Genomic DNA, 44547 nt, shown 5'->3' with positions numbered 1-44547 from the left:
TGATCCCTGGCTCAATGCTTTCCTTTGCGGCTGGGCAACCGTTCATTGCTCCAGGTCAGCCGGATCAGACTAACTTTGAGGGGTTCTATCGTATTCCGGTCAATGACAACATCACGATTACGCCTGCCGTCATGGTGATTACTGACCCCAACAACATTGACCAGAATGCACTGATTCAAGGGGTTCTACGCACGACGTTCTCCTTCTAACAGATTCCCATTGAAATCCCCCATCATTGCTAATGCCCTCTCCCTGAGGGCATTTTTTGATCGCCGTTTATGGTTGCGACCCTTTAGCGAGAACGCTATGCTACGTGAGTCTTAGATAAACGAGCCTAAAGACCCGTCAGTGCAACTGCAAAATCAAGAGTGATGGAACAGAGAAGCTGTCTGCTCAGTCAACTGTACAAATGGTTCTGGATCAAACAACTTGATTGCAGGCATTGATACTGTCAGCCTCAGTTTATCTATTAAGCAATGTAGGAGAGTCTTTCTATGTGTGTTGGATGTTATGCCCTGTCGGTGATGACTCTGGTTTCACCCGTCAATGAAGCCCCACAACCGGCAAATCTACCTGCCCTCAGTCAACCCGCTGCAACCCCCACTCAGATCCAGAAAGAATTGACCCCGGCCGAGGTACGGGACTCCCTCGCCTCTTTTTTGAAGCGGCTCCCGGCCACACCCAACGCTCAGATTCTACGTACAGGCTTTGGCGCGATGCAAACCCAACTGGTGGGCGTCAACGATATGCAGCTGGTTTACGATATTGTGGGCCAGCATATGACATCCCTCACCGATCAGGTCTTAGCTGCACCTAACTCTGCAGAGCTACTGCAGATTCTTCAAGAGACTGAAGAAGAGCCGTCTAACCAGCAAGCCTCGCGTACCTTACTCAATTCCCAGAGCAGCCATCACTGGGGTTGGCTCTCCTAGATCCTAGCGGCAGTATATTCAACTCAATTGCCTTTTTGCGTAGAGGCAATCTCAACGCAGACATCCAACACTTTGCCAAATGCCCTACAAGAGTAAGACCGATGACGGCTCTGAAAGTTGAGTTATAGAGGCTCCTTGGCAACTGGTCGTCTCTTGTCATTGAAGTGACGAAATAATGGATTGGGCCAAGCTGCGGCAAACAATCCCGCGATAAAAAGAGGGTCTGCTGTGCAGCGTGCAATACCCCTATTCTGGTAAATGCTCTGGGTCAATGCCCTGCGATCTAAGATATGCCTCTAGGCGTTGTCGAGCTTGGCGTTCCTGCTGTTCTCTCTGTTCGGCCTGCGCCTTAGCTTGACGTTCTTGCTGCTCTCGTTGTTCGGCCTGCTCTTTCTGCTGTCGCTCTTGCTCTTTCTGCTGTCGTTCAATCTCTTCAGGTAACGGAATCAGTTCACCTATTGCGGTAAACCAGCGCAGTTGTCGTTCGTGAATTCCTAAAGCTAGACCCAATTGCTGACTCTCTAGCCTGCCACTATCGTCAGCTTAAATGGCTTCATATTCGCCATTCATTAACCGAAACCCAGTAAATTCCAACGTCTCAGGATGGAAGCAGTAATACTCTGGCAAGCGCCAGATTTTTTCATATAAATCTTTCTTGGTGCCCTTATCTACGGCAGCAGTGGAATCTGATAGTAGCTCGATCACTAGGTTGGGGTATTGACCCCCTTCTTCCCAAATGGTCCAACTGCGACGGTTTTTCTTTTCAGCCCCCAGCACCACAAATACATCGGGTCCACGAAAATCTCGCTTTTTGGTTTGACTGGCGCTGTAGTAGACGGTGAGATTTCCAGAGATATAAAAGTCATTGCGCTCTTGCCACCAGTATTTCAACAGACGAATCAGCAAGTCAACTTGGTCGCGGTGAAAGTCGGTTTCCAAGGACGGTTCGTCGCTGTAAAGATCTGTGGGAGGGGCGCTGTAATCTTCAGGACGTGTTGCCTCTACTGGAGTCGGTAAGACTTCAGGGTTAGAGGTAGAGGTGATGGCATCGACAGGAGCCATAGGACAATGGGGTGGAAAGATTAATCCTAGTCTAGCGGAAGGTCAAAAGGCAGGGTTCTCTGACTCTGAGCTGCTGCACTTTAATCACCTCGGAGGAATTATTGATCGCATTGATTTGAGCTGTTGATGCGATCGCAACCTATCCCACAGATCGCTATCATGACTTTGTCGCCAACATCCACTGCTCTCAGGGAACCGCAGGAAGCATAAAGAATGAAAGAAAAACTAACTGCCAATCAACGGCGAATTCTGGAAGTCTTGTTTTCCTCTGCAGAAGAGCTGTCTGCCCAGTCTTTGCATCAAGCCTTGAAACAACAGCAGCAACAGGTCGGCTTAGCAACGGTATACCGTGCCCTTAAAGCTCTGCAGCTTATCGGCAAAGTCCAGGCGCGGCCTCTCGCTAATGGTGAATACATCTACAGCATTGCCTCTGCGCACCGGCATCATTTTACCTGCGTTAACTGTGGTCGTTCTTTGCCTTTACAGGAATGCCCTGTACACGACCTAGAGCAACAGCTCGCCCAAACCCAACAGTTTCAAGTTTTTTATCATACGCTGGAATTTTTTGGCCTGTGCCAGAACTGTACTCAGGTTAATGCTGCAACCTGAGAATAGGGCAATTGAACCCCTGCACTATTACTGGACCAAGCTGGCCTGAAAGTTATCGTCAAAATACCTGGACTCTAACTCTTTAGACCTATAGAATGATAACGATTATCATTCTATAGGGACAACTTGATAGGGTAACTGCATGGTTAATGCTGCAACATTAGAGACCATTCCTGTAACGGTGCTGACAGGCTATCTCGGAGCCGGGAAGACCACACTGCTCAACCGCATCCTCACCCATGAGCATGGCAAGAAGGTGGCGGTGATCGTCAATGAGTTTGGTGAGGTGGGCATTGATAATCAACTGGTGATTGATGCCGATGAAGAAATCTTTGAAATGAATAATGGATGCATTTGCTGCACTGTGCGGGGGGATCTGATTCGCATTATTGGCAACCTGATGCGGCGTCGAGATCAGTTTGACCATATGGTGATTGAGACGACTGGGTTGGCTGATCCGGCTCCGGTGATTCAGACCTTCTTTGTCGATGAAGACATGCAGACGCAGCTCAGTCTCGATGCGGTGGTGACGGTGGTGGATGCCAAGCATATTCATCAGCACTGGGAGGCAGATGAGGCCCAGGAGCAGATCGCCTTTGCCGATGTAATTCTGCTCAATAAAACCGATCTGGTCAGCGAGACAGACTTGGCTGATCTAGAAAGCAGGATTCGGGTAATGAATGCGATCGCAAAGATTTATCGAACCGAGGATGCCGCCGTCGAGATGGAGTCCATCCTGGGGGTAAGCGCTTTTGACCTCAGTCGTGCCCTAGAGATTGATCCTGAATTTTTGGGTGAAGATGCCCACGAGCATGATCAAACAGTGGGTTCCGTGGCCCTGACTGAATCAGGAGAGATTGATGGAGAGCGCCTGAATGGCTGGCTAGGTAATCTGCTGCAGACCCAAGGGCCAGATATCTTTCGGATGAAGGGCATTTTGAACATTGCCGGAGAAGACGAGCGGTTTGTCTTTCAAGGTGTCCATATGCTCTTTGATGGCCGCGCCGATCGCCCCTGGAAGGCCAACGAGACCCGCAAAAATGAGCTGGTGTTCATTGGTCGCAACCTTGATGAAGCTCAGTTAAGCAAGGAGTTCCAAGCTTGCCTCGCTTAAAGCAGCCCCAGCTCAATCTCAAATGGCGTGGGACTCTCGATGACTATGTAACGGCGATTGCCTGGTCCCCCGACAGCCAGCAGGTCGCCGCCTGCGATGGGTCAGGAGCGATTCAGTGTCTCCATCGGGGGACACAGCAAACCTATTGTCTACAGAGCAGCACGGGGCAATCGGTCGATGCCTTGGCTTACTCCCATGATGGTCGTTTTTTAGCAGCAGGCGGTCAAGAGGGTCGCCTGTGTGTCTGGGAGATGACCCAGGAGTCCCCAGCATTGCTGACCACTCTAGAGAATCCCCGAACTTGGGTCGATCAGCTCACCTGGCATCCGCGACGGCTGGAGCTGGCCTTTAACTTGGGGCGCTATGCTCAAGTATGGGAGGTTGAGACCCAAAGCGTACTCACAACCCTGGCCTTTGAAAGCTCTTCGGTGTTGGATTTGGCTTGGCATCCTCAGCGGGATTGGCTAGCGGTGGGAGGACACCAGGGGGTGAAGATTTGGCAAGACTGGGATGATGATCCGGCGATTCGTGAGATTCCGGCTGCCAGTGTTTGTGTGGATTGGTCACCGGATGGGCAATATTTAGCTGCGGGGAATCTGGATCGCACCTTGATAGTGTGGCCTTGGGATCAGGATACGCCCTGGCGGATGACGGGATTTCCGGGAAAAGTACGACATCTGGCCTGGGCGGAGACGATACCGCTGCTGTCCGCTGCCAGCGGCGATTGTGTAATCACTTGGCAACGACAAGGAGAAGGCTGGGAGGCGGAGCTGTTAGATGGGCATACGCAGACGGTGAATGCGATCGCATTTCAACCGGGCACAACCCTGCTTGCCTCTACTGCTGCCGATGGCTACCTGTGTTTATGGAAAGGAGGGCATAAGCTGGTACAAGCACTGAAGGGTGTCAGCGGGTCGGCGCTGGCCTGGAGTCCTGACGGCCAGACGTTAGCAATGGGCGGTCAACAGGGAGAATGGCAGCTCTGGACTCAAAGCTCACGCGGTCAAGGATTTCGCTAACGACTTCTAAGAGAATTGAATGGATTATGCTTCACGGATCCTCGCTTCTTGGATCACAAGGCTTCAATTATTCCTACGGTATTGAATTTCCTGCGTCAACCCAACCTGACGGGGCAGCTTCTGGCTACCGCTTCATCTCAACGGTGATTCTTCAGGGGCGCAAGCAGAAGTGTGAAAAAATACAACTGATAGCTTGAATCGAGCGTTGCTTGCATGGCGTTGTTAGACAAAGCTTTCACTTTCAACTGTCTTCACCTGTAACTGAAGGCCTAAAGCTTGAAAAACCTTGAGAATCGTTGCAAATTCTGGATTACCTTCGACAGATAACGCTTTATAGAGACTTTCACGACCAAGGCCAGTATCACGCGAGATCTGTGTCATTCCTTTAGAACGAGCAACATCTCCAAGGGCGGCAGTAATCAAGGCAGGATCTCCATCTTCAAGCGCCGCTTCGAGATATGCTGCTATGTCCTCTTTAGTTTCTAAGTGATTTGCTGCGTCCCAAGGCTGAGTTTTAGTTTTAGGCACGTCATCCTCCTATAAATCTTCAGCTAATTCAAGCGCTTGTTTGATGTCTTGGGTTTGGGTCCGTTTGTCTCCACCGGCAAGCAAGACAATCACGGCTGATCCGCGCTGAATGAAATAAATTCTGTAACCTGGCCCATAGTCAATACGAAGTTCAGAGACACCTGCTCCAACTGGCTTAACATCACCTGGATTTCCCAGAGATAAGCGACGAATTCGAGTATCGATGCGTGCTTTGGCCCGCCTATCTCGTAAGCTGCTGAACCAACAAGCATAAACTTGGGTTTCGCGGATTTCAAGCATAGCCTAATCGTATCCTGTGGGATACGGCAGGGCAAGCAACTAGCCTTGATGAGTTTAGGATATTTGAACTTGGGAGAACTTACGTCTAACGGCTGAGTTCAGCGGCGGCAGATAGACCAAACTCAACATCAAGATCTCCCTTCCATTCGCTGCGACGCAATGCAAGAGACTTCTTGGGAAGTAGTCTCTTGCACCAATTCTCTTTTTGAAATCAACCAATCATTTACGCTAGAAACATAATTAGCCCATTCTTGAGTAGAGCTAATCAGATCGATTATTTTTGATAATCCGACATCTCGATTCCAGTCAAGCCTGCGTATTATATCATCTACAAACTTATGACTGTCATCAACAGCCGCAATTTGCTTAGCAACTTCAATTATTTCATTATGTTCGTTATCGTCAGTCTCTTCTAGCCCGGTAATAATACTATGAATATATTTTTCAGGCTCGGTGTTTTCTGGAAGGTTTAAGCATTTTATTTTCGCAAGACTAGATTCTCGAAGTAATTTTGACCGTTCATCATTTCCAGTTAAAACAGCCTCTATCCGTATTTTTTGTTCTTCTTGAGTTCTATAGACATCTCCATCCAACACAAAAATACTATTGTCGCAATTTTCACCACGTAGACGTAATCCAGATAGAACTGTAAAACAATTTATAGCAGCACCGAACCTTTGTACAGAAACATGCTTGGAAATACGCAGTTGACCTGCCACCTTTTTTGTAATCGCCATAGCCAGATCATCTTCAACGAAAATCTCAATCAATCTAGGTTGAGTCCCTGTTAAACGATTTATCGCATCGGGTTTTGTCTCATCAAAGCAAAGAGTTTTTTCTGACGTTCCAAAAATATGTCTTATATTAATTAAATCCGACAGCTCAATAATTGATTCTCTATGCGTTGTAAATACAACTTGCAGATTATAACGTGCTGCTCTTTCAGATATAATCTTTATAAGGTTTTTCATTGCTGAATCATGCAAAAGCAGGTCAAATTCATCTATAAGAATAAGACTGTTTTTAGAGGCTCTAAAAACTTTTTATAGCAACAAGAACATTTTCTGTTCTCCAGCACTCATGCTTAGTGCAGAGTATCTAATTCCATTAGCTTCAACGCCAATAAACCTTCTCCCTTTGCCATGCTTATGAATATTATAAGCTGTATATTTCCGATTAAGACAATACGAGGCTTTCTCTAAGATTGTAGTAATAATATCTTCACTTAAGTTCTCGGTTGAGTAATTGATTTTTACATTTCGTTTTTCTGATTCGATGAGTGGGACACAACTGTCCACACCAAAATAATGTACATTCCTTGTTGGCCTTCTTTTATATATTGGTTTCCACCGATCGCTGCTCTTTCCGTAGACTTGCTCCACACCTTCGTGCAGTTGAGAGGATTGACGATAAGTATGAACTAATCTTAGTTCACTACCTGCCCATAATGCATCAGGGCTTGGCAGAAAAAAATCACTGAATTTATAGTCTTCTTGTCCTTGATTTGGTGGCTGGAAACAACAGGCAAGCGCATGAAGAATAGTCGACTTTCCATAACCGTTTGGACCAAGAATGCCAGTTATATTTTTGTTTTCAAATGAAATACAAACGTCTCTAACATTCTTTAGCTTGATTATCTCTAGCTTATGTAATCGTTGTTGAGAAATCGACATGTTATTGCTTTGGTGTCTAGACTATACAAGATTTCAATCCTTCTGCCTTAGGCTACCCATAATTACCTGTTGAATCATTGATTTCATATAACGTTTACCTCTGCGCTCTCCACAGATAGCATAGAGGTCTAACTATAATTAGACCGATGGCAGCTGATAACTCCGGCATTAGAGATATTTTCGCCAAAAACCGGATAAATCCGACCCTGAGGATATTATCCTGGAGTTCACCATGTTTAGAAAACCAAGTTTGGGAATCTCAAGATTGAAAAGTCCTACGCGATGAACTGCCTGCATCAGATATTAAATTTACCAGGCATAAAACCTTATGTGACTGTGTGGGCAATACCAGTTTTCGCTAATGCCGGAACAATGCAGTGGTCTCCGGCCTGCCTTTAGAGGAAGGGCTTCGCTAACGGCCATCGCACGCCATCCGCCCCCCCACGCAAGTTTCTCGCCACTTGCCCCCCAGTTGCTATCAGCAGCCAAAGCGCTGACAGACGCCAAGGACAAGCTGACGCATCTCAAAGAGATTCACGTTTCCACATCCAATCGTCATAGTTATTCGTATTATCAATGAGAGCGACTTCCCATGATTGGGTTGCCTAGCTCAACACAGTAAATCCCTTGGAGTCTATCCACCATTATGAACACAACAACCAAAGCCGTCGCCGTGACCACCGCTTTATCGAGTGTGCTTGCCCTCGGAATACTTGCAAATCAATCTGATGATGCAGTTGCCGGTAAGGCTGGATTTGAAAAATGCGCCGGAATCGTCAAGACCGGTCTCAACGACTGTGGCACGAGCAAGCATGACTGCTCTGGTAAAGCGACAGTCGACAATGACCCAGAAGAATGGATTTATGTGCCTGCTGGAACCTGCGAAAAAATTGTTGGCTCAACGTTGAAAGAGGCCGCACCGCCTGCTGAAGAGGCGGAAGCAGAAAAGGAAGAGGATTAAACCTATCTATCTCATGTATTTTGGGTGCCTGTTTGTTGACAGCAGACACCCTGACATTTTGGAGTATCTATCGTTCAATGCCTGAGATTCAGGGAGCTGGGATTGGGTTGCGATCGCAACATTACGCCCACATCCTCGCTCATCAACCCGCCGTACCCTGGCTAGAAGCCCTCTCCGACAACTATTTGGGGGGTGGTTTGCCCCTTTATCATCTAGAACAAGTCCGGGAACGGTATCCGCTCACGCTGCACGGCGTTAGTCTGTCGCTGGGGTCTGCAGATCCCCTCAACATTGACTACCTGACCCAGCTCAAGCGGCTTGCTGATCGGATTGAACCCGTCTATATTTCCGATCACTTGGCCTGGGTTTCGGTCAATGGTCATTACTTCAACGACTTGGCTCCGTTGCCCTACACTGAATCGGTCCTCCATTACGTTGCAGATCGGATTTCGCAGGTGCAGGACTTCCTTGGTCGGCGGATTCTCATTGAAAATTTATCGCCTTACCTTCAGTTTCGCCACAACAGCTTGGCCGAATGGCAGTTTATTGCCGCTCTCGTGGCTGAGGCTGATTGCGATCTGCTCTTGGATATCAATAATGTCTACGTCAATGCCGCGAATCACGCCTTTGACCCGTTGGACTATCTGGAAGCCATTCCCACCGATCGCGTCAAGGAGATTCATCTGGCCGGTTACGAAGAGCAGGACCACTTTTTATTCGATACCCACGGCTACCCGGTACAGCCTAGAGTCTGGGCGCTTTATCAACAGGCACTCCAGCGGTTTGGTCCGGTGCCGACGCTGATTGAGTGGGATACGGATATTCCTAGCTTTGATGTTTTGATGGCCGAAGCACAGCAGGCTGATACCTATCTATGTCAACACCACCCCCAGAACTGAGAGAGCTACAGCGGTTGTTTTATAGTGCGATCGCAACTAAAGACTCCGACAGCATCCAGCAGCTCAAACCCCAGATGCGTAGCACTGAACATCTCTCCTTTGAACGAGGTCTGTCGGCCTATCAAGGCAGCGTTGTTGGCAAACTCAGTCGTGCTCTAGAAGATATTTATCCTGTGTGCGGTCGGTTGGTGGGAACCCAGTTTTTCACCACTATGGCTCGTCAATATATCCGTCGGTATCCATCGCAATCACCCGATTTAGGGGACTATGGGGAACAGCTCTCTGACTTTCTAGCCCAGTTTGAACCGGCTGCCTCGCTCCCCTATCTGCCGGATGTGGCCCATTTAGAGTGGAATTGGCACCGTATCTTCAACAGTAAAGACCAACCCCTTTTAGATCTAGCAGCCTTGAGTAAAGTGCCCCCCGGCCGTTGGCCTGATTTAGTGTTTCAGCTCCCAGCCAGTAGCATTTTACTGACCTCACCGTACCCTATACACCGAATTTGGCAGGTCAATCAAGCCGATGCATCCAGTACCGAAACTGTCGATCTAAGCGAGGGTGAGGTCAATCTATTTCTCTGGCGAGACCAGTATGAAACCCGGATTGACTTACCCAATGCCGCTGAATGGCAGCTATTACAAGCCTTTGCTTCCGGTGCTCAGTTTGGAGAGATTTGCGCCCAGCTTGAGGACCGCACCGCAGACATAGCCGTCACAGCACTGCTTCCGCTGTGGGTTCAGCGAGGATGGGTGACAGGATTTACCCTCAGCTTGGACGAGAATGAAAATGGTATGGGCTAGAGAAGTGGTTTTGCTATCACAGAACGCCTTGGCACCCTACATTCCGCAGGTAGTACGCTTTTCTAGAAGCCATACTAGATAAAGGTTACAGGGCCTGTCAAAAATCGACTCTGTTCCATCAATCCAGGTTGCATCACCTGAAAAAACAGATCACAGACTCTCTAGAAGCCAGATTAGAGAAGCAATACAGGTTAATCGGCCACCTGTATCTCAACGATCTGAGGGAGGTATTCTTGAGTTTCAAGCTAAGGCTCAAAGCCTTTACTGGAAAAGGTTTACAAGAATTCACTAACCTGCGGAATGTAGGTGGCACTACTCTACTTTACGGTTTGTACAAAGCATATCCATCCAAAAAAGGGACAACTTTGTATCCCTGAAGTTCATTTTTGCTGTTGTACCAAGTAAGGCTTGCCTTTGCTGAACTTTTTTCTGAAAAAGGCTGACCATCCACTTTCACAATTAACTCATGTATGCCGACAGAGGCACTTTCATCGATTCCGTTCTCACCCTTAATATCAAATCTTTTTACTTGAGGCATTGTTTAAACCTATATTTAACAAGTGTTGTATCAGGCTATTATGCCCGTAATTCAGAGATCAGTATCAATTTATCCACAAGCGTTAGAACTGTTATGAACGCTGAAAGTCGCTCCCAATCATTTCGCCATTGATGTTCAGAATTTCTTCTTGAATAGAATCTAACAAGCTCACAATGCCTTCTGCATCTTCGGCCTCGATTACAAAAACAATAAATGATGTAATCGCCCCCAAAACCTGAAGCGGGGTCATTACAAATTGATTTGGATGTGTATGACAATCATGATCTCTGAGAGTGAAACCACCATCATCATCAACCTCAAGGTAATGTAGTAAAAGGCTTGGCCAGGTTCCATGTACATGATGTGAACCCAGCCGTTGTGCAACTACGTACATTAACCTTTCATGGCCTAAATCTCGAAGCATTGCAGAAACATCGGGTAGCTTTTTAGCTTCGATAATTTCTTCGCGGCTCAATCCTGCAGCATTGATATAGCGATCAATAGATGAAAGCATACGCTTTTCAATGTGAAGAACTTCGCTGTCTTCTCGCTCAGTTATTTTTCCCCTTATTTCTTTTTCAAGCTCTATTTCTGTTTTGAGTCCACCCGCCAAATAGCACTGAAAACTATCATCATTTCCTTCATGACACAGCCAATCTAATTTGAGGCAAGATTCAAAAATACACCTGTCCAAGAGTGCTGTTGTCTCTCCAAAATTTCCATTATGGGAAAGCGCTATGTTTGACAGCATCAATCTCGCACAACGGTTTAGTAGCCCAGTAAGAATAGCAAAGTGGATTGGTAAAATTTCTCTGACTGTTGGTGACTCTCTCTGTAATTGGGCGAAAAATATGCAGACATGACCAACAAACTTGTACCACTCAAAAAGCATAGGCATGAAGTCGCCAGTTTCTCGGCATCTCTGCATTTCCTCGTCAGAAAACTGCGGAGGTTCTGGTAACTGTGCTTGCTCGTTCATGGTTTCAAAAATCTATCGTAGAGAGGCAGACGGTTAGGATGTTTTCATCTCCAGAATCCTTAATATGAAGGCATTCCTGATCCCTGGAATGCTCACTATATCTCCCTAGCTGCTATAACTATTAATTATACGGATGATGCATAATAACTCTGGCCGGGAGAGTATTATCCACCAAGAACCTGATAACTCTGAGACAAGAGCATTATCAATCAGAAGTCAGATGACTCCGGCCCTGAGGGGATTATCCTGTTGTTCACCGTATTCAAAAGACTAAGTTTGGGTATCTTAAGCCAATAAATATACTGCCTGCACCAGGTTCTAGATTTACCAGTTTTGAAACTCTAGGCAACAGTTCGAGCAACGCTGGCCTTGGTTAATGCCGGGACAATGCGATCGCAACCCATCCGACCCCCATGCAAATTCCTCGCCACCGGCCCCACCTGCAGCGCCGCCCACGGTCCCATCAAAAATAGCTCACAACCGGGCCAGCGCAAGTGCTCATCCAACACCGGCAGGCCATTGACAATCTGATTCGGATATCGCTCCAAAATCTCCCCCATTAAGGGATGCGCTGTAATATCCGTCTGCGTTCCCGTCGCCAGCCAGATCCGATCAATAGACTGATGTGCTAAACAATCATGCACAGTCGGCAAACTACACTGCACCTGCCATGCTTCTCCTTGCCAGGTCGCATTAGATACATGACAGCGCTCATAAAAGGTGACTTGCCCAGAACGTGAATATCGCCGCAGTCGATGCAGCAGCTCCGGCGCAATTGACCCGCCGTTCCGGGCCGCTTGAATCATCTGCCAGCGCACTTGCCAGTCTTGCTCTGCCTGGAAACCCTTCAGATACTTCGGCCCCAACCAACCCGGTTCCGCATCAAATAGCTTTTCCGTCAGGGTCCGACGGGCCATCAGCAATACCCTCGCGCCTCGCCCAACAGCCCCCACCGCTAAATGAGCGCTGGACTGCCCACTACCGACAATCAAAACCGTTTCACCCGTCAGGTCCGGTAATTCTGGCAGGCAAACATCTTGGGCGTGACACAGCCGTTCTGGAGGATGGAGATTAACCTGGGCAACCCAGGCAGGCACCTGTGCTTTGCCGCCGCCCGTCGCTAAAACGACCCGCCGCGCTTCAATTTGTTCGCCGTTACTCAACTGAAGCTGAAATCGGGACGGCAACGGCGTTAACTTCATCACCTGGGCTGCGGTCACTCGATCGCGCAGTTGCCAGCGATCAATGACAGTTTCACAGAAATCTTGAAACAGTGCTGTACCGGGCCGATTGTAGGGCAGATGCAGCTCATCCTGGCGGCGTTCAGCAAAGTTGAATAGGGTGTGTTTAGGATCGGGGTGATGCACACCAGGCGATCGCAAATAGGGAATCTCCTGCGCCGCAAACTGCTGTTGCCACTGCGCCATCCAGGTGCCGCTGGGATCAAAGACTTGGATGCGATCGCGTAGAGCCTGCTTCTTCTGCAGCAGATGGGTCACTAACGTCAGCGCTTGGGGTCCGGCCCCGATCACGGCAATATCTATCTGGCTCTTCACACACCCTCCCTAAGACGGACCTTATACAATGATAACGATTATCATTGCATAAAAGATAAGCTCCCTCGTTTGTCGGATAATGAAGATGCGTTTAGCTATATGTGTTGAGCCAAAATGGAGGGTTTAATGCTAACGACAGATCCCCAGGGCACCCTCTCTACCTATGCCTGGCAATGGCAGGGACAAGCCATCAATATTGCCACCGAAGTCCTCGGTTCCGGTCCATCGGTCCTGCTCTTACCGTCCTTTAGCACGGTCTCCACGCGGGCAGAGCTAACAACCCTAGCCCAGGCGCTGGCGTCTCATTTTCAGGTCACGCTCCTAGACTGGCCGGGTTTTGGCGAGTCCGATCGCCTGAAGCTCGACTATCAACCGGCGCTGTTCCGTCAGTTCTTGCAGGACTTTGTGCGAGACACGTTTACCGAAGACGTGGCGGTGGTCGCGGCGGGACATGCCGCAGGCTATGCCTTGGCACTGGAGTCTTGGTCACGGATTGTCTTAGTCGCCCCCACTTGGCGGGGACCGTTAGCGGTGATGGGTGCGTCCGAGTCTGTTCGCAACGGCGTGCGAGACCTGGTGAGAACGCCTTTGATCGGCTCCGCACTGTATGGCCTCAATACGCGACCTGGGTTTCTAAAGTGGATGTATCGTCGGCATGTGTTCGTCAATGAAACCGCGTTAACGCCGGACTTTATCGCGCAGCGGTATGAAGGGACGCAACAGTCTGGGGCGCGATATGCGCCCGCTGCCTTTGTCACGGGTAGCTTAGATCCGGTGTCTCAAAGAGCGGAGTTTCTAGCCGCAATCGAAAAGCCATCGGTGCCGGTGATGGTGGTGATCGCAGAACAGGCTCCACCGGCATCACTGGCAGAAATGGAGGCGATGGCGAAGCTTGCTAACATCCAGTCCGTTCGTTCGCAGGGCAGCTTGGGAATGGCTGAAGAATTTGGAGATGCGATCGCAAACCTCATTCTCCCCATATTGCAGGGGTAAATACAGGGGCTACTGCAGCTTTAAAGAACAGTCTCAATGGGTGTTGATGCAGAGCAGGTAGGGCAAGTACAGCCCAACAGATCGTCAAGGGTACCTTTTTGTTCAGCAACAAGTGTAGGGACACCCTGGTCAGCTTGCATAACGTTTTCAACGCTGGGGACTGCTGTCGCGGGCTGGGTTACAGCTAAGGCCAAGAGCAGAGAGCTTGAACATCCTAAGGTCGTGAGCACGTTTTTCTGATGTACCATTCCTGTCACCTATCGATAGCTAAGTAAACTAAGTCTAGCCTACTCAAAAAAGTAGAAACAAGCAGAGGTTGGCCGAGTGTTTTGCCAGGGCCACCCGAGCGTGACCTGATTTTTGTGTAAGCGCTTTTTATCGACAGGGCAAAGCGTTTTGGGGACAGGATCGCAAAATTGAGAGCGCTGTTCGCCAGTTTTTGATTGGCCGGTTCCATTCCTTCGAGATGATATTCATCGCTAGATACACCCGAATGAAAGTTATTGAGTTTAATGCTCGGTCGTACAGCCGCCGTCCTACATCTATGATGGTTGAGGGACAGCTTTTGCTGTCGCTGATTGCAAAGCATTCTTTTATTTACCCGGTCAGGAGAGTTCTGTAATGGAAAAGACGCCCAAGCCCACTCTTGAGCATCAAAATGTACCGGAGAATCATCAAGGACTGCACGACTTCCTTTACAGTTCCGGTGATGAACATGGCGTCTCGCAACAAACGCCTGCAGTCTCCCAGAGTAATGAAATCCTAGACCTTGAATCTTGGCTAACAACGGCAGAAGACCGGAAAATTGCGGGCGTTTATGCCGTGTTCAATCAGCAGCAGCAAGCCCAGTATGTTGGCTATTCTCGTAATGTGGGGCTTGCACTGAGAGGCCACATCACGGATAACGGTCCCCAAGTCTGTGCCTTTGTCCGGGTGCAGGCGTTTCAGTTTCCTAAGCGGTCTGAAATGGAGGCGCTGCGCGATGCCTGGATCTCAGAGAATGGGTCAGTACCCCCAGGAAATGAAGGGGATGGGACTTGGTCGGCCACGGTGGGTGCTAGTGCGGCGGCGGTGATGTCGGCTGCAGAGCGCGAAGCCCATGAAGCGAAAAAGCTGAAGCTGCGAACGGCAATGGCGGATGAAACGCTGCTAAAGGAAAAAGAGAAAGAAGCGGCTTCAAAGGCAGAGAATTTGAAGTCTGCGGTAGAGGCTGACGATTGGAGTGCTTTGATTGACGGCCAAACTAAAGAGACGCACTAATCTTCGAGCTTGTTCGGAATGCCTTCACAGCCGCCGGGAACGGTAGCGCGTGTTTTGGAGCCGCCCCAAGCGCAGCAATAGTAGCGCTGCTCGGGTGAGAGATTCCGAGCCTGGGTGAGGTCGACATTTTCGATGATCGCTCCGGTTTGGGTGCCCTTAACGTAGTTCGGGGCGTTGATGCGATCGCGGGGTGTAGCCGTCTCTGCTGTCCCGTGATAAAGCTTTGTCCGACTAAAATCAGCGTGCTTTAAATTTGCGCCATAGAGAATGCAGCGAGAAAGATTAGCGCGGCTGAGATCACATCCCTGTAGATCAGCCCCAATGAGGTTAGCGTCACTCAGCTCAGTCTGCTGGAGATCCGTCGCCGCTAAGTCTGAATGGGCCAACATGCTGCCGAGGTCAATCACCCGTACGCCATATTCAATATCTTCTTCATAACCACCTAAGCCATCAAAAATTGCTCGACCTAAACGACGATCGCGTTTGAGCGGGGTCAATAATTTGGCACTGGAGAGAAATCGAAGGATTTTGGCTCTGCCCTCTGCACTGAGTCCCCCTAAAATGGCGGCGGTGCGACCCTCTGCGATCGCACGTTCAGAAGGCCAGTCTTCTAGTAAGCCATCTTCATCAAGAACGAGGTCAGAAATTCCCTGAAAATAGGCGTCAATGGTCTGCTGCTGGGTAATCCGGTTCTGCTGGCTCGTCAGCTCCTTCGAGATGATGTACTGACGCCAAGCCACGAACAACGCTAAAAAAGCCACCAAGATCTGTCCAACCGCCCCGAATGCCTCTGCCAAGGCTCCAAAGGCTTCCCAGTTGATGCGTCGCCCGAGAGACAAAATCAGACCAATGAGACCCGTGAAGTAGGCGATGCCGAGCAGGGCAACTACTCCGACGGCGGTTGCGATCGCCCACTGGCGGTAAGGGTTAGGAAATGAGGTTCGAAAAATCTGCTGTAGGGGTGCCCAAACCATCCGCAGTGAAAGGAATAGAGCAATAGCGGCGGCAGGCAGACCGATCAACGCACTCTGGAGAAAGAGACCCAAAAAGATCAGAACAACTGTAATCACAGTCAGCAAGCTAAGCTGCTGAGGCGTGAGATTTTGGAGATTGACGTCAATCGCGGATGAGGTCTCGGCCCAAAATCTAAGCGGCTTTGGCTGTTGAGAAATGGATGACCGGTCAGAGGCAGATCTGCGGCGGTTGAACGACGCCTGCTCCTTTAATGGGCCGGAAGTCTCTTCAGGCTCGGGGAGGGATGACTCAGGTGGAAGGGGCATGCATTCTAGGGGAGACAAAGAAAGCGAAGATAACCGTAGTGTCCCACTCATGTCCTTTCTGGGGAAGGGGGGCCACAGTTGGCCAGAAAGGCTTCGGTGATCTGAGGGAGAAGATGTAAGGAATACATCTTCAGGCATTTCTAAGGTGATAGCCTAATAATAGCTGTCGTTTTATCTCCCCTAGGGTGTTTGTCATGTCTGTTTCCAATCCTGCTAACGATAATCGTGCGGTGCGCCGCAGTAATCCTCAAGAGGTCGAGCCTGGTGAAGCGATGCCTTGGGAGCAGGAGGGTGAGTTTGAAATTGAGGCGGTGATCATGAGCCAGAGCAATGGAGAGCTGCTGGTCAAGACCAATTCGGGTGGACAGCCCACTCATCTGACCATTGCAGGCTATCTTCCGGGTAAGGTAACGTCTCAAACCTGGCGTTTGGCTTGTCTGAGAGAGTCAGGACAGCTAGAGCTATTAGATGGTGAACCTATCAGCCAATAGCGTATAAACATTAGCCAATAACGTATAAAACTGACGGTTATATACGCGGATATTCGGTTCCCCATTGGATGCTAAAGGTTCTCAATGGGGACCGCTTCAACGGTGTCTGCGATCGCAAATCTAAAAACCTGCGAATAAAAGTACAGCTCACTATCTAGGGCCCGCTTGATATTCTTAGCTTGCCGAAAACCATGTTGTTCTTCAGGGAAGGTGACGTAGGCCACCGGAATCCCTTTCTCTTTCAAGGCATTGACCATTGCCTCAGCCTGATTCGGCGGCACCACTTTGTCTTCAAGTCCCTGCAAAAAAATCACGGGACAGGATAGCTGCTCGACGTGGTGGATGGGGGAGCGCTCTTGATATAGATCCTGACGCTCGGGATAGGGGCCAATTAGTCGGTCGAGATAGCGAGCTTCAAACTTATGGGTGTCTTTAGCAAGCGCTTCTAGATCGCCGATGCCGTAGTAGCTAGCCCCGGCCTTAAACACATCCCGAAACGTGAGAGCCGCTAATGTTGTGTAGCCGCCTGCACTGCTGCCGGTGATCGCCATGCGATCGCAATCCACAAGGTCTTGCTTCGCTAAATACTGGGCACCGTTCACGCAGTCATCGACATCTACAATCCCCCACTGATCACGCAGGCGATGCTGATAGGCGCGGCCATAGCCCGTACTGCCGCCATAGTTCACGTCTAGAACAGCAAAACCGCGACTGGTCCAGTACTGAATTTTTAAGCTCAAGCTACTTGACGTTGCCGCCGTTGGCCCCCCGTGGCTCTTCACAATCAAAGGCGGCTTTTCCGTCGTGGAGCCTTGAAAATCCTTATTTTTAGGGGGGTAATAAAATCCATAGGCCGTCAGGCCCCCCTCTGTTGGGAATTCCAGCAGCTCTGGCTCAGAGAGATAGGCCGGGTCAAGATCGAGTTGACTGGCGCTACAGACAACCGATTGCTGATCCGTTTTCAGATCGAGCTGCACAATTTCTGTTGCCGTTGTAGGAGAGCTGCCTTTAAATGTGGCGAAGGCTGGCCCGACCTTCAGGCCCGAAATATTGGTGTAGTCCGTCTCAACTTCTTGCATCTGGCCGTTGCTGACATCCAGGCGTCCTAGATGCCACTGTCCCTGAAGATTGTAGGAACAAAGAATCTGCTCGGCAGCAATGAAGCCGTAGGTTGACATGCCAAACACCCATTGAGGGAGGCCGAACTCCGCCGACATCGGACAGAGAGGATGGGCTTTACTCTCTTGCCAGCGATAAAGGTTCCACCAGCCAGTGCGATCAGAGATGAAATAAAGCTGTCCGTCAGGGGACCACTGAGGCTGAAAGATTGATTCATCTGTGCCACCCGCAATGTGCTGTGGCTGTGAGAGAGTGCCATCCGCCTCGAACGTAGCCAGCCAGAGATCCGTGCCATCCCAGGGGAGATTGGGGTTATCCCAGGTGAGCCAAGCAAGCTGAGTGCCGTCGGGGCTAAGGCAGGGAGAGGCATAGAAGTCATGGCCCTGCGCCAAAGTCTGGACGGGCTTTTCGCTATCCGTCTTTAAGTCAACGCTGACTAAAGTATTGGTGACTTCTGCCTGATGGTCTTCGCGGATGCAGAGGATGCGGTCTTGATGGTGATCAATGATGGGATTGGTGTAGCGATCATGAGTGGTCTCTGGCGTCAGAGATTCCGGGGATTGCCCCTCTCGTTGGCGGTACAGTCGCTGGTCACTATTGTTTGTGAAGTAAACGGTGCCCTGATCGACAAGAAAAGCTCCACCGCCGTATTCATGGACGCGCGAGCGAACGTTCCAGGGAGCAGGAGTCACATCGCTTTTGCCCCTTGCTGTTTGTTGAACCAGAACAGAGCGTCCTTTTTCAGTGGGGCGTAGTTCTGTCCAGTAGAGATTGTCGCCATCAATGGCTAAATCACCTAGACCAATGCTGCCGGCGACGATCAGCTCAGAGGTGATCGGCGACTTCCAAGAGCCGTAGGGGGCAACGACAGAATTAGCCATAGTTCAGTGACGCCAAAGAAGGTTATTTTTCAAGACGGACGGCATACCACTGCAGATACTGTTCGTCGCCAAGATCCAGCTCACAGCCTGTATTTAGCAAATGCTGTGCCTGGGCGGTCAATGTTGGCAGATGCTGCAGGTCTGCTGCTTGTTCAGGGTATTGCTGCAGGAGTGATTCCAGTCGAGAGAGCATTTCTGCCGCCGTCAAAAATTGTTCGGGTTGTCCCGTCTCAATCACGACGTACATATCCTCGCTGTACATTAATTGATCAGGCATGGTGAGTTGCCTTAGCTAGTGGGACTTGTGGGGACAAGCCGACGCTTGAGTACCTTGATGCGGCGATTGGCGGTGGAATTTTTAGGGTCTTGCTCTAAACTCTTCTCGTAGGTTTCCAGCGCCTGCGAGGTCAAATTCTTCTTCTCGTAGACATGCCCCAAGTTGTTGAGCGCTGTCACATAGGTCGGCTGACGCTCGAGGGCTTCTTTATATTGACGAATCGCCATATCAAACTGATCTTGATTGAAGAAGGCAAAACCCAGAGCGTTATAGATCGGCGCACTCTCGGGCGGAATCTCTTCGTCTGCTTCGATCAGCTTGATGGCTTTCTGAAACTGTCCCACCGCTTGACCGGGCAGTTTTTTCATCAGGTAAATGCTGCCCAGCTCAAAATATTCTTCGACACTGCCTGAGCCTTCGCGAATCTTTGTCTGCAGGCGTGCGATCGTGGATTCGGTTTTGCGGGTTTGCATCACTTGGCGACCAATCATGATCACGGCAAAGAGGAGAAGGCCGAGCAAGAGTGCCAAATAAATTGTGGCTAAAGGCAGACTTTTTAGAGCTTGCATTAACAGGATTTCATAAACGACGCTGTCTTCAGCCTATCAAACTGTTCAAAGTTTGCGGTGCTGTTCTAGTCCCCAATGCTGTCGGCGTTGCTCTAGCCATCCTGACTGGTTGAGCTGATCTAATGACTGATTAATCTTGTCTAGCAGCGAGTTGTACTGCAGGCCCTTCGGCAGCGCGACTGCCAAAGGCTGACGAGCTAGGGGTTGCCCGATGATTCGATAGGCTGAGTTTTTTTGCTGCCAGCCAGTAAGAACGGCTTGATCACCCGCAAAGGCATCAGCTTTTTGCGTTTCTAGGTGGGTTATGGCGTCTTGGTAAGTACGGACACCAATCAGATTCGTGTTGGGGAATGCGGATTTGAGGACTGCAATATTATGGGAATGCTGCAGAACTGCAATCGTCTGCAGATCTTTGGCTTCGCGGATTTGTGAGGCTTGAGTGATCAGTTGGGTGGAGCTGGTGTGGTAGGGCAAGCTGAAGTTGGCGATCCGCCTACGGTTGTCGGTGCGGGTTATGTTTGCGATCGCAACATCTACCTCTCCTTCAATGACAGCCGTGAGCCGATCCTGGTTCAAAACAGGCTTCAGCACTACCGCCGTTGAATCCCCCAGCAAATCTTGGGCCAACTGTCGGGCTAAATCAATTTCAAACCCCTGGAGCCGACCTTGCCGATCACGGAACCCCAGCGGTCTAAGATTGTCCTTGACCGCCACCACCAAGTGCCCGCGACGTAGAATCTCAGACCACTCTGCCGCCTGTACCGCATCAACCGCTAGCATCAACGCGAGAACATAGAAAGGCACAAAAGTTCTGAATAGCCGCATCATTTGATGCCTCCGTTAGAGTCCCTCTGCAGCTAAAACAGCCTGCATCTCCGGCCATGACAAGCCCCGCTGTAGATACTGAGGCTCAGCCGGATTGTAAGGCCCCATTAAGCGATCAACCGTCAAAATTCTGGCCTGTTCTGGTAGCACCGGCATATCTGGATCAAAGTTCGTCGGACTAGTCAAAGAACTAGAGTAACCCTTAAAAATGACAACCTCATCCCTCTGACCTTCACTTTCAACCTGCACCAGTAGCACCTCCTGAAGATGCTGTAAGGTATATTGCTCCAGTCGATATCCAGGACTTTGCATATCGCTAGGGACTCTCCATTAAGCACGAGCAGAACTAGAAGCCAGTCGCAGAACGTCCCTGCTTAGCCAAACGGAACAGCAGAAAATAAATAAAGTAGAGGCCGTACAGCACCAGCGCAATCATGGCAATAAAACCCAGTTTCCCCGCATTGGTACCTCCATGCAAGAGCGCTTTGTAACCCCAAGGAGCCTGGAGCCAGACTTGGCACATCGAATCAGAAATAGCTTCTTTCGACAACGCACATTTCAGAAACGGCAGTTGACCAATGGCGGCTATTCCACAGTAAAAAGTCATGGCCCAGCGCCAAGCGCCAAAAGCCAGCTTCAGCTCACCCCGCTGATCTTCAATCTCTTCGTTTAGGTCTGCCCAGAACCAAAGACTGATCAGCACTAGCAACAAGCCGCAGAATCGCACAATAAAGCTAAACGGTAATTCTGCCATCATTAGGTACACCGCAATCAGAAGTAGACTGGCAACTCGCCAGTAGATCACGAGCAGATTGGTGATGGGCTTGGCCTTCTTAGTAATCGACCAAATCAGTAAACCCAGTGGCGCTAAGACTACAAACAAGAGAGAGAGCCGGTAGTCGGTCCAAGCTAGCGATCTCAACAATTCAATGGTCATGTTTGACTAAGTATGGCTTCAAAATTCTATACGTCTACCAGAATACGCCCCTAAGGGAACTCAAGCTGATTAAACTCCCCTCACCGACCATCGAGTTAATCACTCCACAGACAGCAAAGCAGGCAAGGCACGCTTCAAACCTCACTCCACTCTTAAGAGTGCCCTAAATTTCAACCACCAAAAACTCACTGATTAAAATTCGTTATTCGTGAACCTAAAACACGTCAGTGTGCTGACTACGGAACTTGCTTCGTCCTACAGAATGCGGAATTCAGAAGAGCGATCGGAAGGAACTAAGCTTTGCTGCTGCACAACAATTGGGGGCGAAGCCTCTGATGGTGCCATATCTGCAGACAAGTAACCCATGCAGCTATCCATCAACAGGTAGACTGCCACTAAACCCACAGCGGAGAGAGCGACTAGCGTACCGGCAAAGATCAGCGATGCTTCACGCAATCTTAGAGCCGATCGCATGAGCTGAAATGACCAGAGTACGAGTCCAGCCGCAGTGGCAAGCAAAATTATCATTATGTTTACCAATTTTAACAAAAATGCAGTGCAGCGCCCGCAAGATTGAAGACTCTTGACATTGTTTTAAGGATTTAGAAGCTTGTACTGTTTACTGACCTCGATAGGTTAATGAACAGCATTCAGTGCCGTTGTGGAGCTAAGTTCACTCACAGCGTTAGCTAATATCGACACGGCAAACGCTTAATATTTATTGCGCTTTTCTCAGGGAAATAACGCTACAGCACGCAACCGATTTAGGACAGCTTTTCTAGGCCATAAAAGGGTTGCAGCTATTTAACTGCCCTAATTAGTAGGTGTCTTGCTATACCTGGTAATTGAAGAAGCTGGCGAACAAAATTCGCACTTACAAGAACGAAGCCTGCCTCTGCAGACTATACATATCAAGGCTTTCGACAATCCGCGCAGGCAGATCATCTTCGTATAGCTGCGGTTTCAACCGTCAAGTGAGAAAGTTTTGTCAGTCAACTAGGATTGCTGCGGCTGTCTGATGAGAGGGACGACTTGTAGACCTACAGAAAAGAATCAGTCGCAGCAATTACAACGAGACAGCAATGGTTGCCATCGCCAAAAACAAAGGAAAGCGTACAGTAATTTTAGCTAGGGGCTTTTATCCAATGCGCGTTTGCCACCCCAGCGGCTCACGATCTGATCATCGTAATCATCAGCGGCCTGCAGCACCGCCATCACAGATGCCTCTAGCTCTTGAGGATCGCAGGTCGAGCCAACAATCGTATGCTCAAACAGAATGTCCCCAGCCTCATTGAGAGAAAACGCCCCGAATCTCAGTTCAGCGTTTTCCCTCAGCAAAAAGTTCTGCAGCGTTGCATCTAATTTGGCCTCAGATACCACGGTAGAGCGAATATTAATGACAGAATCTTCATTCCAAGGGTAGAGCCGGACTTCTACCCAAGCTGACCCCATAAACAAACCCACACCCGGTTCATCTAGTACTTCCCACGGGATTTGGCTGAACAATTCATCCATCCAACCACGCACTTTTTTGAAGCCATCTTGCTGGGCCGGTGTTTTAAATTCCATAGTGCAGAGTTCTAGAGGCGGATTAGTCTATATTCTTTTCAACAACCAGGGTTAAGCGTCCAGCCAGTACTCCTAGCGCAGCCACAGACGTTATGAGTAGAGGAGACATCATTAAACCCAACGTACCACCGATAAAGCCCACAGTAAAAGGAATCTTGAAAAACGGGCGTCCCGCCTCAGTTTTGATGACAATCTGGCGAACGTTGCCCTCTCGGAGCAGTTCCCTGACGCGGGTCGTCACCGTATTCGCATTTACGAAAAACTCTTCGATACTCGTTTTAGCACTGGCCTCTGGCTCCACCGTGGAATCGACCTCCGGTTCCGGGGCTGCCTGCTTTGGATCATTGCCGAACTCGCTCATTAACTGAGATGCTCCATGTGCACGACGTGTTGCAACTGTTGCTCAATCTAGCCTGCTTTGGCTTTGGGCCTCTAGATTTTGCTTCTCTTATTTTAATTGAGTGACAGAACCGCAGTGATGGACTTTCTATGAGCAAGGCTCCCGACTGAGCTGTCAGGAGCCTTGCGCCTCATGGATATTGAGAAAGAGTTTATTTCAATACGTCGACTCTGACGGGAGCAACGCCGCTTCCTGTCAGGCCGATGGCCTGTGCCCCTTTTCGAGACATATCAATAATCCGCCCCCTGACAAAGGGCCCCCGGTCATTGATGCGAACCACCACAGAGCGGCCATTATTAAGGTTTGTCACCCGTACGCGAGTTCCAAATCTTAGAGTCTTGTGGGCTGCAGTCAAAGCATTTTGATTATATCGCTCACCACTAGCCGTCTTACGACCATGAAAGTAACCGCCGTACCAAGAAGCCTGACCACTGAGCTGATAGCGTACAGCAGCATTTTTGTTCTTGGCGGCCTTGGCAATCTTAGGCTTCGGACGACCAGGAATATCGGTCAGTGCCTTGTCCTCTCCTAGCTGCCTGCGTAGGAGGTTGGTGATTTTGAGCGCATCTTCTGCAACATCTTTCGTGGTTTTTGGCAGAATCGTCTCTTGATTGATCGCCAGCAGTTGCTCATCCTGCACCCGGATGACGTAGGTTTTTTGCTTTTTATCCCAAATTACGCGTACAAGATCAGCGTTAGCCCCAGACTGCTGAAATTGATTGATCTTGGCAGCGACTGTAGTGGCGCGCCACATCGGATCTTTTGTCTCGTCAATAGAGGCATCACCAGCAACCTTTGTTCCTGCCGCAGCCTTTGCTTTTGAACTGTCCCCGAGAAACGTGACGACAGGGATATCTTTAACGTAAAGCGTAACCGCTGACTTACCTAATATTTCATGACTGTAGAGCTGAGTTAGAGAAGCCTCAGTGGCTTCAGCTTCAACTTCTCCGACTTTCTCTACACTCGATTCTGGAACCGTTGTCTCAGATTCAGGCTCAGATTGAGTAACCGTAGCCTCGCCTTGCTCAGGCTGTAATGCTTCGCCAGTCTGCTCACTTGCCTGACTAACTGATAGGGCGCAAACAACTGAGACAACGAGGGCCGAAGCAAGGCCAGTCAATATAGGTTTAGTTTTCATATTTCTGCAATAGAGGGCATTTCTGCAATCAAGGGCACCTTGCACTCGACACTGACAACATCAAGTGGCGAGGAACTCTGTACTCGTTACGATTTCGTGCTTCCTTAACAGAACTTAATTAACCTACCATGCCGATTTTGATTTTGGAATCCGCATATTCTCGGACAAGGATCCCTCAATCGCTGATCGAACGCAGTCTAATATTGCAGATGAATAGGCTCAAGCATGCCCAACCCATTGTCACACCAGCCTGACAACAGACAAGTACAATTACCTAAAGGATTAGTTGAGCTTATGGGAAAAACAGCTTCAATTGCTTTTTTTGATTATAAAATGGTGAGAATATACCTTTTGGCAGTGTTTCTTCAACGATGAGATGCCAATTCTGTCTTACTTTTTTGTTTGACCCATCGTCAGCTACAGCTGCTGTAGCCACAAACTGGACAAGCGCCTCCCGAGCAGCCGTTCATATGATGCAGCTCAGCGCTGCATTCTGGACACAGCATGGCTGTTAAGTTGCCGACCTCTGGTATGCTCCAGGTCGCTGCTGTCTGTAGCACTTCTACTGCGGGCAAGGAAAGGGGCACGGTTGGTGTTCCGTTTCCACTTGGACTTGCGTTCGTAGCCGTAACTGGTTCTGACTGGGCTGGACTGCTGTTGATAGAGGCTGACTCGTGAGTAATGTCGCCTGAATGGTCCGGTGTGAGCGTCGAAGCTTCGTTAGCGTCTGCCGCACTTGCCGGAGATAGTCTTGCGGGTGCCTCATGCAGAGCTTTTCCGATTAAGTCAGCAAGCCCCAGAATGCGATTCGGACCTAATCCTTCGGAATCAGCGCCACGAATGCCTCTGATCTGGCGACAAATTTCAGGGATAGGCGTCTGTTTTTCAAGCAACAAGTTAATCAGCCGTGAGATAGCTTCACACAGGGACTGCACTTCAGTTCCTGACTTACCAACCGTCACCCAAATAGAGCGCAGTTCTTGCGGGCTATAGGTGAGAAAGATTTGGACTTCCCCCCATGTGAAGGTGGAAATGTGGCGTTGGAGTGCCTGGTCATAGTCCCCTGGCGGTAGAGATGATGCAGTGCTGAGAGATGGCTCGGAAGTCGCGCCGATCGCGTTCCTCTGCTCTGAGCCATCTGAGTCGGCGGCTGTTTCTGCCGACAGAGAAACGGCTCCTGACGGCTCGTCATTGCTGGGGCGCGGGGCTTCCGATGTGTCTGCGAAAGCGTGAGGAAACTCCTGCATAAGAGCCAGGAACTGAGTGGGGAATGGCTGGCTTAGCGTGGATTGCTGGAATGGTTGCCGATCTTCTGCGGTCGGTTCAGGCGTAGCCCCCCCTGCTTCGATATCAGAAGTCTGGCTATCGGTAGAGACTGCCGACTCGCTGCTGCTGGGATCAACAACCAGAGTCTCTTCTTGTGATGTCTGAGATGAGTTCTGGGCCTCTGGAGGCGTCAAAGGCTTGATCGTATCTGAAAATGCCTGGGGAAACTGGTCAGCTAGACTCAGGAGCTTGTCAGTGTGCGCCATGATTTTTCCTTTGCGAGCCATGATTTTTCCTTGGTAGCGGTGGTGAGGAGCGACGGAAGATTAAAGATCTCTCCGCCGCCATCTCAAGCCGTCTCCTCTGATTTTTCGGCTTCACCCACCTTAATCGGTTCAGAGTCTAGGGTCCCAGATCGATAGATGGTAACACCTTTGAGTCCGGCTTTCTCTGCTAAGCGATAGATTTGTTTGATCTCTTCGACGGTTGCCTGAGCCGGGAGATTAATGGTTTTAGAAATGGAAGAGTCAATCCAGTCCTGCCATTTTGACTGGACAATGATATGCCAGCCGGGTGGAATTTCACGGGCAATCTTGAAGCTGCCAGTAACGTCTGGATGTGCTGTCGCATATTGAGTACCTGCGAGGGAACCCGTTTGCTTGACGATCTCAGCATCCGCGTCAGATAGATCCAGCTCATCAAGATAGGGGTTGAGGATTTGGACCCAGTTCTGCTCATTCTTAGAGGCGTCCACAAAGACTTGTTTCCAGAGGGTGAGGCCGAAGTCAGGTTCAAAGGCCCAGGAGCAGGCTGCTAGCTGCGCAATGCTGCCGGTGGGGGCGATGGAAAGTACGGTGGCGTTCCGGCGAGGGACTTGCGCTAGATCTTGGCGATCACTCTCCAGCACTTCGGCACCATTGTAGTGGTTGCCTTCACTATCAACCCACATTTCAAAGGGGTTGCCGGTCTTAACGTCTTTGATTTGTGACCATACACCGCAGGGACTCTTTTCTGCTGCAATGGTTTCTGAGGCCCGGTAGGCATGGTTAGCAATCCAGCTTCCCCAGTGGTCAATGGCTTCGAGATGTTCTTGAGAGTCATAGGGAATCCGGGCCAGTTTCAGATAGTCAGCCCAGCCCATTATTCCTAGGCCCAACTGACGAAAGACGTTGGTGACGTTCTCTTTCTGATCCGGGGTGGCAAACTCAGAGACGCTCAATACGTTATCAAGAAAGCGAATTGAAATTCCGACGGTTTCAGCTAAATCATCCCAATCAACGTTGATCTCGCCCTGCTCGTCACGGTGTACAAACTTAGTAAGAACCAGGGAGCCGAGGTTGCAGGCAGAATTTGGCGGCAGGAAAATTTCTCCGCAGTTATGGGCGACTAGACCATTGGCATCAAAGCAGGCCGGACCAGGGACGGTGCAGTCATAGACGGTCTCGATACCGTCGGGGGTTAGTGATGTGACGGTAACCGCGAATCGCTCTCGATTGGGTGTGCGGACGTAAGTTGCGAGAACAGTGTTCAATTTTGCCGCTTTGTCTGGATCCTGAAAGCCTATCTGTTCTGCGAATTGCTGGATATTATTTCCTGCGATGACTAGCTCGTGCTGAGCCTTACAGGCGTAGAGAGCAGTTCCTCCTTGACCGTTGGGTAGTAGACGCTCCTGTGCCTCTCGGCGCTGAGCATAAACGGTGGAAGCGATTCCCATCCTGAGAAGCATGCGCTGTACTGCTTCTAAAAGCGGTAAATCACTTTGTGCCAGACGCAGGCTCACGCCCTTTGCTTGGTTCCCCTGGACGCTTCCGTCGGCATCAAAAAGTCCCTGTAGGAATCCTTGATAGAAAGCGTAGCTGGCCTGTTCGACAGCGGTCGTTATGGTTTTGTGGCCGGGTTTAATTCCAAAGGTCTGAGCCAACCTCGCTAAGCGAACGGTCGAGACAACGCCCTTCTGTTTCTGCTGAGTGCAGGTTCCTGCCACGGCATAGGAACGGCCAAAGGAGCTTGTACAGTCAATTTGATTGAGCAGCGTAACTGCGTGATTGAGCATGGGCTGATGATGCTCGCCCCAGAATGCCAGAATGCCCTGCATTGCCCCAGAGGCATTATTTGCAAAGGTACCGTCGCCCACTAAGCTTCCTAAAAGCCAGCCTTCGTTCTGCGTTCCTGCACCTTGCCAAGGGGAAATCTGACGGTGGTTGTGGAGAAGGATGCGATCGCCTGCCTCTAGAGCGTCTGCTGTTACCCACTCTGTATATTGACGCCGTCGGGTCTGGGCTGTGACCTTCAAGACTCGGTGATTTCCGGTCAACCGTAGGTGGTAACCTTCCTGAGTCTGCAACCGAAAGACAGGTTTGTCGCCTGTGGCCCAAAAGCCTTCACGCGTAGTGCTAAACAGCTCGCCATTAACGTAAGTGCTGTGCTGGATGCCAACTAAATCTTTGACTTGGCGTGCTCCCTCTCCGGTGTGGATCCAGGTATTGGCTGTGACGCAGGGGTTTGTGCAGGTGACAAAATCTCGAATGGGGCTGCGACGTTTGGCGTTATCAATCAAAAGCAGGCCCGGATCAGCGGTGTCGTGGGCATTCTGTGCCATTGTGTGCCACAGCTTCTGGGCTTCTTCGTCTCCTTGGTCGAGCTTTTCAAAGAACTCGTCGTCGAGCTGTACTGAGATGTTGGCGTTGTGCCATCTGCGATCGCGTTTTCCTTCGGGGTTGAGGTGGGTCTCGACCCAGGCTGTACCCAACTGGTTTTGCAGAGCAGTCAATTTCGCTTGCTTTTCGGCGGCAGGCTCATCACTGAGCGTTAACTGCGCCATTTCTTCGATGATGCCTTTGACGAGATTGGCGTCGATAGTGGACTGGGTCTTCGCCTGAATGAATTCCCAGACATCTGGATGACGCCAGTTCATTGAGAATAGGAAGGCACCGCGGCGGGCTTTGTTGCCTGTGGTGATTTTCTTGGAGTTCTCGGACACCATATCTAGAACAGCGCAGGGACCAAGGGCTTTGCCATCTTGGAAGGGCGCACCCTTGGGACGAATGTAGCCTTTGTCGCCTTCTGCACCGATGTTGATGCCAACGCCGCCCCGGAATTTGGTGGTCAAAACTGAATCGGAGACTAGCTTGGTGATGTCATGGATATGATCTTCGGAGGACAAAACAAAGCAGTTGAGCATCCCGTGGGTGCCGTGGTCTGAGTTTGCCAGGATGGACCCTCCGGGCACAAACTTCATGGGTAGCAGGATGGAGAGAAATTTCTGCTCCCAGGTTTGCTGAAGCTCGGGTGTCGGTTCGGCGCTAGCCACAAATCGAGCGACACGCTGGGCGACTGCCTCCCAAGATGTTTCACCATTGATCAGATATTTCTGCAAAACGGCTCTTTGGGATTCGCTCAGTTCAGACGTTGGGGATTGTGCAAGTACCATATCTAGTGCCGAGGCGTTCAGAAGGTCAGAAAATTAACACTAAATTTAGCGCACCCTGCTTTTAATCTCAACAATAATCCCAACAAACTTTATATAAATAACAGGTTGCGCTTTTTACCCCGTAACAAAATATCCCTCTGCCCAAGCGCAGAGGGATATACGGAGTGAGGTGCTAATGCTCGCTAGCTTTAGCTCTCAGAAAACTCAGCGTCAATTACGTCATCTTCACCGGAATCGTCGCTACCGCCTTCTGGTCCTGGAGCTGCGCCACCGTCAGATGGAGGTGCTTCACCTTCTCCCTGCTGGTAGAGCTGAGTGCCGATGGCGTACAGTGCCTGCTGAAGTTCGGTGGTCAGAGACTTCATGCGCTCGGTGTCTTCAGATGCGATCGCATCTTGCAAATCAGTCACCAACGCTTCAGCCTTCTCTTTCTCCGGTCCTTCAACCTTGTCACCTAGCTCTTCCATCTGCTTTTGAGCTTGATAGACAAGCGTATCGGCCTGATTCTTGACCTCGATCTTCTCACGACGCTCCTGGTCAGCCGAGGCATTTGTCTCCGCATCCCGAACCATCTGATCAACCTCAGTGTCCGAAAGCGTCGAAGCGCCTGTAATGCTAATGGACTGCTCTTTGCCCGTGCCTTTTTCCTTCGCCGTAACGTTCAGAATACCGTTAGCATCAATATCAAAGATCACCTCAATTTGAGGGACACCTCTTGGTGCTGCCGGAATTCCATCAAGCCGGAAAGTTCCCAAGCTCTTGTTATCCGTCGCCATTTCCCGCTCTCCTTGGAGAACGTGAATCTCTACATTGGTCTGACCGTCCACAGCCGTGGAGAAGACCTCAGACTTCTTGGTGGGGATAGTCGTGTTCCGAGGAATCAGCTTCGTCATTACACCACCCAGCGTTTCAACCCCCAGAGAGAGAGGTGAAACATCTAAGAGCAGAATATCTTTGACTTCACCGGCCAGGACACCTGCCTGAATCGCAGCGCCGACGGCCACAACTTCATCCGGGTTCACCGACTGGTTTGGAGTCTTATCTAGAACACGCTTCACAGTGTCTAAGACCGCAGGAATACGGGTTGAGCCACCCACCATTACCACTTCATCAATGGCGCTCTTATCAATTTTGGCGTCGCGCACCGCATTCTCCACCGGGATGCGGCTGCGATCAATGAGATCAGAGCATAGCTCTTCAAACTTGGCTCGCGTCAGCGTCGTATCTAAGTGCTTAGGACCATCTTGAGTCGCAGTGATGAACGGCAGGTTGATGTCCGCTTGAGTGACGCTCGACAGCTCGATTTTGGCTTTCTCAGCCGCCTCTGTTAGCCGCTGGAGCGCTTGCTTATCCTTGCGCAGATCAATCCCTTCTGAGCTTTGGAACTCGCCAGCGAGGTAATCCACAATCTTCTGGTCAAAGTCATCGCCACCTAGGTGTGTGTCGCCAGATGTTGACAGCACCTCAAAGACGCCATCACCGACCTCTAGAACAGAGACGTCAAAAGTACCACCACCCAAGTCAAAAACAAGAATTGTTTCATTACTCTTCTTATCTAAGCCATAGGCCAGAGATGCTGCCGTTGGCTCGTTGATAATGCGAAGAACTTCGATACCTGCAATCTTGCCCGCGTCTTTCGTGGCCTGTCGTTGGGAGTCATTGAAATAAGCAGGAACCGTAATCACAGCTTGAGTTACGGTTTCGCCAAGGTACTTACTAGCGTCTTCCACAAGCTTGCGCAGGACATTCGCCGAGATCTCTTCAGGGGCAAACTGCTTGCCCGCTGCCGGACAGTCCAGCTTGACGCTACCGTTGACGTTGAGAATTTTGTAAGGGACTTCGGTGGTCTCATGATTGACTTCATCCTGCCGCCGCCCAATGAACCGCTTCACAGAATAAAAAGTATTCTCTGGGTTCATAACCGCCTGACGCTTGGCAATTTGACCCACAAGGCGATCGCCATTCTTTGCAAAGGCAACCACCGATGGGGTCGTGCGAAACCCCTCTGCATTAGCAATAACAGTGGGCTTCCCCCCCTCCATCACTGCCACACAAGAATTGGTTGTTCCTAAATCGATTCCAACAACTTTTGCCATGGGATGCTTACAGCTCCTTCTAAAAATATCCGCCTGTCTAAGCAGCCTTAGCCGACGCTTATAGAAAACAGCAGATTGAGAGGGCCATAACAGCATCCGCCTCAACGTGCAGGTCTCCTTCACCTATACTGCGGTGCTTTCACCCCGTTCATGAAGGGGTATTTACCGAACCTGGGTAGACGGTTTTGGCCCGTTGGGCCTCAGTTGTGACCTCCTTAAAAGCCGCAGTGGCTTGCCCCTTGGAAACTGCTAGAGAGGACATCAGGGTTGTTCAAAATGAGGTACAAAGCAGTCGGTAACGGCCATGCTGTGCTAATATCTGGGACAAATTGCCTTTAAAAACGCACGATGGGCAAAGTACTGGTCCTCAATGCATCCTATGAACCGCTAAACATCACGAGCTGGCGTCGTGCGGTAGTTCTCTTGCTTAAAGATAAGGCTGAGCAGGTCGAGCATAACGGTCGGATAATCTACGCTGATTTTCCATTGCCTACGGTAATTCGCCTGCGGCAGTACGTGCGTGTTCCTTACAAGGATATTCCCCTGACTCGACGTAATATTCTCCATCGTGATGGTCATGCTTGTCAGTACTGTGGCGATACGGGAGAAACGCTGACGCTCGATCATGTGATTCCTCGCTCTCGCGGAGGAGCAGACACCTGGGACAACATGGTCACTGCCTGTGTTTGCTGTAATGTTCGCAAGGGCAATCGAAGACCTAGCGAAGCCCGTATGAAGCTCAAAAAAACACCCCGCAAGCCCTACAGCAGCCTGTATTTTGAAGTGACGAAGCATCTGCGGAGTGGCCTGCATCAAGAGTGGCGTAAGTACGTTATTGGAGCATAGTGTTTCAAGCCTCACGCCTGATTCATTAGCCCCTGCCTTTCATCTCATGACGCCTTTTCGGGAATCCTCACTATGTAGTTTGAAATAGAGTTTGTCCTCGAGCCTGGGGCTGTGGCCTGCAGCCTTATCATCAGTCGGTGGCATCAGTGAGGATATCTATATAGAGGAACAGAGCAAAATGGGCTCAGCCCCGTTTATGATCAAAGGAGATATCTTGTAGGGGCCATCCAGACTTCGTATCTCTCAGACTTAAGCAATAGTTAGGACTTTTGGTTATGGTTTCCAGTTCTCTGAAGACAAAAGATGTGTCAGTGAGCGATCTCCCCACTGTGGACAGTGCAACGAGTAAGTCTACAGCTCAGGAGAGCTGGGCCTCAGTTTCTGGCGGACTGTTCGATGTGCAGACCGCAGCACTAGAAAAGATGCTCGAAGATCATCGAGGTGATCGCCAGCTTGTGATTTTACAAGACTTTCCTGACCCAGATGCTTTGTCTTCGGCCTGGGCCTATAAGCTGATTGCAGCACAGTATGACATTCAGTGTGACATCGTCTATGCAGGCACCTTGAGCCATCAAGAGAATATTGCGTTGGTGAAGCTCACGGGCATTCCCGTCCAGCGATGGTCCTGCCAATCTCCAAAATCTAAGGCCAGAGATTTATCTCCTTATCAAGGGTGTGTCCTGATCGACAATCAAGGGACCACGAGCCAGCTGATGCCCCGCGTGCAAGAGGCGGGGATCCCCATTGCCTTAATCATTGACCACCATAGCCTCCAGGATAATTTAGAGGCTGAAGTCATTGATGTTCGGTCCAATACCCGTGCAACAGCCACTATCTTGACGCAGTATTTACAGGCTGGTTTGTTAGCTTTTGATAGCAGCAACAGCACTCACGTCAAGTGCGCAACGGCTTTAATGCACGGGCTGCGCTCAGATACCCACGATTTGCGGCAGGCTCAAGAAGAAGATTTTCAGGCAGCGGCTTTTTTGAGCCGATTCTATGACGGTCAGACCTTAAACACGGTTCTACAGTCCGCTCGTTCTAAGCAGGTGATGGACGTGATTGAGCGCGCCCTGAAAAACCGGAGCATCATCAACAACGTGACGATTGCTGGGGTGGGATACCTGCGCTATGACGATCGGGACGCGATTCCTCAAGCGGCTGACTTTTTAGTAACGGAAGATAACGTTCATACGGCTGTCGTTTATGGCATTGTCCATGACGAAGACGAAGATCTAGAGCTGGTTGTAGGTTCTCTCCGCACCTCAAAGCTGACCCTAGATCCTGATGAATTTATTAAAGAAGCCTTCGGTCAAGATGCCCAAGGTCGCTTCTTTGGTGGCGGACGCTCTCTGGCGGGTGGCTTTGAGATTCCGATGGGCTTTCTGTCAGGTCTCAATGAGAATTCTGAGTACGCGAAGCTAAAGTGGACGGTCTACGACAAGCAGATCAAGCAAAAGCTTCTGCATCTGGTAAATCCAGAAAACAGCATGATCGATGCCAGCTAGTCAAAAGTAAGGGCGCCGCAACGGATGGCTAAAGGTTGCCGCACCATCGAGACACGTCGTTAGTTGAACAAGTACTTGTCTGATGGCAACTCTTCATCTCCTTCATGGTTTTACAGGGGCAGGCAAGACAACATTTGCCCGAAAATTAGAACACGATCTTCCTGCTGTGCGTTTTACGCTGGATGAGTGGATGGTCAGGCTCTATGGTCACAACCCACCTGAAGCGTGTTTTGTGGATTACTCCAAGCGCGTCACAGACTTGATTTGGCACGTGGCGACTCAGCTTCTGGAGGTTGAGCAGGATGTCATACTAGATTTCGGATTCTGGAGTCGTGCATCACGTGATAATGCTCGTTCGCTAGCTCAGGCTGTCAACGCCGCACCTAAGTTCTACTGCATCTCTTGTTCGGAGAAATTGATGAAAGAAAGGGTTATGAAACGTAGCAGCAAACTACCCAAAGGAGCCTTAGTGATCGACAGTAACGCCTTCGACCTATTGACCTATTCAAGGAGCGCTTTGAACCCCTTGGAGAAGATGAACCACACGTTGTTGTCACTTCTGTTGCTTAATCGCTAACGTCTCTTGAGTTCCGTGATCTAAATCGAAACAGGATTCTGCGACGCTATTTTTGACACGTGTAACTGAGATTGCGTTAACATTAGTTAATAAAGAAGCGATGATGCCCTCACATTTTTAGACCCAGGAGGATGGTAACCGGTGAATAAACGGTGGAGAAACGCAGGCTTGTATGCCCTGCTCGCGATAGTGGCTTTGGCCCTTGGTACAGCGTTCTTTGATCAGCCGAAGCAAACGAATACGACTTGGCGCTACAGCAAGCTCGTACAGGAAGTTCAAAGTGACAAAGTAGAAAAAATTTATATCAGCTCTGACCGCGCAACGGCTCAGGTCGTGACGGGTACGGTGGATGGCTCTAGAGTCAATGTCAATCTGCCCAATGACCCCACGTTCATTGATTTGCTGACCGACAATGATGTCGATATTGCTGTCTTACCCCAAGGTGACGAAAGCTTTATCTTTAAGGCGCTGAGCACTTTCTTGGTGCCCATCCTATTGTTAGTGGGTCTGTTCTTCCTGTTCCGTCGTGCTCAGAGTGGTCCCGGGAATCAGGCGATGAACTTTGGTAAGTCCAAAGCGCGAGTCCAGATGGAACCTCAAACTCAGGTGACGTTCGGTGATGTTGCCGGTATTGAGCAGGCAAAGCTAGAGCTGACTGAGGTTGTAGACTTCCTGAAGAACGCAGATCGGTTCACGGCCATTGGTGCCAAGATTCCCAAAGGTGTGTTGCTTGTTGGACCTCCTGGAACAGGTAAGACACTACTCGCTAAGGCGGTTGCGGGAGAAGCGGGTGTTCCTTTCTTCTCAATCTCTGGTTCTGAATTCGTAGAAATGTTTGTGGGCGTGGGTGCATCCCGAGTCCGTGACCTGTTTGAACAGGCAAAAACCAACGCTCCTTGTATTGTCTTTATTGATGAGATTGATGCTGTGGGTCGTCAGCGGGGCGCAGGTCTCGGGGGCGGTAACGATGAGCGTGAGCAAACGCTTAACCAGCTCTTGACCGAGATGGATGGTTTTGAGGGCAATACCGGTATTATCATCATCGCGGCGACTAACCGTCCTGACGTTCTAGATTCAGCCCTCATGCGCCCCGGTCGTTTTGACCGTCAGGTTGTTGTGGATCGGCCTGACTACAAAGGACGCGCTGAAATTCTTAACGTCCATGCCCGTGGCAAAACTTTGGCGAAGGATGTTGATCTAGAGCGTATTGCGCGTCGTACTCCTGGTTTCACGGGTGCTGATCTTTCTAACTTGCTGAATGAAGCAGCTATTTTGGCCGCCCGCCGCAGCTTAACTGAAATCTCAATGGATGAGGTAAATGACGCTATTGATCGCGTCCTTGCCGGTCCTGAGAAGAAGGATCGCGTCATGAGCGACAAGCGCAAGACTTTGGTGGCTTACCACGAAGCGGGACATGCTCTTGTGGGTGCGCTAATGCCTGACTATGACCCAGTGCAGAAAATCAGTATTATTCCTCGGGGACGTGCGGGTGGTCTAACTTGGTTCACACCCAACGAAGATGCGATGGACTCAGGTCTCTACAGCCGCAGCTATCTGCAAAATCAAATGGCGGTTGCCCTGGGTGGCCGAATTGCTGAAGAGCTAATCTTCGGTGAAGAAGAGGTAACAACGGGTGCCTCTAATGACCTACAGCAGGTGGCTCGAGTGGCGCGTCAGATGGTGATGCGATTTGGGATGAGCGATCGCCTCGGTCCTGTTGCTCTAGGACGATCTCAGGGCAACCCTTTCCTAGGCCGTGACATTTCATCTGATCGTGATTTCTCGGAAGAGACAGCAGCGACGATTGATGATGAGGTTCGCAATCTAGTAGAGCAAGCCTATCGTCGTGCCAAGGATGTCTTGGTCTCAAACCATTCGACTTTAGATGCGATCGCAAATCAGTTGATTGAGAAGGAAACTGTGGATTCAGAAGAACTCCAGGTTATTCTTAGCAACAACGATGTGAAGATGGCTGCGATCGCATAGTCTCTATCTCCATTCCATCGGTTGAGCATCATCGATTCAATGCGGCACTGGTCTCAGTGCCGCATTTTTAATGGAAATATGAGACGGCAGTATTACAGGTCTTGGGAATATCTTGACAGGGGTTTATCGCCTTCGTATTCTAAAAAAAGACTGATCGGTCTTAAATATGTCCAAGGGTCAAATTACTAAAGCTCGAATTTTGCATCAGGCTGCTGAACTGTTTAACCAGCAGGGCTATGCGGGTTCTTCTATGTCTGACGTTATGGATGTTACGGGGTTGAAGAAGGGAGGTATTTATAACCACTTCAAAACTAAAGATGAGCTATCTTTGGCTGCATTTGACTACGCGATCGCAACCCTAGCTCAGCACCATCGAGCCGTCCTTCGTCAGCACCACCACGCAGCCGATCGTCTTTTAGGAATCATGGCTGTCTTCAGCAGCTTTATCGATCATCCCCCCGTCGCAGGTGGCTGCCCCTTGATGAATACGGCTATCGAGGCCGACGACGCCCACCCAGCCCTGAAGGCCCGTGCCCAGCAAGCAATGACGAACCTGCGGAAACTGCTTTGCCATATCGTTGATACCGGCATTGCAAAGGGTGAGCTGCAGCCCGCTGTTGACTCAGACGTCTTCGCAACCATCCTAATCTCCACGATTGAGGGAGCGATTATGATCAGTAAACTCTACGATGACCCGGTGCATTTGGAACGTGCGATCGCACATCTCACCGACTACATTGACGAGTATCTACGTATATAGATGAGCGTTGATGTATATCGCTCAACTCCGTATATTTTTTTGATCAAAAACAGACCAATTGGTCTGTTTTATATAAGAGGAATAACGAATGCTGAAGTTCTACTACAATCCCCTATCTCCCAATGCCCGACGGGTTTGGTTAACCCTGCTAGAGAAGCAGATTTCCTTTGAGCCAATGGTGATTAAGATGGATGGCGATCAGTATGAACCCGATTTTCTCGCCATCAATCCCTTTCACCACATCCCTGTTGTCGTCGATGATGGCTTGCGGATCGTGGAATCCATAGCCATTATGGATTACCTGGAAGCCAAGTATCCGACACCGGCTCTCATGCCCGCTGAGGCAGGTGCAATCGCAACCGTCCGCATGGCTCAACTGGTGACGGCCAACGAGTTTTTCCCCAAGGTTATTCCCCTGATCTGTGAAAACAAAGACTCCCCTAAATGGCAGCAGGCCCAGCAGGAGCTTCCGCTTGCCTTCATGTCCGACCTCTTGGGAGACTCCACCTACATTGGGGGAAACATGTTCAGCTTGGGAGATATTGTGGCCGGTATTGCCATTCAGCTCACGGTTGCACTAGGAGTGCCATTGGAGTCTTATCCCAACCTGGAGCAGTGGCAGCAACGGTTGATGGATCGCGTCCCTTGGCAGTCAACTCAGATCAGTGAGCCAGACCTAGAGAACTTTAGACGTCGGGTGAAGGTGATGGTGAGACTACGGCAGCGAGCAATGCGTCAATCATAGCCACATTACTCTTCAGTCTGGGGTGTTTCTATCTGCTGAAGCAGAGCCTGGGCAGCTTGGAAATCTGGCGCGAGGGCTAGAGCGCTCTGAACATGCTGACGAGCACGCTCTAGATCGTCTTGACGCTTATAGATAATCGCTAAGTTGTAGTGGGCAAGGGCATGGGTTGAGGCAGGTGTTTCAGGCTGGTCTGGGAAGCTCAACACCTTCTGAAAAGCTTGATCTGCTTCGTCATACTGCATTAACTCAATGAATGCCAGCCCTAAATTTATATACGGCGTATCGTAATTGGGATCGAGCGAGAGAGCTTTTTGATAGGATGCGATCGCAGCTCCAATTTCTTCCTGTAGGTGCAAACTAAAGCCCAGTTCGTAGAAAGCTTCAGCAGAGTTGGGTTGTTGTTCCACGACTTTTCGCCACAGTTCTTCCGCCTCAGCATACCTTCCCGCTTGAAAGGCAGAGCGAGCCTTGTGAATCGTCTGGTTCAGAGTAGTCGAGGTCTGCGCCAGAATGGGTCGCTCCATAAAGTAGCTGCCTCCCAAGCAGCAGCATGAAACGACAGAAATAGTGATGAGCAATGGCTGCAACCAATAGCCTCCCAATCTTGAACAGAACAGAATGGTAGATATCGTTGAGACATCTAGCTCCTTAGAAACTATCCTATCGATTAGAGTTAGCTTTGTAGATGCTTGCCGCATCCGCATAAAGGCCGCGAAGCTGGTGCCGTATTTTGCAAGCTCCAGAAACCCTTAAATTTGGATGACTTCAAGGAAGCCTCCTCCTCAATAGCTCTTAAAGCCGCAAGACTCAGGAAGCGGGTGCAGAAGCACTCAGATATGTCCTAGGCACATTGTCTTTCTGGAGACTCTACTGCTTGGCTTAAATGATTCAAAATCGCCATCACCTGAGAGCGACGATCATCTGGAATAGACTGAGCCAGAGCCTTCAACGCCTCAATATGAGCTTCCATATAAGGGATCGAGTCAGGGATGCCCTCTGCAGATTCTGCCGAAGCGACGGCTCGCATGCGCTCGCTATTTTTGGCCTGAGAGAACTGCGCTTCTACGGGATGAGTCTTTCTTTTACCTTGAGGCTGCTTTAAGGCTTGGGCTTTTCCCAATTTATTCCAAAAGACATCGGGCGTTTGCAGAGCGACATGCCCCCAATCTGTAACCCAAGCATCAGCGAACCGATAGACAGCTTGGTCTTGAGGAGAAAAGCGCAGCTCTCCTGCAATTAGCTCGTTGCTTTGTAGGTCAATTAGTAAGTTCTGAATGTCTTTAATATCAACCTCAGGTATCTGCTCACAGATTTCTTCATCAATAAACCTGAGGTTTTGTGATAAGCCATCTTCTAATAAACTCAGAATCTGGAATTTTCTTAAAACAGATAGTCCCTCACTGCTTACCTGTGGCTCACAGTAACCTCTCCTGAATGAGAGAAGCCCCCTATTCTTTAAACTATCGAGATCCAAGCGACTACCTGAGATCAGCCCATAGGCATAATTTTTTGGCACGCCCTTACGATTTTTGATCGTGACGATCTCAGGGCTTTTGTTAACCCCAATAATGCCTTGAAGAATCTCGACCTGAACCTTTGTAAGCATGGATTTCCCACCAACGATCGGATGTGATAGAGATGTCTGCTTCGATACTTCTAGCAGATTCGTACTTAAGATCTGTATGTACGATGCACAAACGCCATTTTTCTCTCAGCACAGAAAATTAATTTACTTTTTATGCTCTCAAATACTGCCATCACTGATAGCTCTACTGTGGAACAATACCTCACTTAATACCTAATTTTGTGTCCTGGAATACTTAAGGTTTAAACCTATCTATTAGTAGTAACGAAATGTTAAATGAAGAATGTGGATTTTCCGTGAAGAGTGGGTTTAGAAAGCATCCTGATTGGCCGGTGAAGTCAAATGTAGAACAGGCCTAGAGCAACACCAAAGGTACAGACAGTGAATCGTGCGAGCTGAGTGATCTAAAAGCATGTCTTTTGCAACTGCTGGGGTCGCAGATCGCGCTATGGTGACGATTGAATTAGTCTGTTGAACTTATTAGGTGTGCACCATGCCGCTGCGGATGCCTCGTTTACGGTGGTTGAGTACCAGTCTTAGGTCATCAGCATCATCCTCTAGATTATCTTTGCCGCTGATGGGTTGTGGAACCTGGGCTTGGGGCAATCGACTGCTGTGGGGATACACCGAGGAAATGGATGAACAGCTCCAGGCCGTATTCAAGGAGTGTGTCAGTCGGGGGGTGACGCTCTTCGATACCGGAGATTCCTACGGTACGGGGCGGCTAAATGGTCGCAGTGAGCAGTTGTTAGGGCGCTTCGCTCAAGCCTATAAAGGCCCCAATCGAGATCAGGTCTGTATTGCAACAAAGCTTGCTGCTTATCCCTGGCGTTTGAGTCGCCGTTCGATGGTGGCTGCAGGCAACGCCTCAGCCAGACGTTTAGGTCGGCCAGTTGATTTGGTGCAAATGCACTGGTCTCCCGCTAACTATGCGCCTTGGCAAGAAGGCCCTCTGTTGGATGGCTTAGCGGATCTTTATGAGCAGGGTTTTGTCAAGGGAGTGGGTCTTTCAAACTATGGTCCTGAGAGCCTTAAGCGGGTTCAGCGTAAATTTGCGGAGCGAGGGGTTCCCATTGCGACGATGCAGGTTCAGTATTCTCTGCTGTCAACCTATCCCGTGACGACCTTGGCTGTGAAAGAGGTCTGCGATGAGTTTGGGATTCAGCTCATCGCCTATAGTCCCTTGGCCCTGGGTATTTTAACCGGAAAATATTCAGAGCAGGGACCGTTCCCAAAAGGATTGCGAGGGCAGCTTTTTCGGCAGCTTGTGCCAGGTGCGAAGCCCCTGCTGCAGACCCTGCGAGCCGTTGCCAGTGCGAAGAAGAAAACGATGGCCCAAGTGGCGCTTAACTGGTGTATTGCGAAGGGCACTATTCCTATCCCTGGTGCTAAGACCCTGGAGCAGGCGCAGCAGAATATAGGAGCTTTGGGCTGGCGTCTAGAGGCAGATGCGATCGCAGAACTGGATCAGGCCGCCGCTTCAGTGGATAAAGCAATGGTTCAAAATATCTTTCAAACACGGTAGGCTGGGCTTCACCGATACCCAGGTAGGATTAAGGCTGTAATGACTGGCCTACCCGATATGACGACTGTTTTAATCTGCGCCCTAATTTTATCGCTCTGGTCTCTACCGCTAAACTACATGCCCACGATTGCCCGATTCGCGGTTGGCGGCGTGGAATGGGGACTGAGTAATCGAGAAACGATGCCAGACATTCCACCTTGGGCTGAACGAGCAGAACGGGCTCGGAAGAATCACTTTGAAAATTTACCCATGATTCTCGTTGTTTTGCTGATTGTGCAGATTACAGAGCAGGCCAACCCCATCATCAATGGAGCTGCCGTCGGTATTGTTGCCTTGAGAATTCTGCATGGGTTCGCTTACGTTCTGGGAGTGCCGCTGTTGCGATCGCTAGCGTTTGTTGGTTCTCTGCTGTCTCTGTTTGTGATCCTGTGGCAGCTTTTCAATTGAATGAAGGTAGGAGCTAACGCGTAAAAAGGCTGTTGGATATCAACCCAACAGCCTCTTTGTTGTTCACTTTGAAGAACAGAAAGCGTTAGTAGTAAAGTGCGATGGAATGCGAGAGGAGTCGGAATGCGAAGACAGAAACGGCGGTCAAGAGATAGGCGCTGACTAGAACAAAACAAATGCCTGCGAACCACATTTGTAGGTTCTTAAACTCAATATTTCTATTCATGGTGCATAACCGAGATGAGCCAACGGTGCCATCTTATGGGCCTGGAGGGCCCAAATACGCAATTTTTAGAGTCTGTAAGATGACGTGACTTTAGTTCGCAAGTTTGCCACGTCTCTTAACAAATCAGCGTTAAGCTTTATCTAAATCTGCGGTCCCTCATGCTAGAAGACACAACACTGTTCGCTTTGTAAGCAGATATTAATATTCGCTGACAGAAAAGAGTTAAAAGGGTTCTAAGGCTTGCTGATAGCTGGTGGCACGCTGTATGGCAGCTAATGCGCGATTGTAATCTAGAATTGCCCCCACTAAGTTCCCCCTAGCCTGCGTTAAATCTGATTCTGCAGTGGTGATTTCGAGTTGAGTGCCAATACCTGCCTGGAATCGGAGGCGCGCCAAACGCAAGCCTTCTTCGGCTTGATTAACAGTATTGGATGCGGTTGAAATATTTTTGAAGTTTGACTGCAGGCTGCTGTAAGCCTGCTCGACCTCAAAACGCAAGATGTTCTTGGTATCTGAAAATTGCGTCTCAGCAATGGCAATATTTTCGTCTTCCTGAGTCGCTTGGGCTCTAGCAGAGCCACCGTCAAAGAAATTCCAAGTGACCTGTGCTCCCAACGAGTAGCCAAAGGTCCCCGACAGATCGTCCTCCAGTTGCTCTGTCGCATCCAAATTTGCGAAAGCCTGGACCTGAGGTCGAATGGTTGCTAGAGCAACTTTTCGCTGCTGTTTGGCAACCTCTCGCTCCTGTAGTAGTTGAGCGAGTTCGGGGCGGTTTTGGAGCGCTAGTTTAATACTCTTAGGTAAATTTAATGACCACTGGCCAGCCGCTTCAACCGGATCAGCAGCGGCGAGAGTTGCAACCTCTGAAACATTAAGTCGCTGCGCCAACTGACGCTGGGCGATGCGCTGAGTTGTTTCACCCTGAGTCAAGTCCTGTTGGGCATCGGCTAAGGTGACTCCGGCTTGCAAAACATCAAACAAGGTTCCCAGTCCTGCTCTTTGTAGAGCTTGGGAATCTTCGAGGCTCTTCGTTGCGTTGTTTACTGAGGCGCGAGCAACGTCTGTTAAGGCCGATGCGTCCTGAAGATTATAGTAGTCATTTGCAACATCAAGGCGAAGCTGTTCTAGCTCAACCCGCACGGCTAGCTCTGATATGCGCAACTGGGCGCGGGCGGTTCGGATAATCGCACGACGGCCACCTGATGTGAAGACATCGTATGTCAGTCCTAAGGTGCCGTTTAGACTGTTGGTTATTAAATTGCTCGCAAGTCCTTGACCTGAACTGGCAAAGGATGTGAGGGGGCTTAGGGCTGCAACACTAAGCGGGGCAGGTGGCGTCGCAGCGGTGTCAGCACTGATCTGCAGAGCCGCCAATTGTTGATCAAACGTAATTTGCTGCTGCTGATCAGGTCCCTGCTGGAGACGAGCCTGTAAATCAGCAATATCCAGCGAGAGAGCTTGTAGACTCAACGCTTGCTGCTCTGCGAATAGTCCCAAGGTTCTGAAAATGACTTCATTCTGGGCGACAATATCAACACCGATGGGCCTTGGGGTGAGGGCAAACACAGACGAATCTGTCCGAGAAACATCACCCTGAGCAAAGACGGTGGGCAAGTTCGCTGCTTTGGCTAGCTTTAAAGCCTCTTGGCTCTGCTGCAGTTGAAGTTCAGCAACACGCAAGTCCAGGTTGTTTCGCTGTGCGAGTTCCTGTGCCTGCTCTAATGTGATCGGCTGATTTAAATCAATCTCAACACTATCCGCTTTCGATGGGAGCTGCAGCTGGTCTGGGGTTGGATTGATTCTCAGTAATGGGTTCGCGGTTTCAATTGGCGCGTCGGTTGCATCGGTTGATGGCTGAGGATTGAGGAATGAATCATTGGGTTGTTTTTCCTCTGGTTGGACGGGAGGCGGATTGCGTGATGGGTCCGCGTCAGGGGGCTGCTCTGGACTGAGGAATAGATCCGGCGCCTCCTCTGCAGATGGCTGACTTCGGATTTGCCCACCATTGGAGGCTACTAGAACCAGTCCTAAACCTGTCGCAATGAGGCTGCGGCGCTTCAGTAGCATTAAAGTCCTGTATGAATTACTCAAAACATTTAGAAATTAGCGGTAGCCTAACTCAGATAATAAGAGGCATTGACTAACACTACCTAAAAATTTTACGACGCAGTGTATAGAATCCTCATTTAGGATGCAGAAAGAGGGTAGAGTCTGTCAAATTTCTCTTGAAAAATGGATTTGCGAACGATTTCCATACTTGCTTATAGGGTCAGAGGCTCATGACTAGAAAATTACCTCGGGTCTCGTTAGACCGTGATCGATGGACAGCGATAGGCCATCATGCTTTGTCAGTTCCGTTCTGGAAGGGCTTTGCTCGGGTGCTCGTACTCTGTCTTGGCATGATCTTGGCTGGGGATATTCTCTGCCATCTAATTGCGGAATCTCTGTGGTTCTCAGCGCTGGGCTATGAGCAAGTTTTCGCAAGTCAAATTACGATTCGGGTCGGACTATGGATTTTTTCTCTGGGAGCGACCGCTAGCCTTCTGGTCTTCAATTTGCGACAGGCTCGGCAACGGCAGTACCGCGAACCTGTGATGTTATCGGCCGAGCGGACAACTCTGCCGGCTCTGGTCCGGTACCTGGTTGTGGTTATTGGCTTGAGTGTGCTGATGGCCTGCGTTTTAATGCAGACTGGACAAACTGCGTTCCAATTTTGGCAGTCGTCTGCCGCTGCCCCGCCTCAGGTGCTGCTGCAGCTTTCCGTTAGTTCTCTTGTGGCTTTACTGAGGACAGCAGTACTGTGGCAGTGGGTATGCATAGGAGGCTTCACCGGATTGCTCA

Annotated in this window: 48 protein-coding genes and 1 pseudogene (1 of these 49 cut by a window edge); 22 read left to right on the top strand and 27 right to left on the bottom strand. The window is 49.9% G+C overall.

The window, feature by feature from the left end; genetic code table 11:
• Positions 1–209: carbohydrate porin (locus C1752_RS20945; RefSeq protein WP_146242391.1), on the top strand; the 209-nt coding region annotated here is incomplete at its 5' end.
• A 285-nt stretch (positions 210–494) separates the two neighbouring features.
• Complete coding sequence (locus tag C1752_RS20940; protein ID WP_110988001.1) at positions 495–932, top strand: hypothetical protein; 438 nt, start codon at positions 495–497, stop codon at positions 930–932.
• Between the two features lie 246 nt (positions 933–1178).
• Here C1752_RS20940 and C1752_RS30540 read toward each other — a convergent pair.
• Positions 1179–1994: pseudogene (locus tag C1752_RS30540) on the bottom strand (Uma2 family endonuclease).
• Here C1752_RS30540 and C1752_RS28545 point away from each other — a divergent pair.
• The 4 genes from C1752_RS28545 (at position 1975) to C1752_RS20920 (ending at position 4736) form a co-directional block, all read left to right on the top strand.
• On the top strand, positions 1975–2121 hold the full coding sequence (locus C1752_RS28545; RefSeq protein WP_158535155.1) for a hypothetical protein: 147 nt from the start codon (positions 1975–1977) through the stop codon (positions 2119–2121). The pseudogene C1752_RS30540 and the gene C1752_RS28545 overlap by 20 nt on opposite strands.
• 86 nt (positions 2122–2207) lie before the next feature.
• Positions 2208–2603 (top strand): Fur family transcriptional regulator, encoded by a 396-nt coding sequence (locus tag C1752_RS20930; RefSeq protein ID WP_110988000.1) that lies wholly within the window; start codon positions 2208–2210, stop codon positions 2601–2603.
• Between the two features lie 142 nt (positions 2604–2745).
• Entirely contained in the window at positions 2746–3717 is a 972-nt protein-coding gene (locus C1752_RS20925) for a CobW family GTP-binding protein (RefSeq protein ID WP_110987999.1), read from the top strand.
• Positions 3705–4736: a WD40 repeat domain-containing protein gene (locus C1752_RS20920; protein WP_110987998.1), complete on the top strand. Its 1032-nt coding sequence runs from the start codon at positions 3705–3707 to the stop codon at positions 4734–4736. The genes C1752_RS20925 and C1752_RS20920 overlap by 13 nt, the downstream gene beginning before the upstream one ends.
• A gap of 222 nt (positions 4737–4958) precedes the next feature.
• Here C1752_RS20920 and C1752_RS20915 read toward each other — a convergent pair whose 3' ends face one another.
• From C1752_RS20915 to C1752_RS29050, 4 genes are all read right to left on the bottom strand, one after another.
• The gene (locus tag C1752_RS20915) at positions 4959–5264 is read right to left on the bottom strand and encodes an addiction module antidote protein (protein WP_110987997.1); all 306 of its coding nucleotides are present in this window, start codon (positions 5262–5264) and stop codon (positions 4959–4961) included.
• A 9-nt stretch (positions 5265–5273) separates the two neighbouring features.
• On the bottom strand, positions 5274–5564 hold the full coding sequence (locus tag C1752_RS20910) for a type II toxin-antitoxin system RelE/ParE family toxin (protein ID WP_110987996.1): 291 nt from the start codon (positions 5562–5564) through the stop codon (positions 5274–5276).
• Between the two features lie 128 nt (positions 5565–5692).
• Entirely contained in the window at positions 5693–6535 is an 843-nt protein-coding gene (locus C1752_RS29055; protein ID WP_233501785.1) for a hypothetical protein, read from the bottom strand.
• Positions 6536–6607: 72 nt separating this feature from the next.
• The gene (locus tag C1752_RS29050) at positions 6608–7237 is read right to left on the bottom strand and encodes an AAA family ATPase (protein WP_199464471.1); all 630 of its coding nucleotides are present in this window, start codon (positions 7235–7237) and stop codon (positions 6608–6610) included.
• 361 nt (positions 7238–7598) lie between these two features.
• Between C1752_RS29050 and C1752_RS29425 the strand changes: the two genes are divergently transcribed.
• The 4 genes from C1752_RS29425 (at position 7599) to C1752_RS20890 (ending at position 9897) form a co-directional block, all read left to right on the top strand.
• Positions 7599–7817, top strand: a complete 219-nt coding sequence (locus tag C1752_RS29425; RefSeq protein WP_233501784.1) for a hypothetical protein — start codon at positions 7599–7601, stop codon at positions 7815–7817.
• A gap of 66 nt (positions 7818–7883) precedes the next feature.
• A complete protein-coding gene (locus C1752_RS20900; RefSeq protein ID WP_110987995.1) occupies positions 7884–8198 on the top strand; it encodes a BufA1 family periplasmic bufferin-type metallophore in 315 nt (104 codons plus the stop codon).
• 77 nt (positions 8199–8275) lie between these two features.
• Entirely contained in the window at positions 8276–9097 is an 822-nt protein-coding gene (gene bufB / locus C1752_RS20895; protein ID WP_110987994.1) for an MNIO family bufferin maturase, read from the top strand.
• Positions 9073–9897 (top strand): HvfC/BufC N-terminal domain-containing protein, encoded by an 825-nt coding sequence (locus C1752_RS20890; RefSeq protein ID WP_110987993.1) that lies wholly within the window; start codon positions 9073–9075, stop codon positions 9895–9897. The genes bufB and C1752_RS20890 overlap by 25 nt, the downstream gene beginning before the upstream one ends.
• A 322-nt stretch (positions 9898–10219) precedes the next feature.
• Here C1752_RS20890 and C1752_RS20885 read toward each other — a convergent pair whose 3' ends face one another.
• From C1752_RS20885 to C1752_RS20875, 3 genes are all read right to left on the bottom strand, one after another.
• The gene (locus C1752_RS20885; protein WP_110987992.1) at positions 10220–10435 is read right to left on the bottom strand and encodes a hypothetical protein; all 216 of its coding nucleotides are present in this window, start codon (positions 10433–10435) and stop codon (positions 10220–10222) included.
• 91 nt (positions 10436–10526) lie between these two features.
• On the bottom strand, positions 10527–11414 hold the full coding sequence (locus tag C1752_RS20880) for a DUF5677 domain-containing protein (RefSeq protein ID WP_110987991.1): 888 nt from the start codon (positions 11412–11414) through the stop codon (positions 10527–10529).
• Positions 11415–11755: 341 nt separating this feature from the next.
• The gene (locus C1752_RS20875) at positions 11756–12970 is read right to left on the bottom strand and encodes an FAD/NAD(P)-binding protein (protein ID WP_110987990.1); all 1215 of its coding nucleotides are present in this window, start codon (positions 12968–12970) and stop codon (positions 11756–11758) included.
• 126 nt (positions 12971–13096) lie between these two features.
• Here C1752_RS20875 and C1752_RS20870 point away from each other — a divergent pair, with 126 nt between their 5' ends.
• Positions 13097–13963, top strand: a complete 867-nt coding sequence (locus tag C1752_RS20870; protein ID WP_110988010.1) for an alpha/beta fold hydrolase — start codon at positions 13097–13099, stop codon at positions 13961–13963.
• Between the two features lie 20 nt (positions 13964–13983).
• On the opposite strand, the gene C1752_RS20865 is transcribed toward C1752_RS20870, so the two are convergent.
• Entirely contained in the window at positions 13984–14211 is a 228-nt protein-coding gene (locus tag C1752_RS20865) for a hypothetical protein (protein ID WP_146242390.1), read from the bottom strand.
• 373 nt (positions 14212–14584) lie between these two features.
• On the opposite strand from C1752_RS20865, the gene C1752_RS20860 reads away from it, so the two are divergent.
• Positions 14585–15223, top strand: coding sequence for a GIY-YIG nuclease family protein (locus C1752_RS20860; RefSeq protein ID WP_110987988.1), 639 nt, complete (start codon positions 14585–14587; stop codon positions 15221–15223).
• On the opposite strand, the gene C1752_RS20855 is transcribed toward C1752_RS20860, so the two are convergent.
• Positions 15220–16503: a pentapeptide repeat-containing protein gene (locus C1752_RS20855; protein WP_110987987.1), complete on the bottom strand. Its 1284-nt coding sequence runs from the start codon at positions 16501–16503 to the stop codon at positions 15220–15222. The two genes, C1752_RS20860 and C1752_RS20855, sit on opposite strands and share 4 nt — an antisense overlap.
• Positions 16504–16697: 194 nt before the next feature.
• Between C1752_RS20855 and C1752_RS20850 the strand changes: the two genes are divergently transcribed.
• Positions 16698–16994 (top strand): hypothetical protein, encoded by a 297-nt coding sequence (locus C1752_RS20850; RefSeq protein ID WP_110987986.1) that lies wholly within the window; start codon positions 16698–16700, stop codon positions 16992–16994.
• 71 nt (positions 16995–17065) lie between these two features.
• On the opposite strand, the gene C1752_RS20845 is transcribed toward C1752_RS20850, so the two are convergent.
• From C1752_RS20845 to dnaK, 13 genes are all read right to left on the bottom strand, one after another.
• Positions 17066–18994 (bottom strand): S9 family peptidase, encoded by a 1929-nt coding sequence (locus C1752_RS20845; protein WP_110987985.1) that lies wholly within the window; start codon positions 18992–18994, stop codon positions 17066–17068.
• A 22-nt stretch (positions 18995–19016) separates the two neighbouring features.
• Positions 19017–19271, bottom strand: a complete 255-nt coding sequence (locus C1752_RS20840) for a CRR7 family NDH-1 assembly protein (RefSeq protein ID WP_110987984.1) — start codon at positions 19269–19271, stop codon at positions 19017–19019.
• 11 nt (positions 19272–19282) lie between these two features.
• Complete coding sequence (locus C1752_RS20835) at positions 19283–19840, bottom strand: tetratricopeptide repeat protein (RefSeq protein WP_110987983.1); 558 nt, start codon at positions 19838–19840, stop codon at positions 19283–19285.
• A gap of 45 nt (positions 19841–19885) precedes the next feature.
• Positions 19886–20665: a transporter substrate-binding domain-containing protein gene (locus tag C1752_RS20830; protein ID WP_199464470.1), complete on the bottom strand. Its 780-nt coding sequence runs from the start codon at positions 20663–20665 to the stop codon at positions 19886–19888.
• Positions 20666–20680: 15 nt separating this feature from the next.
• Entirely contained in the window at positions 20681–20977 is a 297-nt protein-coding gene (locus tag C1752_RS20825; protein WP_110987982.1) for a DUF7734 family protein, read from the bottom strand.
• Between the two features lie 34 nt (positions 20978–21011).
• Complete coding sequence (locus tag C1752_RS20820) at positions 21012–21602, bottom strand: DUF3177 family protein (RefSeq protein ID WP_110987981.1); 591 nt, start codon at positions 21600–21602, stop codon at positions 21012–21014.
• Between the two features lie 255 nt (positions 21603–21857).
• On the bottom strand, positions 21858–22130 hold the full coding sequence (locus C1752_RS20815; protein WP_110987980.1) for a hypothetical protein: 273 nt from the start codon (positions 22128–22130) through the stop codon (positions 21858–21860).
• Positions 22131–22730: 600 nt separating this feature from the next.
• Entirely contained in the window at positions 22731–23171 is a 441-nt protein-coding gene (locus C1752_RS20810) for a T3SS (YopN, CesT) and YbjN peptide-binding chaperone 1 (RefSeq protein WP_110987979.1), read from the bottom strand.
• A 22-nt stretch (positions 23172–23193) separates the two neighbouring features.
• Positions 23194–23532 carry a DUF4342 domain-containing protein gene (locus C1752_RS20805; protein ID WP_110987978.1) on the bottom strand — a complete coding sequence of 113 codons (339 nt, stop codon included), beginning with the start codon at positions 23530–23532 and terminating at the stop codon, positions 23194–23196.
• Between the two features lie 190 nt (positions 23533–23722).
• A complete protein-coding gene (locus C1752_RS20800) occupies positions 23723–24709 on the bottom strand; it encodes a septal ring lytic transglycosylase RlpA family protein (protein WP_110987977.1) in 987 nt (328 codons plus the stop codon).
• A 413-nt stretch (positions 24710–25122) separates the two neighbouring features.
• Positions 25123–26241: a TSCPD domain-containing protein gene (locus tag C1752_RS20795; RefSeq protein WP_146242389.1), complete on the bottom strand. Its 1119-nt coding sequence runs from the start codon at positions 26239–26241 to the stop codon at positions 25123–25125.
• 83 nt (positions 26242–26324) lie between these two features.
• Positions 26325–29405 carry a ribonucleotide reductase barrel domain-containing protein gene (locus C1752_RS20790; RefSeq protein ID WP_110987975.1) on the bottom strand — a complete coding sequence of 1027 codons (3081 nt, stop codon included), beginning with the start codon at positions 29403–29405 and terminating at the stop codon, positions 26325–26327.
• 188 nt (positions 29406–29593) lie between these two features.
• Positions 29594–31597: a molecular chaperone DnaK gene (gene dnaK, locus C1752_RS20785; protein ID WP_110987974.1), complete on the bottom strand. Its 2004-nt coding sequence runs from the start codon at positions 31595–31597 to the stop codon at positions 29594–29596.
• Positions 31598–31849: 252 nt separating this feature from the next.
• Between dnaK and C1752_RS20780 the strand changes: the two genes are divergently transcribed.
• From C1752_RS20780 to C1752_RS20755, 6 genes are all read left to right on the top strand, one after another.
• Positions 31850–32347: an HNH endonuclease gene (locus tag C1752_RS20780; protein ID WP_110987973.1), complete on the top strand. Its 498-nt coding sequence runs from the start codon at positions 31850–31852 to the stop codon at positions 32345–32347.
• Positions 32348–32622: 275 nt separating this feature from the next.
• On the top strand, positions 32623–33855 hold the full coding sequence (locus tag C1752_RS20775; RefSeq protein WP_110987972.1) for a DHH family phosphoesterase: 1233 nt from the start codon (positions 32623–32625) through the stop codon (positions 33853–33855).
• A gap of 82 nt (positions 33856–33937) precedes the next feature.
• Positions 33938–34432 (top strand): P-loop nucleotide/nucleoside kinase family protein, encoded by a 495-nt coding sequence (locus C1752_RS20770; RefSeq protein WP_110987971.1) that lies wholly within the window; start codon positions 33938–33940, stop codon positions 34430–34432.
• A 141-nt stretch (positions 34433–34573) separates the two neighbouring features.
• A complete protein-coding gene (gene ftsH3 / locus C1752_RS20765) occupies positions 34574–36418 on the top strand; it encodes an ATP-dependent zinc metalloprotease FtsH3 (RefSeq protein WP_110987970.1) in 1845 nt (614 codons plus the stop codon).
• Between the two features lie 166 nt (positions 36419–36584).
• A complete protein-coding gene (locus C1752_RS20760) occupies positions 36585–37178 on the top strand; it encodes a TetR/AcrR family transcriptional regulator (RefSeq protein ID WP_110987969.1) in 594 nt (197 codons plus the stop codon).
• An 88-nt stretch (positions 37179–37266) separates the two neighbouring features.
• Entirely contained in the window at positions 37267–37923 is a 657-nt protein-coding gene (locus C1752_RS20755) for a glutathione S-transferase family protein (protein WP_110987968.1), read from the top strand.
• 5 nt (positions 37924–37928) lie between these two features.
• On the opposite strand, the gene C1752_RS20750 is transcribed toward C1752_RS20755, so the two are convergent.
• Both C1752_RS20750 and C1752_RS20745 read right to left on the bottom strand, forming a co-directional pair.
• Complete coding sequence (locus C1752_RS20750) at positions 37929–38447, bottom strand: tetratricopeptide repeat protein (RefSeq protein WP_158535154.1); 519 nt, start codon at positions 38445–38447, stop codon at positions 37929–37931.
• A gap of 317 nt (positions 38448–38764) precedes the next feature.
• The gene (locus C1752_RS20745; RefSeq protein WP_110987966.1) at positions 38765–39529 is read right to left on the bottom strand and encodes a hypothetical protein; all 765 of its coding nucleotides are present in this window, start codon (positions 39527–39529) and stop codon (positions 38765–38767) included.
• Between the two features lie 484 nt (positions 39530–40013).
• On the opposite strand from C1752_RS20745, the gene C1752_RS20740 reads away from it, so the two are divergent.
• Together C1752_RS20740 and C1752_RS20735 are read left to right on the top strand one after the other, a co-directional pair.
• On the top strand, positions 40014–41033 hold the full coding sequence (locus C1752_RS20740) for an aldo/keto reductase (RefSeq protein ID WP_110988008.1): 1020 nt from the start codon (positions 40014–40016) through the stop codon (positions 41031–41033).
• A gap of 57 nt (positions 41034–41090) precedes the next feature.
• On the top strand, positions 41091–41480 hold the full coding sequence (locus C1752_RS20735; protein WP_110988007.1) for an MAPEG family protein: 390 nt from the start codon (positions 41091–41093) through the stop codon (positions 41478–41480).
• 85 nt (positions 41481–41565) lie between these two features.
• On the opposite strand, the gene C1752_RS28540 is transcribed toward C1752_RS20735, so the two are convergent.
• Both C1752_RS28540 and C1752_RS20730 read right to left on the bottom strand, forming a co-directional pair.
• The gene (locus tag C1752_RS28540) at positions 41566–41706 is read right to left on the bottom strand and encodes a hypothetical protein (RefSeq protein WP_158535153.1); all 141 of its coding nucleotides are present in this window, start codon (positions 41704–41706) and stop codon (positions 41566–41568) included.
• A 222-nt stretch (positions 41707–41928) separates the two neighbouring features.
• Positions 41929–43773, bottom strand: a complete 1845-nt coding sequence (locus C1752_RS20730) for a TolC family protein (protein ID WP_110987965.1) — start codon at positions 43771–43773, stop codon at positions 41929–41931.
• 212 nt (positions 43774–43985) lie between these two features.
• Here C1752_RS20730 and C1752_RS20725 point away from each other — a divergent pair, with 212 nt between their 5' ends.
• Positions 43986–44547, top strand: partial view of a UPF0182 family protein gene (locus tag C1752_RS20725; protein ID WP_110987964.1) — the beginning only. The gene runs 2399 nt beyond the window's last position; 562 of the gene's 2961 nt are visible here — the first part of the coding sequence; the start codon lies at positions 43986–43988; its stop codon lies beyond the right edge, outside the window.

It is taken from the genome of Acaryochloris thomasi RCC1774, from assembly GCF_003231495.1.
Classification (GTDB): Bacteria; Cyanobacteriota; Cyanobacteriia; order Thermosynechococcales; family Thermosynechococcaceae; genus RCC1774.
The sequence above is the reverse complement of the archived record's forward strand: the minus strand, read 5'-3'. Positions and strand labels throughout refer to the sequence as shown.

Excerpts from the sequence above, each read along its gene's own strand:
- C1752_RS20815 (WP_110987980.1), bottom strand. The coding sequence starts at position 22,130 with ATGATAATTTTGCTTGCCACTGCGGCTGGACTCGTACTCTGGTCATTT.
- C1752_RS20890 (WP_110987993.1), top strand. The coding sequence starts at position 9,073 with ATGTCAACACCACCCCCAGAACTGAGAGAGCTACAGCGGTTGTTTTAT.
- bufB (WP_110987994.1), top strand. The coding sequence starts at position 8,276 with ATGCCTGAGATTCAGGGAGCTGGGATTGGGTTGCGATCGCAACATTAC.
- C1752_RS20845 (WP_110987985.1), bottom strand. The coding sequence starts at position 18,994 with ATGGCTAATTCTGTCGTTGCCCCCTACGGCTCTTGGAAGTCGCCGATC.
- C1752_RS20775 (WP_110987972.1), top strand. The coding sequence starts at position 32,623 with ATGGTTTCCAGTTCTCTGAAGACAAAAGATGTGTCAGTGAGCGATCTC.
- C1752_RS29425 (WP_233501784.1), top strand. The coding sequence starts at position 7,599 with ATGCCGGAACAATGCAGTGGTCTCCGGCCTGCCTTTAGAGGAAGGGCT.
- C1752_RS20835 (WP_110987983.1), bottom strand. The coding sequence starts at position 19,840 with ATGCAAGCTCTAAAAAGTCTGCCTTTAGCCACAATTTATTTGGCACTC.
- C1752_RS20840 (WP_110987984.1), bottom strand. The coding sequence starts at position 19,271 with ATGCCTGATCAATTAATGTACAGCGAGGATATGTACGTCGTGATTGAG.
- C1752_RS20735 (WP_110988007.1), top strand. The coding sequence starts at position 41,091 with ATGACGACTGTTTTAATCTGCGCCCTAATTTTATCGCTCTGGTCTCTA.
- C1752_RS20760 (WP_110987969.1), top strand. The coding sequence starts at position 36,585 with ATGTCCAAGGGTCAAATTACTAAAGCTCGAATTTTGCATCAGGCTGCT.
- dnaK (WP_110987974.1), bottom strand. The coding sequence starts at position 31,597 with ATGCTGTTATGGCCCTCTCAATCTGCTGTTTTCTATAAGCGTCGGCTA.
- C1752_RS20780 (WP_110987973.1), top strand. The coding sequence starts at position 31,850 with ATGGGCAAAGTACTGGTCCTCAATGCATCCTATGAACCGCTAAACATC.
- C1752_RS20880 (WP_110987991.1), bottom strand. The coding sequence starts at position 11,414 with ATGAACGAGCAAGCACAGTTACCAGAACCTCCGCAGTTTTCTGACGAG.
- C1752_RS29055 (WP_233501785.1), bottom strand. The coding sequence starts at position 6,535 with ATGAAAAACCTTATAAAGATTATATCTGAAAGAGCAGCACGTTATAAT.
- C1752_RS20750 (WP_158535154.1), bottom strand. The coding sequence starts at position 38,447 with ATGGAGCGACCCATTCTGGCGCAGACCTCGACTACTCTGAACCAGACG.
- C1752_RS20825 (WP_110987982.1), bottom strand. The coding sequence starts at position 20,977 with ATGCAAAGTCCTGGATATCGACTGGAGCAATATACCTTACAGCATCTT.
- C1752_RS20860 (WP_110987988.1), top strand. The coding sequence starts at position 14,585 with ATGGAAAAGACGCCCAAGCCCACTCTTGAGCATCAAAATGTACCGGAG.
- C1752_RS20830 (WP_199464470.1), bottom strand. The coding sequence starts at position 20,665 with ATGCGGCTATTCAGAACTTTTGTGCCTTTCTATGTTCTCGCGTTGATG.
- C1752_RS20870 (WP_110988010.1), top strand. The coding sequence starts at position 13,097 with ATGCTAACGACAGATCCCCAGGGCACCCTCTCTACCTATGCCTGGCAA.
- C1752_RS29050 (WP_199464471.1), bottom strand. The coding sequence starts at position 7,237 with ATGTCGATTTCTCAACAACGATTACATAAGCTAGAGATAATCAAGCTA.
- C1752_RS20790 (WP_110987975.1), bottom strand. The coding sequence starts at position 29,405 with ATGGTACTTGCACAATCCCCAACGTCTGAACTGAGCGAATCCCAAAGA.
- C1752_RS20795 (WP_146242389.1), bottom strand. The coding sequence starts at position 26,241 with ATGGCGCACACTGACAAGCTCCTGAGTCTAGCTGACCAGTTTCCCCAG.
- C1752_RS20810 (WP_110987979.1), bottom strand. The coding sequence starts at position 23,171 with ATGGAATTTAAAACACCGGCCCAGCAAGATGGCTTCAAAAAAGTGCGT.
- C1752_RS20910 (WP_110987996.1), bottom strand. The coding sequence starts at position 5,564 with ATGCTTGAAATCCGCGAAACCCAAGTTTATGCTTGTTGGTTCAGCAGC.
- C1752_RS20730 (WP_110987965.1), bottom strand. The coding sequence starts at position 43,773 with ATGCTACTGAAGCGCCGCAGCCTCATTGCGACAGGTTTAGGACTGGTT.
- C1752_RS28540 (WP_158535153.1), bottom strand. The coding sequence starts at position 41,706 with ATGAATAGAAATATTGAGTTTAAGAACCTACAAATGTGGTTCGCAGGC.
- C1752_RS20740 (WP_110988008.1), top strand. The coding sequence starts at position 40,014 with ATGCCTCGTTTACGGTGGTTGAGTACCAGTCTTAGGTCATCAGCATCA.
- C1752_RS20745 (WP_110987966.1), bottom strand. The coding sequence starts at position 39,529 with ATGCTTACAAAGGTTCAGGTCGAGATTCTTCAAGGCATTATTGGGGTT.
- C1752_RS20770 (WP_110987971.1), top strand. The coding sequence starts at position 33,938 with ATGGCAACTCTTCATCTCCTTCATGGTTTTACAGGGGCAGGCAAGACA.
- C1752_RS20925 (WP_110987999.1), top strand. The coding sequence starts at position 2,746 with ATGGTTAATGCTGCAACATTAGAGACCATTCCTGTAACGGTGCTGACA.
- C1752_RS20940 (WP_110988001.1), top strand. The coding sequence starts at position 495 with ATGTGTGTTGGATGTTATGCCCTGTCGGTGATGACTCTGGTTTCACCC.
- C1752_RS20930 (WP_110988000.1), top strand. The coding sequence starts at position 2,208 with ATGAAAGAAAAACTAACTGCCAATCAACGGCGAATTCTGGAAGTCTTG.
- C1752_RS20900 (WP_110987995.1), top strand. The coding sequence starts at position 7,884 with ATGAACACAACAACCAAAGCCGTCGCCGTGACCACCGCTTTATCGAGT.
- C1752_RS28545 (WP_158535155.1), top strand. The coding sequence starts at position 1,975 with ATGGCATCGACAGGAGCCATAGGACAATGGGGTGGAAAGATTAATCCT.
- C1752_RS20800 (WP_110987977.1), bottom strand. The coding sequence starts at position 24,709 with ATGAAAACTAAACCTATATTGACTGGCCTTGCTTCGGCCCTCGTTGTC.
- C1752_RS20805 (WP_110987978.1), bottom strand. The coding sequence starts at position 23,532 with ATGAGCGAGTTCGGCAATGATCCAAAGCAGGCAGCCCCGGAACCGGAG.
- C1752_RS20865 (WP_146242390.1), bottom strand. The coding sequence starts at position 14,211 with ATGGTACATCAGAAAAACGTGCTCACGACCTTAGGATGTTCAAGCTCT.
- C1752_RS20755 (WP_110987968.1), top strand. The coding sequence starts at position 37,267 with ATGCTGAAGTTCTACTACAATCCCCTATCTCCCAATGCCCGACGGGTT.
- C1752_RS20855 (WP_110987987.1), bottom strand. The coding sequence starts at position 16,503 with ATGCCCCTTCCACCTGAGTCATCCCTCCCCGAGCCTGAAGAGACTTCC.
- C1752_RS20820 (WP_110987981.1), bottom strand. The coding sequence starts at position 21,602 with ATGACCATTGAATTGTTGAGATCGCTAGCTTGGACCGACTACCGGCTC.
- C1752_RS20850 (WP_110987986.1), top strand. The coding sequence starts at position 16,698 with ATGTCTGTTTCCAATCCTGCTAACGATAATCGTGCGGTGCGCCGCAGT.
- C1752_RS20885 (WP_110987992.1), bottom strand. The coding sequence starts at position 10,435 with ATGCCTCAAGTAAAAAGATTTGATATTAAGGGTGAGAACGGAATCGAT.